The organism is Streptomyces sp. (genome assembly GCF_035645055.1).
Taxonomy (GTDB): domain Bacteria; phylum Actinomycetota; class Actinomycetes; order Streptomycetales; family Streptomycetaceae; genus Streptomyces.
The window spans coordinates 1-56138 of record NZ_DASQNH010000033.1; the positions used below are offsets into that span (position 1 = coordinate 1).

Genomic DNA, 56138 nt, shown 5'->3' on the forward strand with positions numbered 1-56138 from the left:
CTCACCACGCAGATAGATGAAGGCATGCGACGACCTGATGGCATAGCACGCGATGACGATGCCCTCGATGAGGCTGTGCGGGTTCGCGAAGAGGAGCGGGATGTCCTTGCAGGTCCCGGGCTCCGACTCGTCGGCGTTGACAACCAGATAGTGCGGCTTTCCATCTCCCTGGGGAATGAACTGCCACTTCATCCCCGTCGGGAATCCCGCGCCGCCACGCCCGCGCAGACCGGAGTCCTTGACGTAGGCGATCACGTCGTCCGGCGTCATGGCGAGCGCCTTGCGAAGTCCCTCGTACCCCTCGTGCCTCCGGTAGACGTCCAGGGACCAGGACCGGTCCTCGTCCCAGAAGGCCGACAGCACGGGTGCGAGCAGCTTCTCGGGGCTGGTGTCTTTCAGCTCGGGTGCCAAGGTCATCACTCCCCCTCCTCGGCGGTGGGCCCTGCCGGGTGGGCAGAGTCGGATGCCGATGTGTCCTGCGGCGCGTCGTGCGAGCTGAGGTGTTCCGCGGGCGACGGTTCGTGGCTCGTGGCCTGCGGCTCGTCGTGCGGTCCGCCCTCCCGCGGGTGGACCACGCGCGCGGGTGCGGTCTCTCCCTTCGCCAGGCGAAGACCCACCAGCGACGCGGGTCCCGCGCTGCCGCTCGCCTCGACGGCGCCCTCGCGCTCGTCGGGGAAGCCCGCCAGGATCCGGGCGGTCTCCTTGAAGGTGCACAGCGGCGCCCCGCGGGTGGGCGAGACCGGACTGCCCGCGCGCAGGTCGTCGACCAGGCGCCGGGCGCTCTCCGGCGTCTGGTTGTCGAAGAACTCCCAGTTGACCATCACGACCGGCGCGTAGTCGCAGGCCGCGTTGCACTCGATGTGCTCCAGGGTGACCTTGCCGTCGTCGGTGGTCTCGCCGTTGCCGACGCCCAGGTGGTCCTGGAGCGCCTCGAAGATGGCGTCGCCGCCCATCACCGCGCACAGCGTGTTGGTGCAGACGCCCACCTGGTAGTCGCCGGAGGGCTTGCGCCGGTACATGGTGTAGAAGGTGGCGACCGCGGTGACCTCGGCCGTGGTCAGGCCGAGCAGCTCCGCGCAGAACCGCATCCCGGTGCGCGTGACATGGCCTTCCTCCGACTGCACCAGGTGCAGCAGCGGCAGGAGGGCGGACCGGGAGTCCGGGTAGCGGGCGATGACCTCGCGCGCGTCCCGTTCGAGCCGGGTTCGGACGTCGTCCGGGTAGCCGGGCGCGGGCAGCTCGGGCATGCCCAGGCTGATGCCTCGCTCGGCTCGCTCCGAAGATGAGGTGGTCACCGGTCGACGCCTCCCATCACGGGGTCGATGGACGCGACGGCGACGATCACGTCGGCGACCTGGCCGCCCTCGCACATCGCCGCCATGGCCTGCAGGTTGGTGAAGGACGGGTCGCGGAAGTGGACCCGGTAGGGGCGGGTGCCGCCGTCGGAGACGGCGTGCACGCCCAGCTCGCCCTTGGGTGACTCGACGGCCGCGTACGCCTGTCCGGGCGGGACGCGGAAGCCCTCGGTGACCAGCTTGAAGTGGTGGATCAGGGCCTCCATGGAGGTGCCCATGATCTTCTTGATGTGGTCGAGGGAGTTGCCCAGGCCGTCCGGGCCGAGCGCCAGCTGGGCGGGCCAGGCGATCTTCTTGTCGGGGACCATGACCGGGCCGGGCTGGAGCCGGTCCAGGCACTGCTCGACGATGCGCAGCGACTGGCGCATCTCCTCCAGGCGGATCAGGAAGCGGCCGTAGGCGTCGCAGCTGTCGGCGGTCGGGACGTCGAAGTCGTACGTCTCGTATCCGCAGTACGGCTGGGCCTTGCGCAGGTCGTGCGGCAGGCCGGTGGAGCGCAGGATCGGGCCGGTGGCGCCGAGGGCCATGCAGCCGGCCAGGTCGAGGTAGCCGATGTCCTGCATGCGGGCCTTGAAGATGGGGTTCCCGGTGGCGAGCTTGTCGTACTCCGGGAGGTTCTTCTTCATCTTCTTCACGAACTCGCGGATCTGGTCCACCGCGCCGGGCGGCAGGTCCTGGGCGAGTCCGCCGGGACGGATGTACGCGTGGTTCATCCTGAGGCCCGTGATGAGCTCGTAGATGTCGAGAATCATTTCACGATCACGGAATCCGTAGATCATGATCGTGGTGGCGCCCAGTTCCATGCCGCCGGTGGCGATGCACACCAGGTGGGAGGACATCCGGTTCAGCTCCATCAGGAGCACTCGGATGGTCTCGGCGCGCTGGGTGATCTGGTCCTCGATGCCGAGCAGCTTCTCGACGGCGAGACAGTAGGCGGTCTCGTTGAAGAAGGACGTCAGGTAGTCCATGCGCGTCACGAACGTGGTGCCCTGCGTCCAGGTCCGGTATTCGAGGTTTTTCTCGATGCCGGTGTGGAGGTAGCCGATGCCGCAGCGTGCCTCGGTGACCGTCTCGCCCTCGATCTCCAGGATCAGGCGGAGCACCCCGTGCGTCGAGGGGTGCTGGGGGCCCATGTTGACGATGATGCGCTCGTCGTCGGCCTTGGCCGCGGTCTGGACGACCTCGTCCCAGTCGCCACCGGTGACGGTGTAGACGGTGCCCTCGGTGGTCTCCCGAGGGGAGGCGTGGGAAGTGCTCACGAGTACGACCTCCGCTGGTCCGGAGCCGGGATCTGGGCGCCCTTGTACTCGACGGGAATGCCGCCGAGGGGGTAGTCCTTGCGCTGCGGATGGCCCTGCCAGTCGTCCGGCATCATGATCCGCGTCAGGGCCGGGTGACCGTCGAAGACGATCCCGAAGAAGTCGTAGGTCTCGCGCTCGTGCCAGTCGTTGGTCGGATAGACCTGGACCAGGGACGGGATGCGCGGGTCGGCGTCCGGGGCGCTGACTTCCAGGCGGATCAGCCGGTTGTGGGTGATCGAGCGCAGGTGGTAGACGGCGTGCAGCTCGCGGCCCTTGTCGTTCGGGTAGTGGACGCCGCTGACGCCGGTGCACAGTTCGAAGCGCAGGGCCGGGTCGTCGCGCAGGGTGCGGGCGACGCGGACCAGGTGCTCGCGTTCGATGTGGAAGGTCAGCTCGTCGCGGTCGACGACCGTCTTCTCGATGGCGTTCTCCGGGAGCAGGCCCTGTTCCTCCAGGGCGCCCTCCAGTTCGTCGGCGACCTCGTCGAACCATCCGCCGTAGGGGCGGCTCGCCGGTCCCGGGAGCCGGACCGACCGGACGAGGCCGCCGTACCCGGAGGTGTCGCCGCCGTTGTTCGCGCCGAACATGCCGCGCTGGACGCGGATCTCCTCACCGCCCTCGCCGCGCTGGCCGGGGAGGTTGGAGACGCTGAGGTCCTGCTCGGGGTTGGGCTTGTCGGGCCCGTGCGCACCGTGGGTGCCGTTGGCGTCGCTCACCGCAGCAGCCCCTTCATCTCGATCGTCGGCAGGGCCTTGAGCGCCGCCTCCTCCGCCTCACGGGCCGCCTCCTCGGCGTTCACCCCGAGCTTGGAGCTCTGGATCTTCTGGTGGAGCTTGAGGATGGCGTCCATCAGCATCTCCGGCCGCGGCGGGCAGCCGGGGAGGTAGATGTCGACGGGGACGATGTGGTCGACGCCCTGGACGATGGCGTAGTTGTTGAACATGCCGCCCGAGGAGGCGCACACCCCCATGGAGATCACCCACTTGGGGTTCGGCATCTGGTCGTAGACCTGCCGGAGCACCGGGGCCATCTTCTGGCTGACCCGCCCGGCGACGATCATCAGATCGGCCTGGCGCGGGGAGCCGCGGAAGACCTCCATGCCGAAGCGCGCCAGGTCGTAGCGCCCGGCGCCGGTGGTCATCATCTCGATGGCACAGCAGGCGAGGCCGAAGGTGGCGGGGAAGACCGACGCCTTGCGCACCCAGCCGGCGGCCTGCTCGACGGTGGTCAGCAGGAAGCCGCTCGGCAGCTTTTCTTCGAGTCCCATGACTAAAGGCCCCTCAGTCCCATTCCAGGCCGCCGCGCCGCCAGACGTAGGCGTAGGCGACGAAGACGGTGAGCACGAAGAGCAGCATCTCCACGAGCCCGAAAACCCCCAGGGCGTCGAAGGTGACGGCCCAGGGGTAGAGGAAGACGATCTCGATGTCGAAGACGATGAAGAGCATCGCCGTCAGGTAGTACTTGATGGGGAAGCGCCCGCCGCCGGCCGGCGTGGGGGTCGGCTCGATACCGCACTCGTAGGCTTCGAGCTTGGCGCGGTTGTACCGCTTCGGACCGATCAGCGTGGCCATGACCACGGAGAAGATCGCAAAGCCTGCCCCGAGGGCTCCCAGTACGAGGATGGGCGCATACGCGTTCACCGCTCCTCGCTCCTCTCAGTCGGCACTGACTGCTGGCGGTTGTGCATCGGGCTCACATCCGCCCCACCGGTCTCACCAACCCCGTTGGTACCGATGAAGATCGAGAACATGTGAAGCAGGTCACAAGCCCAACTGCCTCGCATCTTATGCCTGCCGCTCTGTGATCTGCGACACGGGGTATTGCACAAGCTTTGTGATCTCCACCACCTGACGAAGGATCATGAAGTCGTATGAGCGGTGATCTTCATACGCGAAGCGTCAGAGTGATCACTACTGGTGACATTTTCGCTCGTCGACGCAGGTCGCGGGGGGCGTCTCAATATCAAGAGAGTTCTCGTGCATGCAAATTGGCATGGGAGTCGATCTCTTGATAGAGGCCGCCGTTCACACCTCGGAAAGAGGTGCGAGGCCGGGTGTGGACGTGTGCGCGCGTTCACGAACTCCCCGGCCACCGGAGCGCACGCCAGACGCACCCGCCGCCGCAACCGTTCCGTGACCTCCGCCACATTCACGAGCGGGCCCCGGGAAGCGGGCTTGGCCAACCACCCGAACCGGTGGTAGGTCGCGGGCAATTCGGGCGTAACGACGAAAGCCCATGATCACAGGCTTGAGAGGGTGGGTCCGCAATGTCCGTTACGGCGTCAATAGGGAGTCTGGTGGGAGGGTTTCGGGGCTGGATTGAACAACTGTGGCGCAGACCACGTTTCTTGAAGGTATGGAGGAGGCCCTGATACCGGTTGTTCCCATGTCCCACACCGCTCACATACGCAGCCACCGGAAGCCCCGCCGCAGCGCGTCGAAGATCGCGATGCGGGCCGGAGTTGCCGGTGGCATCCTCAGCACCGTGGCAGTGGCCGGTGCGTCGGGTCCGGCGATCGCCGCCGAACCGGTGACGCAGACGCTCGAACTGCCCACCCTCACGGCCGACCTGGCCGCCCAGGTCGCCGAGTCCGCGGACGCCACCGAACTGGCCGCCGCCAACTACGAGCTGCAGGCCGAGCGCGACGCGGCCGCCGCCCAGGCCGCCAAGGAGGCCAAGGCCGACCTCGCCGTGGCCAAGAAGAAGGCGGAGGCCAAGAAGAAGGCCGAGGAGGCCGCGCGCAAGGCCGCCGCCGAGCGCGCCGCGCGGGACGCCGAGCGGGCCACGCTCACCGCGTCCGCCGACGTCTCCGCCGACGTCTCCGTGGCCGCCGGCGTCTCCACGCCGTCCGTCTCCGCGCCCGCCGGCGGCAGCGTCGGGACGGTCATCGCCTTCCTGAAGGCCCAGTTGGGCGACGCCTACGTCATGGGCGCCACCGGTCCCAACGCCTGGGACTGCTCCAGCCTCGTCCAGGCCGCGTTCCGCGAGGTCGGTGTGGACCTGCCGCGTGTGTCGCAGGACCAGTCGATGATGGGCACCGAGGTCTCCCTGTCCAGCCTCCAGCCCGGCGACATCCTGTACTGGGGTGGCAAGGGCTCGGCGTACCACGTGGGCGTGTACATCGGGGACGGCCAGTACCTGGACGCCGCGAACCCCTCCAAGGGCGTCGTCATCCAGGACCTGTCCGGCTACCCGGCGTCGGGCGCGGTGCGCGTCCTCTGAACCGTCGCACGACACCAGGGGAAGGGCCGCAGCCGCTCGGGGGCCGCGGTCCTTCGCCCTTTCCCCGGACAGGCCCTCCGCTCTCTCTCCCCCCCCGGGCGGTATTTCCGTTGCCGTCCCGCGAGAGCGCCGCTAGCGTGCCTCGCGTGACGAACCCCGAGTCCGACAGAGCGGAGCCGCCGGTCGCCCGGCGGCGGGCCGCAGACTGACCCTCGTACGGCTTCCCGAACCGCCCCCGCCTCCGGCGACCGGACACGCGCTCCGCGTGCCTGGCCGGTTCCTCCCCTCTCCAGCGCGCGGATGCTCCTGCCCGCACTCTCACGCTGGAGTCGACTCCTTGCCCGTGTTCGTCCATGTCCTGGGTCTCGCCGTCTTCGCCCAGGGGACTTCCGAGTTCATGCTGTCCGGGCTTGTACCGGGTATCGCCCGCGATCTGTCCGTGTCGGTGGCCGCCGCCGCGAGCCTGACCTCCGCGTATGCGATCGGGATGGTCGCCGGCGCCCCGTTGATGGCCGCCTGGAGCGCGCGATGGCCACGGCGGGGGGCGCTGGCGGGCTTCCTCGCGGCGTTCGTCGTCGTGCATGTCGTCGGCGCCGTCACGCCGAATTTCGCGGTGCTGTTCGCCACCCGGATCGTCGCCGCGGTCGTCAACGCCGGTTTCCTCGCGGTCGCGATGTCCGTGGCGACCTCGCTCGTCGCGCCCGGGAAGCAGGCGCGGGCGACCGCCGTCCTGCTGTCCGGGGTCACGCTGGCGTGTGTCGCCGGGGTGCCCGCGGGTGCGCTGCTCGGGGAGCGGGCGGGCTGGCGCGCGGCCTTCTGGGCGGTGGCCGCGCTGTGTCTGCCCGCGCTGGCGCTGGTGTTCCGCTCGGCGCCCGCCGACGCCGCCGGCCGGGCCGAGGTCCGCGTCCGCCGGGAGATCGGGGTGCTGAGGGCGCGCCCCGTGCGGTCGGCGCTGGCGCTCGCCGCCGCCGTCAACGGGGCGACCTTCGCGACCTTCGCCTATCTCGCCGTCATCGCCACGGACACCGCGCGGCTGCCCGAGGCGGCGGTGCCCGGGCTGCTCGCGGCGTTCGGAGCGGGGGCGTTCGCCGGGGTGACCGTCGCCGGGCGCCAGGACGACGGGGGCCAGGACGACGGGGGCAGGGACGACCGGGGCAAGGGCGACCGGGACAAAGGCGACCGGGACAAAGGCGAGCGGGGTAAAGGCGAGCGGGGCAAAGGCGACGGGCGGCCGCGGCGGGGACTGCTGCTGGCGTCCGCGGCGCTGCCGGTGGGGTGGGCGGCGCTGGCCCTGGCCGGTACGGCAGTCGTCCCGCTGTTCGTGCTCGCCACGGTGCAGGGCGCGTTGTCCTTCGGGGTCGGCTCGGCGCTGGTGAACCGCGCGCTGCGGGCCGCCTCCGACGCGCCCGCGCTGGGCGGCTCGTTCGCCACCGCCGCGCTGAACGTGGGTGCGTTCGCCGGGCCCCTGCTGGCCGGGGCGGCCACCGCGGCGACGGGCGACCAGCGCACCGCCGCCTGGGTCAGCGCCGCCCTCGCCGCGGCCGGCACCGCCCCGGCGGCCGCCGCCGCCCGCCGGGCCCGGCTCCGGCGGCGGCCGGACACGTACGCGTGATCAGGCCTTCGGTGCCACCCTGGACAGCCCGTTGATGATGCGGTCCATCGCGTCTCCGCCCGTCGGGTCCGTGAGGTTGGCGAGCAGCTTCAGGGTGAACTTCATCAGCATCGGGTGGGTGAGACCGCGCTGGGCCGCGATCTTCATGACCTTCGGGTTGCCGATCAGCTTCACGAAGGCGCGGCCGAGTGTGTAGTAGCCGCCGTAGGTGTCCTTGAGCACGCGCGGGTAGCGCTGGAGGGCGACCTCCCGCTGGGCGGGCGTGGCCCGCGCGTGCGCCTGGACGATGACGTCGGCGGCGATCTGCCCGGACTCCATGGCGTAGGCGATGCCCTCGCCGTTGAACGGGTTGACCAGGCCGCCGGCGTCGCCGACCAGCAGCAGCCCGCGGGTGTAGTGCGGCTGGCGGTTGAAGGCCATCGGCAGGGCGGCGCCGCGGATCGGGCCGGTCATGTTCTCGGGGGTGTAGCCCCAGTCCTCGGGCATGGAGGCGCACCAGGCCTTCAGCACCTCGCGCCAGTCCAGCTCCTTGAAGGAGTCGGAGGTGTTCAGGACGCCGAGGCCGACGTTGGACGTGCCGTCGCCCATGCCGAAGATCCAGCCGTAGCCGGGCAGCAGCCGGTCCTCGCCGGGGCCGCGGCGGTCCCACAGCTCCAGCCAGGACTCCAGGTAGTCGTCCTCGTGGCGCGGGGAGGTGAAGTAGGTGCGGACGGCGACGCCCATCGGGCGGTCCTCGCGGCGGTGCAGGCCCATCGCCAGGGAGAGGCGGGTGGAGTTGCCGTCGGCGGCGACGACGAGCGGCGCGTGAAACCTGACCTCGCGCTTCTCCTCGCCCAGCTTGGCGGTGACGCCGGTGATGCGGCCGGTGCGGTCGTCGACGATCGGGCCGGAGACGTTGCAGCGCTCGTAGAGCCGCGCGCCCGCCTTCTGCGCCTGCCGGGCCAGCTGCTCGTCGAAGTCGTCGCGCTTGCGGACCAGTCCGTAGTCCGGGAAGGAGGCGAGATCCGGCCAGTCCAGCTGGAGCCGGACGCCGCCGCCGATGATGCGCAGGCCCTTGTTGCGCAGCCAGCCGGCCTCTTCGGAGATGTCGATGCCCATGGCGACGAGCTGCTTGACCGCGCGCGGGGTGAGCCCGTCGCCGCACACCTTCTCGCGCGGGAACTCGGTCTTCTCCAGCAGCAGGACGTCGAGCCCGGCCTTGGCGAGGTGGTAGGCGGTGGTGGAGCCGGCCGGCCCCGCGCCCACGACGATGACGTCGGCGGTGTTGTCGGAGAGGAGGGGCTCGGTCACGGCGGGATCTCCCCAAGTTCGAAATCTGCGTGCCGACCGGCACTGGACATGGGCAGTCTATTCAGCAGAATTGATCAACCGGCTGAAGGGCTGCTCCGTGAACAGAACGCTCCCCGTGGTACGGCTGCGTGTCCCCACCGACGAGGACGCCGTCGCCTGGCACCGGGTCTTCGACCACCCGGACGTGATGGAGTTCCACGGCGGCCGGTCCGCCGAGCTGTCGGTCTACGAGGAGCTGACGGCCCGCCAGCGCAAGCACGACGCCGAACTGGGCTTCTGTCTGTGGACGATGCTCGACGAGGACGACCGGGTCATCGGCTTCACCGGCGCCCAGCCCTGGCCGGGCGAGTGGGGCCCGGCCGGAGAGATCGAGATCGGCTGGCGGCTGGGCCGGGAGCACTGGGGCCGGGGGTATGTGACCGCGGCGGCGCTGCTGACGCTGGAGCGGGTGCGGGCGGCGGGTGTGCCGAGCGTGGTGGCGATGGTGAACGCCCGCAACACCCGCTCGATCGCGGTGACCCGCCGGCTGGGCATGCGGCTCGCGGAGACCTTCACGACGCCCGAGTCGAAGCAGCAGGGGCACTGCTACCGCCTGGAGTTGTGACGCCGCGTAGTTTTCGGCTACGGAAAGACACCTGACGCTTCCGGACGGCACCCCTGGACGGTTACTCTGCCAGTACCGCTGGGGGTGACATCTGTGCGCATACCACCCAAAACACCCGAAGTGCGCGTGCCGCGACTCGTCGGCCTGATGGCCGTGGACGCGCGCGAGGCGGCGCAGGCGCAGGGGGTACTGCTCGCCGCACCCGACCGGCCGGACTTCTCCCGCGCCGTCGTCGACTACGTCGTACGGCAGTACCCACCGCCCGGGGCCGAGATCCCGCGCGGGGCCGTCGTCACCGTCTGGTTCGACCTCGGCGAGGGAGAGGGCGGCGGAGGCTCGGGCGTGCGCGAGCCGCGCCGGCCGAATCCGCCGCACGGCGGCATCCGCCGTGAGCTGGCCACTGCGGAGGAACCGCGGGCGATGAGCCCGCTCTCCCCCGGGTGACGGCCAGGCTCGGACGGCCCGGCTCAGCCCCGGATGACGGCCCGGCATCCCCCTCAGCTCTCCTTGAAGCCCCGGTGCAGCGCCACCACGCCGCCGGTGAGGTTCCGCCACGCCACCCGCGACCAGCCGGCGCCCTTGAGCCGGTCGGCCAGGCCGGCCTGGTCGGGCCAGGCGCGGATGGACTCGGCGAGATAGACGTACGCGTCCGGGTTGGAGGAGACCGCGCGGGCCACCGGCGGGAGCGCGCGCATCAGGTACTCGGTGTAGACGGTCCGGAAGGGCGCCCAGGTCGGGTGCGAGAACTCGCAGATCACGATCCGTCCGCCGGGCCGCGTCACCCGGTACAGCTCGCGCAGCGCGGCGTCGGTGTCCTGGATGTTGCGCAGCCCGAAGGAGATGGTGACGGCGTCGAAGACATCGTCCCTGAACGGCAGCCGGGTGCCGTCCCCCGCGATCAGCGGCAGCCACGGGTGCCTGCCCTTGCCGACCTGGAGCATGCCGAGGGAGAAGTCGCAGGGGACGACATAGGCGCCGGTACGGGCGAAGGGCAGGGACGAGGTCGCCGTACCGGCGGCCAGGTCCAGCACCTTCTGCGCGGGCCGGGCGTCGACGGCCTTGGCGACTTCCTTGCGCCACGCCCGGGCCTGGCCCAGGGACAGCACGTCGTTGGTGAGGTCGTACCGGTCCGCCACGTCGTCGAACATCGAGGCGACTTCGTGCGGCTGCTTGTCCAGGGATGCGCGGGTCACGTCCTCATTGTTGCAGCCGGGCCGTACGGCAGAAGCCGCGGTGGGCGTTTCGCCGCCACGTCCTCCTCCCACCCGCACACCAGCACGAATCCGGTGATCAGCGCCCAGCCGACGCCGAACACGAACCACCGGCTGCCCAGCGGCAGGTGGGCCGCGAAGGCGGGCGCCTCCCGGCTCCGGTCGACGAGCGAGGCGTTCTCCGGTGAGCCGCCTCACCGGAGCTGCGCCTCCCCCCGCGACGAGCCGCCTCAGTCCGCCCGCCACAGCGCCGGTACGGACGGAGGTTCCCAGCCGGGCCGCGCGGTGTGCGCCTGGAGGCAGAGGTAGCCGCGGCCCGCGTACGTCACGCGGTCCCCGGCCCGGTAGGCGGTGCCGGCGGCCCAGGTGCCGCCCGGGGGCGGGGTGGGGCCCGGCCCCGGGTCCTGCGGGACGGCGAGGACGAAGTCGAACACCGCCTCCTTGGCGCCGCCCGTGTCCCGCACGGTCATCAGCAGCCGCGGGTCGAAGATGGTGTCGGTGTTGTTGCGGGGCTCGTTCGGGAAGTACAGCTGCGTGGTGAGCACGGGCCGGTTGGGGGCCTGCACCTTCACATGGATGTGCCGGGTACGGCCCGGGTAGAGGCCGGGGACGATCGTGGTGAGGGTGAATCCGCCGTCCGCGCCGGTGTACTGGTGGCCGCGCAGCCGGAACCCCGTGTTGTCGTAGGCGCCGCCCGCGTCGGCCTGCCAGAAGTCCAGCAGGGCGCCGGTGACCGGCCGGCAGGCGAGGCCGAAGACGTACCCGCTCACGGTGAGCCGGGTGCCGGGCATCCCGGTCTCCAGCAGGCCGGCGCGCCGCGGGGAGTCGGGCTTGAAGTACGGGCCCTCGGTCTGCGGCGGGGTGGGGTCGTCGCCGTCGTCGCAGGGCGGGGTGAGCGGGGGTGCCTCGGCACCGCCGGTGAGGGTGCGGGCCAGAGCCGGGCCGCCGGCCAGGGCCGCGGGGACGGCCACCGTCGCGGCGAGCGCGGCGCGCAGCACCGTCTTGCGGCGGACGGGAGAGGGGTGCTGGTCCTCGCGGGGCTCCTCGGCCGGGTCGGGTGTCTCGTTCGTCGCGTGGTCCATGGCTGCTCCTTGTGGGGGCTGTCGGAACGACACCGAACTGAACGGCACCGAACCTAGGCGCGCGCCCGGGGAGCTTCGAGGGACTGGTGTGCGCGACTGTGGTGTTTTCGGAAGACGCCGGGGCTCTGACCGGTCTCGCGGCGGAAGAAGCGGCTGAAGTAGGCGGGGTCGGTGAAGCCGGTGCGGGCGGCGACCTGCCGTACGGACAACTCGGTGTGGGCGAGGAGCCGTTGGGCCTGACAGGTGCGCGCCTCGATCAGCAGCCGCCCCGGGCTGCGGCCGGTGGCGGACCGTACGGCGTGGGTGAGGTAGCCGGGGGTGACGCCGAGCCGCTCCGCGCACTCCCGGACCGTCCAGGTGACCGCCTGGGGGCGGGCGATCAGCCGGACGAACGCCTGGGCGACGGCCGCGGGACGCCCCTCGGCCGGGACGCCCGGCCGTGAGACGCCGGGCACGGGGACCCCCGGCGGGGCGCCCGGCCCGGTCCCGCCCGCGGCGGGCCCGCCCGGCAGCCGGGCCGCCCGGACGACGAGGACGTGCAGCAGCGACCGCAGGACCCCGGCGTAGCCCGGTGCGCGCTGCCGGTACTCCGTCACCAGCTCGGTCATCAGCGCGCCGATCCGCCGGTCGTCCTCCGGTGGCGGCCGGAACCAGCAGCGCTCGGCGAGCAGCCGCAGCAGGTCGCGGTCGCCGGGGTGGTCCACCAGGAAGTCCTCGGTGAACAGCGCGAGCGTGCCGTCGAGGCCGCGCCCCCGCTCCCAGTGGTGGACCTGTCCCGGAGCGAGCACGGCCAGGTGCGGCGGCGAGAGCGCCCAGCGGGCGAGGTCGACGACGTGGGTGCCGCGCCCCGCGGTGACGTGGACGATCTCGTAGAAGGTGTGCCGGTGGGGGCGGGCCGAACGGGACAGCGGCCCCATGGCGTCGAAGCTTCCGGCCGCGAAGGGGACGGCCTGCGGACCGGGCACCTCCAGCCGGTGCAGGGGTACGTCCCCGGGGCGGGGCGGGAGACAGGGCGTCCCCGGCGGGACGGTGGTGCCGCGCATGGAACCGGACCTCCTCATGGCGGTACCCGGAGGGCAGGTACAGAGGGATGGCAGGTACAGACCAATCGAGCGGCACCAGCGTCTCATGCCGGGGGCTACCGGCGGCGGTGCACCAGCCGCCCCGCGACGACCGTGGCCACGCAGGTGCCGGCGCCCAGCCGGACCAGGGCCGCCCGGTCGGGCACGTCGAACACCGCGAAACGCGCGGGGCCGCCCGGGACGAGCGGCGGCAGCAGGATCAGCGGGACCGGGGAGAGGGACGGCGGCCCCGGCAGCGACGGCGGACGCTGCCCGACGGCGAGCCCGGCGCGCCGCACCGCGTCCAGCGCGGCCCGCTCGCGCAGCTCCCCCGCGATGGCGACGGTGCCGTGCGCGAGCAGCCGCTGCACACCGCGCCGCGCGCTGGCGCCCCGGCGGGCCGGGTCCGCGCGGAACAGGGCCTGCGCGCGCTCTCCGCCGATCGGTTCCGTGCCCAGCCGGTCGGCCTCGCGCGGGTCCGGGTGGTACGTCCGCTCCAGCAGCTCCGGCCCGTACGGGTTCAGCAGCCCGGGCGTGAGGATGCCGGGCCAGCGCCGCACCCGGGCCTGCGGACGGGCCGCGGCCAGCTCCTCGTACGGGCCGACGGCGGCGACGTGCGCGCCGTCGACCAGGACGGCGGTCTCCGGCGAGGCCTCGGCGACATGCAGGGTCAGCACTTCGATCACCGGACCGTCCGGCTCAGTTGGAGGCGAGGATCTTCAGCTCGGGGTGAGCCGTGCCGCCCTCGATCGCGGTCGACGAGATGTGGGAGACCACCCGGTCGTCGACGGGGTCGTTCGCCGGGTCGTCGTGGACGAGCAGGTGCTCGTACGTCGTGCTGCGCTGGGCCGGGACCCGGTCGGCGCCCCGGATCATCTCGATCATCTCCATGAGGTTGGAGCGGTGTTTGGCACCGGCCGCCGAGACGACGTTCTCCTCCAGCATGATCGAACCGAGGTCGTCCGCGCCGTAGTGCAGGGTGAGCTGACCCGCGTCCTTGCCCGTGGTCAGCCAGGAGCCCTGGATGTGGGCGACGTTGTCGAAGAAGAGCCGGGCGATCGCGATCATCCGCAGATACTCGAAGATGGTCGCCTGGGTGCGGCCCTTCAGGTGGTTGTTCTGCGGCTGGTAGAGGTACGGGATGAAGGCGCGGAAGCCGCCCGTGCGGTCCTGGACGTCGCGGATCATCCGCAGGTGCTCGATGCGCTCGGCGTTGGTCTCGCCGGTGCCCATGAGCATCGTCGAGGTGGACTCGACACCCAGGTTGTGCGCCGTCTCCATGATCTCCAGCCAGCGCTCGCCGCTCTCCTTCAGCGGGGCGATCGCCTTGCGCGGCCGCTCCGGCAGCAGCTCCGCGCCGGCGCCCGCGAAGGAGTCCAGCCCGGCGGCGTGGATGCGCTGGATCGCCTCCTCGACGCTGACCTTCGAGATCCGCGCCATGTGCTCGACCTCGCTCGCCCCCAGGCTGTGGATGACGAGCTGCGGGAACTCCTTCTTGATGGCGGAGAAGTGCTTCTCGTAGTACTCCACGCCGTAGTCCGGGTGGTGGCCGCCCTGGAACATGATCTGCGTGCCGCCCAGCTCGACCGTCTCCGCGCACCGGCGCAGGATGTCGTCCAGGTCGCGGGTCCAGCCCTTGTCGCTCTTCGGCGGAGCGTAGAAGGCGCAGAACTTGCACGCCGTGACACACACGTTCGTGTAGTTGATGTTGCGCTCGATGATGTACGTCGCGATGTGCTCGACACCCGCGTACCGCCGGCGGCGGGCCGCGTCGGCGGCGGCGCCCAGCGCGTGCAGCGGCGCGTCCCGGTAGAGGTCCAGCGCCTCCTCCGGGGTGATCCGCCCACCCTCGGCAGCACGGTCGAGCACAGACTGGAAGTCGGCCTTCTCGGTCACCGGGGCGTCCCTTTCGTCAGGGGTTGCGGACGGACTCCGGACCAGCGTACGCCAGCGATTTGACCGCCCCGACGTCAGGCCGCGCCCGCACCCGACAGCACCCCGAGCAGGGCCCCCACGAGCAGGAACGGCCCGAACGCGATCGCCGTCCCGCGCCCCGCCCGCCGTACGACGACCAGCGCACCGCCGTACAGCGCGCCGAGCAGGAACGCGGCGAAGGTGCCCAGCAGGACCGTGGACCAGCCGTACCAGCCGAGGGCGGCGCCCGTGCCGAGCGCCAGCTTCACATCGCCGAAGCCCATGCCGGAGGGGTTCACCAGGAAGAGGAGGAGGTATCCGCCGCCGAGGGCGAGCGCGCCGAGCAGGGCGGTGGTCCAGCTCCCGGCGTGGCCCGGGGCGAGCGCGGCGAGCCCCAGCAACCCGGGCACGGCCGCGGCGAGCGGCAGGGTGAGCACGTCCGGCAGCCGCCGCACCCGCACGTCGACCACGGCCAGCAGCACGCCGACGGGCGCGAGCAGCAGCCACACGGCCAGCTCGGGGCGGGGGCCGGTGGCGGCGGCGAGGGCGGCGCAGAGGAGCGCGGTGACGAAGGACAGGACGTGCGCGGAAGCGCCGTACGAGGTGTCGCAGGCACCGCACCGGGCCGGACCGAGCCACCCCCGGAACGGCCCCGCGACCGGATGCCCCTGCGGACACGCTTCCCGCCACCCGGGCGCCTGCGACGCCATGGTGTCGTCCTCGCAGGACACGGCCCCGGCGTCCCCGTGCGGCACCGCCAGCCGGTACGCGGCTCTCGGCAGCACCGCACCGGCCACCGCGCCCCACAGCGCGGCGGCGGCGATCATGACGGGGATGCTCACGGGCCCACCGCCCCCGCGCCCCGGGCCGGCTGGTCGGCGACGAGCAGCGTCACCGGGACCGCGCTGAACCCCAGCCGGGCGTAGATCCGGGCGACGGAGTCCAGCGCATAGGCAAGGAACACGGTCCGTACACCGTTCTCCCGGGCGTGCACGGCCAGAGCCGCCGTCACGGCCGCCCCCAGCCCCTGCCGCCGGGCCTCCGGCAGGGTCCCCACCCCGCCGATCTCCGTCACTCCCACGGCCGGGTGGTAGTGCCCCACCGCGAACGGCACCCCGCCCGGACCGACCGCCGCGACCAGCACCTTGCGCCCGTCCCGCAGTGTGGGCCGGACCGCGTCCAGGGTCCCGTCCGCCCCGACCTCCGCCGCCGCGCGCGCCAGTTCGTCCCGGCCGGTGGATCCCGGCTCCCCGAAGGCCAGCCGGGGCACGGCCAGCACGGCGGGCAGCAGCGGGTCGTCGTCCTCGACCACCCGCAGCGAAACCCCGTCCGGGAGGGGGACCGACGCGGGCTCCCCGTCGAGCACCATCAACGGCCGCTCGGCGACCGGCAGCCCGGCTCCCTCGACGACCCGCCGCATCCCCGGCGCCGCCTCGGCCAGCCATTCGAACGACTGCGGCACGCCCAGCTCCCGCTGACGGGCCCGTACGCGCGCCACATCCGCGGCGGTCACCTCCGCGTCCCCGGTCGGCTGGGCGTGCGCGGGCCCGCCGTAGTAGGGAGCCCCCGCCTCCTTCCGCACGAACAGCCGCAGCGACCCGAACTCCTCGGCCCCGGCGAACATCAACGGCACGGCGGCGTAGTACCGCTCGACGCGCTCCGGCAACGACGGCTCACTCATCCGCCCGACCCTACGGGGTCGCCCGCCGGTCCCACAGCGCGCGGGACGCCGCCTCGTCGACGGTCATGCCGATCGCCAGGTCACCCGCCCCGCGGGGTGTGGCCCGCGATCGAGGTGGTGTACGGCTACTCCCAGGTGCGGTGTGGCCGGCGTCGTCGGTGGTGGTGACCAGGTCGCCGCGGACGTCGTAGGTGTAGCGGGTGGTGATCGCCGAGTCCTCGGCGAGGGACGTGTACGGAGCAGGACGACTCGCCCAGCGTCAGCATCACCTACCACCGCAGGCCCAACACCCCGACCTCCGTCGCCATGGACCCGGGCTCCTGCGACAAGGCGGGGAACCTGCTGCTGTTCGAGGGCGGCGCCACCACGATCGACACCACCCCCGTCACCATCCGCACCGACTACCAGAGCGTCCGGCAACTGGGCCGACGGCCCGCCGGTCCGGCTAGCCGACCTTCGAGAGCCGCGCCTCGGGCCTGCCCGAGGCGCGGCTCTCCGACTCGTACCGGAGGTCGTCCCCCACCGGGGTCAGCCGCACGGTCGTCGGGGCCCGGCTGCACCCGCCGTGGTGGGACTCGGCCCCGACGGAGGCCGCGACGAGCTGCTTTCCGGTGACCTTCGTCAGCGTGAGGACGTCCGTGCAGACCCCGCCCAGCGCGTCCGTCTGCCGGACCAGGCCCAGCTCCTCGCCGGCCTCCGCCCGCCGGACGGTCACCCGGAAGGTGCCGACGGGCAGCTTGCCGTCGAGGGCGGTGCCCTGGCCCTCCCAGGTGCCGAGATAGCGGTCGGGGACGACGGGCACGGGCCCGTCGTCGTAGCCGGTGTCCCCGGCCTCCCCGGTGCCGCCGGGGCTGGACGGATCCCGCAGGGTCGGGGCCGGGGAGGAGGAGCCACCACCGGCAGCATCGTTGCCGGCCTCGCCGCCGCCGGGCAGCAGATCGAACAGGAAGGCGGACCCGACGGTCACCGCCGCGAGCGCCCCCGCGACGGCGAGCGCGACCGAACAGCTGAGCCGCCGGCCCCGGCCGCCCTCCCCCGGCGTCGCCGACGCGGCGACGGTGACGGAGACCTTGCCGGGCCGCGCCCCCGAGGCGGTGACGGCGTCGTGCGGGGCGGGAGTCGACTGGGGTGCGGGGGCGGAACGGGGTGCGGGGGCGGAGCGGAGTGCGGCAAGGGCGTGCGGGGCGTGCGCGGAGTCGTCCCGTCCCGCCGTCTCCTCCTCAGGCGCCTCCCGGGGCTCCGGCAGCGCGGGCGGCATCGCCGGCGGCGGGCCGAAGGAGCCCACCGTCGGGAGAACGCTCACCGCCGGGGTGCTGAACCCGACGGGACCCGAGGGCACCTCACCCACCGCCTCCAGGTTCAGCAGCCGTACCGCGCTGCGGCTGACCCCCTCCACCACCGGCCCCGGCAGCCAGCCGCCCGCGACCAGGCGGGCCGCCCCGTCGGGCGCCAGCCGGTCCGCGATCTCGCCGGGTGCCGGACGGGCGCCCGGTTCCTTCGCGAGGCAGGCGGCGACCAGTTCCCGCAGCTCGCCGTCCAGGCCGGTGAGCCGGGGTTCCTCGTGGACGACCTGGTAGAGCAGCGCGGCGGAGGAGTCGCCGGGGAAGGGCGGCTCGCCGGTCGCCGCGTACGCCAGGGCCGCGCCGAGGGAGAACACGTCCGCCGCGCCGGTGATCCCCTTGCCGAGGATCTGCTCCGGGGACATGTAGCCGGGCGAGCCGACCGAGACGCCGGTCGAGGTGAGGGACGCCGTGCCGTCCGTCGCGCGGGCGATGCCGAAGTCGATCAGCACCGGACCGTCCAGGGTGAGCAGCACGTTCGACGGTTTCACGTCCCGGTGCACCAGACCCAGCCCGTGCACCGCGGCCAGCGCCTCGGCGAGCCCGGCCCCCAGCGCGCGCACGGTGTGGTCCGGCAGCGCGCCGTGCTCCGCGACCGCCGCCGCCAGGGACGGACCCGCCGCGTACGCCGTGGCGACCCAGGGCACCGGCGCCTCCGGGTCCGCGTCCAGGACCGGTGCCGTCCAGGCGCCGCCGCCGACCCGCCGTGCCGCGGTCACCTCGCGGCGGAAGCGGGCGCGGAACTCCTCGTCGAGCGCGAAGTGCGGGTGCACGATCTTCACGGCGACGGTGCGCCCGCCGGCGCTGCGGCCGAGGTACACCCGGCCCATCCCGCCGGAGCCGAGCCGGCCGAGCAGCCGGTACCGCCCCACGCTGGTGGGCTCGTCGACTCCGAGCGGCTGCATGGCGCGCCCCCTCCCCCGTGGACCTGTCAACTCCCAGCAGGTTACGCAGGGTCCCCCACGGCGCGCCGACGGTCGCTACGGCCGGAGCAGTTCCACCTTCACGTCGGCCGGGAAGCCCGTCGTCGGGCCGATCCGGCGGGCGAACTCCGCGACCGCCGCGAGCTGGGGGGCGCCGAAGCGGAAGTCGAGGGTGGTGAAGTACCGCTCCAGGACCTCCTCGTCGAAGGCCTCCCAGCGGGCCGCCTGCTCGGCGACCTTGCCGACCTCCTCCAGGGAGAGGTTGCGGGAGGCGAGGAACGCCTCGTGGACCTTGCGGGTGAGGAACGGCTCGCGCTCCACGTAGTCTCGGCGCGCCGCCCACACCGCGAAGACGAACGGCAGTCCCGTCCACTCCTTCCACAGTGCGCCGAGGTCGTGCACGGCGAGGCCGTAGCGGGGCCCGTCGTGCAGGTTGGCGCGCAGCGCGGCGTCGCCGATGAGCACGGCGGCCTCGGCCTCCTGCATCATCAGGCTGAGATCGGGCGGGCAGGTGTAGTAGTCGGGCTGGACGCCGAACCGTTCCGCCAGCAGCAGCTGAGCCAGCCGGACGGAGGTGCGCGAGGTCGAGCCGAGGGCGACCCGGGCACCGTCGAGGCGGTCCAGCGGGACCTTCGAGACGATCACGCAGGACATGACCGGGCCGTCGCAGCCGACCGCGATGTCGGGGAAGGCGACCAGGTCGTCCGCGTTCTTGAGGAACTCGACGAGGGTGACGGGCCCGATGTCGAGGTCTCCTTGCACCAGCTGCTCGCTGAGCTTCTCAGGGGTGTCCTTCGTCAGCTCGAAGTCGAGGAGCGTGCCCGTTCTCGCGAGCCCCCAGTAGAGGGGCAGGCAGTTCAGGAACTGGATGTGGCCGACGCGCGGCCGGGTGCGAGAAATGTCCACATCGCGAGGCTAGACCCCGGGGCGTGGGCTTCAGGCCCCGCCCCCGGAGTCAGGCAGGCGGCTCGATGTTCAAACGTCCGGGTGACGTGATCTTGACCTCTATTGCTTTCGGGTTCCCGCGTGCTAGGCTCGCCGCAAGTTGCAGTTTGGTTTCCCTTGCAGTACAGAGCCTGCGGAGCATGTGACCGCGGGCTCTCGTCGTTTTCAGGCGGATGCAGTTGTGCAGAACTCGTCTTCACACTTGCTGGTTCTGGAGCAGGGCAACCCTTTGAGCCCAAGGAGGGCTTATGGCTACCGGAACCGTTAAGTGGTTCAACGCCGAAAAGGGCTTTGGCTTCATTGCCCAGGAAGGCGGCGGCCCCGACGTCTTCGTCCACTACTCCGCGATCAACGCGACCGGCTTCCGGTCCCTTGAGGAGAACCAGCAGGTGTCTTTCGACGTCACGCAGGGCCCGAAGGGTCCGCAGGCTGAGAACGTCACCCCGGTCTGATCCTTTCCTGATCCGGGATCGAGTGCAGTACCCAAGGAGCCCCGCGCCGCAAGGCGACGGGGCTCCTGCCCTTTTCCGCGCGGGCTTCGCGGCGTCCGTCCGGTGAACTCCGCGCGCGGCTCGGTGAACTCCGCGCGAATTCTCAGACGTGCTGCATGATCAGCACGAACGTGGTGCCCGGCACCAGCGCCTCGTACGCGTGCGGCACATCTCCGCGATACGTCATGTAGTCGCCCGGCCCCAGTTCCACGCTCTCCCCGCGCGGCCCCGCCTTCACCCGCCCCGTGCTCACGATCAGATGCTCGACCGTGCCCGGGATGTGCGGCTCGGATTCGCGCGCGGCGCCCGGTTCGGCCCGCAGGTGGTAGATGTCACGGCGGGCGCCGGGAGGGCTCGCCGAGAGCAGGGTCGCCACGTAGTTCGCCTGCTCGGAGGCGACGGCGGGCCCCTCCCCCGCCCGGATGACCTGGACGGCCGGCGCCGGCGGCTCGACCAGCGCGCTGAACGGCACCCCCAGCGCCACGCCGAGCGCCCAGATCGTCTCCATGCTCGGATTCCCGCTCGCCGCCTCCAGCTGGGAGAGCGTCGACTTGGCGATCCCGGCTCGTTTGGCCAGCTCGGACAGGGACAGCCCGGCACGGGTGCGTTCGCGGCGCAGCGCTGCGGCGATCCAGTCGAGGGGAAGGCGGGACGGGGTGCCGTCGGTCATGTCGTTCGCTCCAGAAGTACGATCGTTCGGCTTGACGAACATGGGGCCGTCTGTTCATTGTAGGAAACATGCGTTCGCCACTCCGAACACCCATGGTTCTCCTCCTGGTCCGCGACGCCTCCCTGGTCTGGGTGGCCAGCGGCATCGTCGGGGTCTCCTTCGGCGCGATCTCCGTCGCGGGCGGACTGCCCGTCTGGGCGCCGGTGGTGATGTCCCTGGTGGTGTACGCGGGCTCGGCCCAGTTCAGCGCGGTCGGGTTGCTGCTCGCCGGGAGCGCGCCGTTCGCCGCGGCGGCCACCGGCCTGCTGCTCAACACCCGGCTCGCGGCCTACGGCCTGGCCGTCGCCGACGTCATCGGCCGCGGCCGGACCGCCCGCCTCGTCGGCGCCCACCTGGTGACCGACGAGACCGTCGCCTTCGCCCTCGCCCAGCCCGACCCCGAGCGGCGGCGCACCGCGTTCTGGGTCTCGGGCCTCGGGCTGTTCGCCGTGTGGAACGTCTCCGTCCTGGCCGGGGCCCTCGCGGGCCGCGCACTCGGCGACACCGCCGCCTACGGGCTGGACGCCGCCTTCCCCGCCGTCCTCGCCGCCCTGGTGCTGCCCGCGCTGCGCGACGACGCCCGGATCCGCCGCTGCGCGCTGCTCGGCGCGGGCGTGGCGCTGGTCGCGACCCCGGCCGTCCCGGCGGGGGTACCGGTCCTGCTGGCCCTCACCGGGCTCGCGCTGTACGGCGGCCGGCGGAAGGCGGCGGCGTGAACGCGACGGTCGTGATGATCCTGGCGCTCGCGGTCGGGACGTACGCCTTCCGGCTGGTCGGCCCCGTGCTGCACGGGCGGGTCGAGGTGCCGGTGCGGGTGCAGGAGCTGCTGTCCGCCGGGGCGGTGGTGCTGCTGGTGGCGCTGCTGGCCACGGGCGCGTTCGCCGAGGGCGCCGGGTTCGCCGGGTGGGCGCGGCCGGCCGGGGTGCTGGTGGCGGTCGTGCTGGCGTGGCGGCGGGCGCCGTTCGTTGTGGTGGTGCTGGGGGCCGCGGGGGTGACGGCCGTCCTGCGGGCGCTGGGCGTGCAGTGAGCCGTACGGCCTGGCCGCCGGGCGGCGTGGGTCGGCACCCGCCCCTCCCCGCTTCGGTCCGGACTCCGGCGGGGCTGGGGGCGGGTTGCCGCCCGGGCCCTGGAAAAGATCGTCGTACAGCCCTGACGTCCAGTCAATCCTTGGGAATTCTGGCTGTATCCAAGCGATAACTTGGGTGCCATGACGCTCGACGACCTTCGTGTGTTCGTGGCCGTGTGCCGTGCCGGGAACCTCAGTGCCGTCGCCCGCGATCTGGGGTGCACCCAGTCGGCGGTGAGCCAGCACGTCAGACGGCTGGAGCGGGAGACGGGCCTGAGCCTGCTGGAGCGGCGGCCGCGCGGGGTCGTGCCCACGGCCGCGGGCCGGGTGCTGGAGGCCGCCGCGGCGGAGGGCATCGCGGGGCTGGATCTGGCGCTGCGGCGGCTGCGCGACCTGGTCGGCGGGGAGACCGGCTCGGTGCGGGTGGCGACCGGGGCGACGACCGTACGGCACTTCATGGCGGAGGCCATCGTCGACTTCCGGCGCCGGCACCCCGGGGTCAGCCTGGAGTTCCGCACCGAGAGCTCCGGCCGCGCCTGCTTCGACGCCCTCACCGACAGCGACCTCGACCTCGCCTGGATCACCCTCGGCCCGCCGGTGCGCGGCATCGAGCAGCGCGCGGTCGCCGAACTCCCCTGGGTCCTCGCGGTCGGCGCGGACGACCCCCTCGCGGACCGGGCTGCGCTGTTCCCGGGCGACCTCGCGGACCTCCGCCTGATCCGGCTCCCGCCCAACTCCACCTCGGCGGCCCACCTGGACGCCGCCTGCGCCGAGCTGGGCGTCCGCTTCGGCTCGGACACCAGCGTCGCCGACTGGGACACGGCCCTGCTGCTGGCGGAACTGGGCCTGGGCCGGACGGTGGTGCCCGCGCTGCCGGGGCTGCGGGGCACCGCCCCCGACGCCGGTCTCCGGCTCGTCCCCATCCCGGACCTGCGCCCGCTCACGGTCGGCTGGGCGGTCCGCCACTGGGACGCGCTGACCCCGCCGGCCAGGGCGTTCGCGGACACGGTGGCAGCGCGCTGCGGGGAGGCGCTGCCGTAGGCCGACGGCCGCGGCCTGCCGGGCAGCATCGCCTTTCAGGGGCCGTACAGTGCCTCCACCTCGCGGGCGAAGTCCCGCAGGATCACCTCGCGCCGCAGCTTCATCGACGGGGTGAGGTGCCCGGCCTCCTCCGTGAAGTCCTGGGGGAGGACCGCGAACCGGCGGATGGACTCGGGGCGGGAGACGAGCCTGTTGGCCTCGTCGACCGCCCGCTGGAGGACCGCGCGCAGTTCCTCGTCGCCGGTGAGCAGTTCCGCGGGCACCGGGTGCTTGCCGTTCATCCGGCGCCAGTGGGTGACGCCCTCCATGTCGAGGGTGAGCAGCGCGGTCACGTACGGGCGGCGGTCGCCGACGACGACGCAGTGGGAGATCAGCGGGTGCTGCCGCAGCCAGTTCTCCAGCGGCGCCGGGGCGACGTTCTTGCCGCCGGCGGTGATCAGGATGTCCTTCTTGCGGCCGGTGATGGTCAGATAGCCCTCATCGTCGAGCCGCCCGAGGTCGCCGGTGGGGAGCCAGCCGTCGGCGGTGGCGGGGACGACTCCGCCCGCGTTCGGGTCCCAGTACCCGCGCAGCACCTGTCCGCCGAAGAGCAGTACCTCGCCGTCGGCGGCGATCCGCACCCGGGTGCCGGGCAGCGGCCAGCCGACGGTGCCGAGGCGGGGCTTGAGGGGTGGGGTGACGGTGGCGGCGCCGGTGGTCTCGGTCAGCCCGTAGCCCTCGTAGATCTCGATGCCGGCGCCGGCGTAGAACGCGGCGAGGTCGCGGCCGAGGGGGGAGCCGCCGCAGATGAGGTAGCGGAGCCGGCCGCCGAGCGCGCCCCGGATCCGCCGGTAGACCAGCGGGTCGTAGAGCGCGCGGGCCGCTTTCAGGGAGGCGCCGGGGCCTGGGCCGGTGCCGTGCCTGCGGGCCTCGACGGCTTCGCCGTACCGGCGGGCCACGCCCGCCGCGCGGTCGAACGAGCCCGCCTTGCCCCCGCGTTCGGCGGTGGCGCGCGCGCTGTGGAAGACCTTCTCCAGCATGTACGGGATGGCCAGCAGGAAGGTCGGGCGGAACGCGGCGAGGTCGGCGAGCAGGTCCTCCGCCTTGAGGCTGGGCGCGTGCCCGAGCCGTACCCGGGCGCGGACGCACGCGACGGCGACCATCCGGCCGAAGACGTGCGACAGCGGCAGGAACAGGAGGGTGGACGGCTCCTCGTCGGTGCGCGCCTTGAAGACGGGGTAGAGGAGTTCGATCGCGTTGTCGACCTCGGCGAGGAAGTTGCCGTGGGTGAGCGCGCAGCCCTTGGGGCGGCCGGTGGTGCCTGAGGTGTAGACGAGGGTGGCGAGCGTGTCGGGGCCCAGCATGCCGCGGCGTACCTCGACCTCCGCGTCGGGGACGGCCGCGCCTCGCTGGGCCAGCAGGTCCACGTGCCCCTGCCCGACGACCCACACGTGCCGCAGATCGGGCAGCCGCTCCCGCTCGGGCCCGATCGCGGCGGCCTGTCCGGCCGTCTCGGTGACGAGGGCGACGGCGCCCGAGTCCTGGAGGATCCAGCGGGTCTGGAAGACCGAGGAGGTCGGGTACACCGGCACGGTGACCAGGCCCGCGGCCCAGGCGGCGAAGTCGAGGAGGGTCCACTCGTACGACGTCCGCGCCATGACCGCGATCCGGTCGCCCGGGACGAGGCCTTCGGCGAGGAGTCCCTTCGCCACGGCGAGCACCTCGGCGGCGAATCCGGCGGCGGTCACCTCGGCCCACCGCCCGTCCGGAGCACGGCGGCTGAACACGGGCCGGGCGGGTTCCGCCGCCGCGTTCTCGAACGGCAGGTCCGCGAGCGAGCCGTGGGTGACGGGCGGCACCAGCGGCGGTACGGCCACCTCGCGCACCTCGCCGTCCAGTCGCCGTATCTCGGGTTCGACGAGTACGGGGCCGCCGTCCGGGTCGTAGTCGAGGGCCGAGGCGGACGAGGCGGGCGGCAACGGCTGGGACGAGTACGAGATGGGCATACGGCTCCTCCGGGCGGCTCATGGCGTTACCGCCGGTAGGACGGGGATCCTACGGCGCCCGCGTGAGGGGCCTGTGCGGGTTCCGGGGTGTTTCGGAGATCGTCCGGGGCCGGGTCTGTGCAGGATGCACACAGCTCGGGGATCTGGGCGCGGCAACGCCTTACCTACGGTAACCTTACTCAAGAGTAAGCACAGTGGACCCGCCCCAGGGAGCCCCCGCACATGCCCACACTCGCCGGTTCCCTCACCCGCGGCGCGCTGCTGTCCCCCTTCAAGCGCCCCCGCCCCGACGCCTCCTTCCCGCGCGCCCCGCTCACCCTCTCCCGGGTCCGGATCGACCTGGCCCGGCTCGCGGCGTACGAACGCGTCTGCGGCTTCCCGACCGGAGACGACGCGCTGCCGCCGACCTATCCGCACCTCCTGGGCTTCCCGCTGGCCATGCGGCTGATGAGCGCCCGCGGCTTCCCGCTGCCGCTGCTCGGCCTGGTCCACACCTCCTTCGACCTCACCCGGTACACCGCCCTGCCGGCCACCGGGGAGTACGGACTCACCGTCCGCGTCGAAGGCCTGGCACCGCACCGGCGGGGCACGGAGGCGGCCGTGCTGACCGTGCTGCGGGCGGGCGGGGACATCGTCTGGGAGTCCCGCAGCACCTATCTCGCCCGGCACCGCACCCGCCACACGGCGGCCGGTACGCCGCCCCCGCCCGAGGACGCCGCGCTGCCCGCGCTCGCCGAGTGGCGGCTCGGCGGCGACCTCGGCCGCCGGTACGCCGCGGCCTCCGGCGACCGCAACCCCATCCACCTGCACCCGCTCGCCGCCCGCCTCTTCGGCTTCCCCCGGCCGATCGCGCACGGCATGTGGAGCGTGGCCCGCTGCCTGGCCGCCCACGGCACACCCGAGGCGGTGCGGGTCCGGGCGAGGTTCCTGGCACCGGTCTCCCTGCCGGGGACGGTCGAATTCGCGGCGCGCGGCGGCCGGTTCGCGCTGCGCGGCGGCGGCCGGACCCACCTCACGGGAACAGTGGACACCCTCGGCACCACGTCGCGCTCACGCCGTCGGTGACCTCGGCGGGCTCACGCCCTCGGTGACACGGGCGGGTTCACGCCTTCGGCGACAGGGGGGCTCACGCCTTCGGCGACAGGGGCGGGTTCACGCCTTCCGCGACAGGGGGGCTCACGCCTTCGGCGACAGGGGCGGGTTCACGCCTTCCGCGACAGGGGGCTCACGCCTTCGCGACACGGGCGGGCTCACGCCCTCGGCGGTGACCAGACCCGCCCCTCCAGCAGGCCGCCCAGCCCCGCCCACGCGAAGTTCATCAGCGTCGCCGCCGCCTGCCGGGCGGTGACACCGGGGGTGACGTTGGCCCACGCGGCCAGCGACTCCGCGGCGCCCACCAGGGATTCGGCGAGCCCGGCGATGTCCCGCTCGGCATGCGCCCCGGGGGCGGCCTCGGCGATCAGCCGGGTCACGAACGCCACCGCCTCCGCCCGCATCGCGGTGACCTCGGCGGCGAACGCGTCCCCGTGGGTGCGGGCCTGGACGTGCAGGACGGACCAGCCGTCGGGGTGGTCCGCGGTGTGCGTGAAGAACGCCAGCAGCCCGTCCCACAGTTGGCGGTCGGGCGGCAGCGCCGGGTCGATACCGGCCCGGACGGCCCCGATCAGCGCCCGCGCCTCACGGCGGACACAGGCGCTGAACAGCTCGTCCTTGGAGTTCAGATACAGATACACCAACGGCTTGGAGACACCCGCGAGTTCCGCGATGTCGTCCATGGAGGCCGCCATGTACCCGCGCCGCCCGAAGATCTCCACGGCGGCGTCCAGCATCTGCTGCTCACGGACCGCACGCGGCATCCGCTTGGTCTTCACGGAACCCATGCGGACAGCGTACGGTCCGTGCCGCCGCGTTACTGAACACTCGGTCAGGCCGTGGCCTTGACCGCCCGGGACCCATCGGCCACGACCGGCCCGTCGAGCGGCTCGTCGACCGGCGAGGCGCCGCCCACCGAGTCGTAGGCCGTACGGTCCAGCAGACCCTCACGGGCGGAGACGATGACCGGAACCAGCGCCTGCCCGGCCACGTTGGTGGCGGTGCGCATCATGTCCAGGATCGGGTCGATGGCGAGCAGCAGACCCACGCCCTCCATGGGCAGACCCAGCGTGGACAGGGTGAGGGTCAGCATGACCGTGGCACCGGTGAGGCCGGCGGTGGCGGCCGAGCCGACCACGGAGACGAACGCGATCAGCAGGTAGTCGCCGACGCCCAGCTGGATGTCGAAGATCTGCGCGACGAAGATCGCGGCGATCGCCGGGTAGATCGCGGCGCAGCCGTCCATCTTCGTGGTCGCCCCGAACGGCACCGCGAACGACGCGTACTCCTTCGGCACGCCCAGCCGCTCGGTGACCTTCTGCGTCAGCGGCATGGTGCCGACCGAGGAGCGGGAGACGAAGGCCAGCTGGATCGCGGGCCAGGCGCCCTTGAAGAACTGGACCGGGCTGGCCTTGGCGACGGTCGCGAGCAGCGCCGGGTAGACGCCGAAGAGGACCAGGGCGCAGCCGATGTAGATGTCGGCGGTGAAGGTGGCGTACTTGCCGATCAGGTTCCAGCCGTAGGTGGCGATGGCGTGGCCGATGAGGCCGACGGTGCCGAGCGGGGCGAGCCGGATGACCCACCACAGGGCCTTCTGGAGCAGCTCCAGGACGGACTCGCTCAGGGTGAGGATCGGCTGGGCCTTCTCGCCGAGCTGGAGGGCGGCGATACCGGCGACGGCGGCCATGAAGACGATCTGGAGCACGTTCAGCTCGGTGAACGGCGTGATGACGTCGGTCGGGACGATGCCGGTCAGGAAGTCGATCCAGGAACCGGTCTTCTCGGGCAGCTCACCGTCCTTGGGGGTCAGCCCGGTACCGGCGCCGGGGTTGGTGACCAGGCCGATGGCGAGACCGATGGCCACCGCGATCAGCGACGTGATCATGAACCAGAGGAGGGTACGGCCGGCCAGCCGGGCCGCGTTGTTGACCTTCCGCAGGTTGGTGATCGAGACGAGGATCGCGAAGAAGACGAGCGGGGCGACGGCGAGCTTCAGCAGCCCGACGAAGATGTCACCGACCTTCTCCAGGGTGGTGACCAGCCAGGACACGTCCTGGCTGCGGGCTATCCAGCCGAGCGCGACGCCCAGGGCGAGGCCGGCGAGTATCTGGGCCCAGAAGGGCACCTTGAAAGACTTCGTGTTCGCGGACACGGATGCTCCGTTGGAGACGCGTAGGGATACGTGACGGGACGAGCGGAGGGGCGGGCGGCGTCAGCGGGGACAGATCCCGGAGGCACACCGGCCGAGGTCCACGTGCAGGCGCGCCACGAGCACGAGGCTCGGGGCCCAGGGGGACGCGGCTGCTGTCTTCACACCGGAGACGTTAACACTTGAACTTTGGGAGGCCCAAAGCCTTTCTTTGAGAGGTGTACAGCGCTCGCCACTCACAGAATGCAAAAAGCCCCGGTTTCCGAGGGGTTCGGAGACCGGGGCGTTCTGACGGTGTGACGCGTCTTACGACGTCTGGCCCTGCGCCCGGGCCGCGTCGTCGACGCGGTCCTCCTGGCTGCGGTTCGCCTCGTAGCCGGCCTTCATCCGGTCGACCTTGCGCACGATCTGCTCGGACGCCCGGTCCCGCTCGCCGCGCAGCGCCACGAAGCTGATCGGCGCGGAGATCACCAGAGAGAGCAGGACGACCCACAGGCCGTTGGAGGCGCCCAGACCGCGCGGGGCGATGCCCGAGTAGACGAGGCCCCAGACGACCAGCAGGCAGCCCGCGAAGATGCCGAGGCGCATCAGCGTGTATCGGAGCATCTCAATCCACTCTTTCGACTACGAACAGGACCGCCGTCCAGTGAAGCACGACGACGCCCCGATCTTGCAGCCGGGGCTCAGCTCAGCGGCAGCAGCATGATCACGTCGTCCCGGTCGTCGCCCGGGGCCACCCGGATCGCGGCGGGGACCCGGCCGACCTCCTTGTAGCCGCAGGAGCCGTAGAACCGCTCCAGGCCCAGCCCGCCCCGGCAGGTCAGCCGGATCGCCTCGACCCCGTCGAAGCCGCGGGCCGCGCCCTCGGCGGCGGCGAGCAGATCACGGCCGTACCCCTTGCCCTGGTGCCGGGGATGCACCATGACCGTGTAGAGCCACACCCAGTGGGTCATCAGCCGGTGGGTGTTGAAGTGGAAGAAGGCGGTGGCGGCGACCGCGCCCTCCTCGTCGTGCCCGACGAGCAGCCGGGCCCGGCCCTCCGCCATCGCCGCGAAGTGCTTCACGAGTTCCGGCCGGACCGCCTCGCGGTGCACCGGCGGCACGAAGCCCACGGCTCCGCCCGCGTTGGAGACGTCGGTCCACAGGTCGAGGATGCCGTCACGCAGGTCGGGAGTGACGGCGGGGTCGAGCGTGAAGGTAAGGGCCATGCCTCGATGTTACCTATTACGCCAACGCTCGCGCCGCCACTTTCAGATCCGCCACGAGCCCCTCGTACGCCCCCTCGCGGTCGTCCGCCCGCAGCACCGACGAAGGGTGCACGGTCGGCACCAGCCGCTCCGCGTGCCCGTGGATCTCCCGCTCCAGCAACGTCCCGCGCACCTCGCCCACCCGGAACGACGACCCCAGCAGCGCCTTGCCCGCGGTCGCCCCCAGCACCACGATCAGCTCCGGCTCCACCAGCGCCAGCTCGGCCGCGAGCCACGGCCCGCAGGCGGTCATCTCCCGCAGGCCCGGCGCCTTGTGGATCCGCCGCTTGCGCGGCTCGGCCCGGGTGAACTTGAAGTGCTTCACCGCGTTGGTGACGTAGGCCTCACCGGGGTCGATCCCGGCTTCGGCGAGGGCCCGGTCGAGCAGCTGCCCCGCGGGGCCGATGAAGGGCCGTCCCTTCCGGTCCTCCTGGTCCCCGGGCTGCTCCCCGACGAGCATGACCCGGGCGTCCGCGCTCCCCGCGCCGAACACGGTCTGGGTGGCGTCGCGGTGCAGGGGACATCCGCGGCAGCCGGCGGCGGCCTCCCGCAGCGCATCGATGTCCCGGACCGCCTCGGGAACAAAGGGCGCAGCCGTGTACTGCTCCTCGGGAGCCGTGTTCACGCCGGCCCGAGTACCCACCTGAGGGGCGCGGGGAACTGCGCGAACGCCCCCCGCGATCCGCACCCGTGCGACGGCCTCAGACCCGCATCGGCTGAGGCGACTCCCGCCGCCCCGCCTCCGGGCCCTCGAACTCCCGGATGATCTCGTACCGGGTGTTCCGCTCCACCGGCCGGAACCCCGCGTCCCGGATCAGATCCAGCAGATCGTCCCGGGTCAGCTTGTTCGGCGTCCCGTAGTTGTCCGCGTCGTGCGTGATCTTGTACTCGACGACCGATCCGTCCATGTCGTCCGCCCCGTGCTGAAGCGCCAGCTGGGCCGTCTGCACCCCGTGCATCACCCAGAACACCTTGACGTGCGGCACGTTGTCGAACAGCAGCCGCGACACAGCGAACGTCTTCAGCGCCTCGGCCGGCGTCGCCATGGTGGTCCGCGCCTGGAGCCGGTTGCGGATCTTCCCGTCCTGCATGTCGACGAAATCGTGCTGGTAGCGCAGTGGGATGAAGACCTGGAAACCGCCGGTCTCGTCCTGGAGTTCGCGCAGCCGCAGCACGTGGTCGACCCGGTGCCGGGGCTCCTCGATATGGCCGTAGAGCATGGTGCACGGGGTCTTCAGCCCCTTCTCGTGCGCCAGCCGGTGGATCCGGGACCAGTCCTCCCAGTGGGTGCGGTGGTCCACGATGTGCCGGCGGACCTCCCAGTCGAAGATCTCGGCGCCGCCGCCGGTCAGCGACTCGAGGCCGGCGTCGATCAGCTCGTCGAGGATCTCGCTCGCGCCGAGCCCTGAGATGGTCTCGAAGTGGTGGATCTCCGTCGCCGTGAACGCCTTCAGCGAGACGTTCGGCAGCGCCGCCTTCAGCTCCCGCAGCGAGCGCGGGTAGTACCGCCACGGCAGATTGGGGTGCAGCCCGTTGACGATGTGCAGCTCGGTGAGGTTCTCCGCCTCCATCGCCTTGGCGAGCTTGACGGCCTCCTCGATGCGCATCGTGTACGCGTCCTTCTCCCCCGGCTTGCGCTGGAAGGAGCAGTACGCGCAGGAGGCCGTACAGACGTTGGTCATGTTCAGGTGCCGGTTGACGTTGAAGTGGACGACATCGCCGTTCTTCCGCGTCCGCACCTCGTGCGCGAGTCCGCCGAGCCAGGCCAGGTCGTCCGACTCGTACAGCGCGATGCCGTCCTCGCGGGACAGCCGCTCACCGGAGCGGACCTTCTCCTCCAGCTCGCGCTTGAGCCCGACGTCCATGGTGATCCCTTCGATCGACAGACTGCGTGAAAACCGTACGCCTGTGCCTACGCCTCTTCCGGCAGCTCCCCCACCCGGTTCTCCCACTTCGTGGAGAGCACGATGGTGGTACGGGTCCGCGAGACGCCCTTGGTCCCGGACAGCCGCCGGATGATCTTCTCCAGCCCGTCCACGTCGGTCGCCCGCACCTTGAGCATGAACGAGTCGTCACCGGCGATGAACCAGCAGTCCTCGATCTCCGGCAGGTCCTTCAGCCGGCGCGCCACGTCCTCGTGGTCGGCGGCGTCGGAGAGCGAGATGCCGATCAGGGCGATCACACCGAGACCGAGCGAGGCGGCGTCCACGGTGGCGCGGTAGCCGGTGATGACACCGGCCGCCTCCAGCCGGTTGATGCGGTCGGTGACGCTGGGCCCCGACAGGCCGACGAGGCGTCCCAGCTCCGCGTAGGAGGCCCGGCCGTTCTCCCGAAGGGCCTGGATGAGCTGCCTGTCCACCGCGTCCATGCGATTCGAAGCCTTCCGCTGAAGAAATCTGAGAAATGTGCGTGTGGGGGTCAGTCGTCACGGGAGCCGCCGCCGAGTTCCCCCTCCCAGCGGCGGTAGAGCGTGTGGGGGACACCGGCCGCGTCGAGGACCCGGCCCGCGACGAAGTCGACCAGGTCCTGGATGTGCGTCGCGCCCGCGTAGAAGGCGGGCGAGGCGGGGACCACGGTCGCGCCGGCGTCGTCCAGGGCGACCAGGTGCCGCAGCGTCTGCCCGTTCAGCGGCGCTTCCCGGACGGCGACGACCAGGCGCCGCCGCTCCTTGAGCACCACGCTCGCCGCCCGCTGCAACAGGTCCTTGGAGAGCCCGAGGGCGACCCCGGCCACACAGGCCGTCGACGCGGGCACGATCAGCATCCCCTTGGCCGGATACGACCCGGAGGACGGCCCGGCGGCCAGATCCCCGGCGTTCCAGTACCGCACCGGGTCCACATCCACCTGGAAGGTGTCCGGTTTCCCGTCCGCTCCCCGGGCCAGCCATTCCCGCAGGTCGTCCCGCCAGTGCGCGTCCCGGAAGGAGATCCCCGTCTCGTCGAGCAGCGTGAGCCGGGACGCCCGGCTGACGACCAGGTCGACCGCTTCGCCCGCCACCAGCAGCGCCCGCAGCACGGCGGCCGCGTATGGCGTCCCGGATGCTCCGGACACCCCCACGATCCAAGGCGCGCGCTGCGTTTCTCCTGCGTTCACATCTTGAGCGTACCGGTGCGGCCGCCGGGGCTCAGGACGGGTGGGGGTAGGCGGCCGCAGCGGGCTGACGGGCGTCGGCCGGGCCGGGGTGCCGGCCCGACGGACCCGGGGCCCCGCGCGGGCGGTGAGCGAGTCGGCGGTGAACGGGCTCATGGGAATCGCCCTCGGGCCAGCCCCGCGGCAGCGGGGACAGAGCCCGGGCAGGGCGGACTCCGGCGCCGGTCCGGCCGGACCGGCAGCCCCGCCCTCACCCGAACGGGCTAAACCGTGAGGCCCCGCACCAGCAGGTCCAGCAGGGAGAACACGAAGAGCGAGATCCCGATGAACCCGTTCGTCGAGAAGAACGCCCGGTTCAGGCGGGACAGGTCGTGGGGACGGACGATGCGGTGTTCGTAGACGAAGGCGGCCGCGACGATGAGCAGGCCCAGCCAGAAGAACCCGCCCGCGCCGGTGGCCAGCGCGTACCAGACGAACAGCCCCGTGGTGACGGCGTGGCACGCCCGTGCGCCCCAGATCGCCGCCGGGATGCCGAAGCGGGCCGGGACCGAGCGGACGCCGATCTCGCGGTCGGTCTCGACGTCCTGGCAGGCGTAGATCAGGTCGAAGCCGCCGATCCAGATGCCGACCGCCAGGCCGAGGACGACCGCGTCCCAGGACCACTCGCCGGTGATCGCCAGCCAGCCGCCGATCGGGCCCATCGCCTGGGCGAGGCCGAGGATGGCCTGCGGGAAGTTCGTGAACCGCTTGCCGTAGGGGTAGACGACCATAGGAACGACCGCCACCGGCGCCAGGGCCAGGCAGAGCGGGTTCAGCAGGGCCGCCGAGCCCAGGAAGATCACCACGGCGATCAGGGCGCCGATCCAGGCGTGCTTGACGGACATCGCGCCGGTGACCAGTTCCCGCTGGGCCGTACGCGGGTTCCGGGCGTCGATCTCGCGGTCGATGATCCGGTTGACGGCCATGGCGAAGGTGCGCAGGCCGACCATGCAGACGGTGACCAGCGCCAGCTTGCCCCAGTGGATGTTCTTGTCCAGCTGGAACATCGCGGTGAGGGAGGCGATGTAGGCGAAGGGGAGGGCGAAGACCGAGTGCTCGATCATCACCAGGCGCAGGAAGGCCCTGGTCCGGCCCGGCTGGGGGACCGCCGCGGAAGCGGTACCGCTGGTCACAGCCCGTACTCCTTCCAGCGCCGCGTCACCCGTTCGGCCGTCTGCGGATCGGACTCCACCATGTCCGGCCAGCCGCCGTCGCGGGTGTAGCCCTCCTCCGGCCACTTCTTGGTGGCGTCGATGCCCGCCTTGCCGCCCCAGAACTGCTGGTAGGAGGCGTGGTCGAGGTGGTCGACGGGGCCTTCGACGACGGTCAGGTCGCGGGCGTAGTCCGTGTTGCCGAGGGCCCGCCAGGCGACCTCGTGCAGGTCGTGGACGTCGCAGTCGGAGTCCACGACGACGATCAGCTTGGTCAGGGACATCATGTGCGCGCCCCAGATGGCGTGCATGACCTTCTGCGCGTGCTTGGGGTACTTCTTGTCGATCGAGACGATCGCGCAGTTGTGGAAACCGCCCGCCTCGGGCAGGTGGTAGTCCACGATGTCCGGGACGATGATCTTGAGGAGCGGGAGGAAGAAGCGCTCCGTGGCACGGCCCAGCGGGCCGTCCTCCGTCGGGGGACGCCCGACGACGATCGACTGGAGCAGCGGGCGCTTGCGCATCGTCACGCAGTCGATCTTCAGCGCGGGGAACGGCTCCTGCGGGGTGTAGAAGCCGGTGTGGTCGCCGAAGGGGCCTTCCGGCAGCATCTCGCCGGGCTCCAGCCAGCCCTCCAGGACGACCTCCGCCTGCGCCGGCACCTGGAGCGGGACCGTCTTGCAGTCGACCATCTCGATCCGCTTGCCCGCGACGAACCCGGCGAAGAGGTACTCGTCGATGTCGCCGGGGAGCGGGGCGGTGGAGGCGTACGTCACGGCGGGCGGGCAGCCGAAGGCGATGGCGACCGGCAGGCGCTCGCCGCGCCGCGCCGCGACCTGGTAGTGGTTGCGGCTGTCCTTGTGGATCTGCCAGTGCATGCCGATGGTGCGCCGGTCGTGGCGCTGGAGCCGGTACAGGCCGAGGTTGCGGATCCCGGTCTCGGGGTCCTTGGTGTGGGTCAGGCCGAGGTTGAAGAAGGACCCGCCGTCCTTGGGCCAGGTGAAGAGGGCGGGCAGCCGGTCGAGGTCGACGTCGTCGCCGTGCAGGACGACCTCGTGCACGGGCGCGCCGTCGGACTTCACCTTCTTCGGCGGTACGTGCGTCATCGCGCCGAGCTTGCCGAACGCCTCGCGGACGCCGACGAACCCGTGCGGCAGCTCGGGCCTCAGCAGTCCGCCGATCTTGTCGCTGATCTCGCCGTACGACGTCAGGCCGAGCGCCTTCAGCAGGCGCCGGTCGGTTCCGAAGACGTTCATGGCGAGGGGCATCGACGACCCCTTGACGTTTTCGAAGAGCAGTGCGGGACCGCCGGCCTTGTTCACCCGGTCGACGATCTCCCCGACCTCCAGATGGGGGTCGACCTCCACCTTGATGCGCTTCAGGTCTCCCTCGCGCTCCAGTGCCCTGAGCAGGGAGCGAAGATCGTCGTAAGCCATGGGGTCAAGTATCCCCGAGGGGCTACCCTGGCCCCGTCACGGGGGCCGCATGCGCGGTTCCCGACCGCCGTACCACTGGGGGTGCACCGATGCTCCGGGTTCTGATGTTCGTCGTGCCACTGGCGCTGAGCGTGTACGCGTTCATCGACTGCATCAGCACGGACGAGCAGGACATCCGCCATATGCCGAAGCCGCTGTGGGCGATCCTCGTCCTGCTGTTCCCGCTGGTCGGCTCGATCTCCTGGCTGATCGCGGGCAAGAAGCGGGCGCTCGCCGCCGACGGCTGGTCGGGGGTGCGGGCCGGTGGCCGCTCCCGGCAGTGGGTGGCCCCGGACGACAATCCGGAGTTCCTGAAGTCCCTGGACCAGGACGACCCCGACGAGGACAAGAAGAAGCGGGACGAGCCCTGACGTGGAGCTGCGGCTGCTGGTGACCTTCGAGAAGGTCGCGACCGTCCTGAGCTTCACGCAGGCCGCCGCCGAGCTGAGGTACGCCCAGTCCAGTGTGACCGGTCAGGTCCGCGCCCTGGAGTCGTCGCTGGGCGTGGAGCTGTTCGACCGGCTGGGAAGCCGGATCCGGCTGACGGAGGCGGGTGAGCGGCTGCTGCCGTACGCCCGGCAGATCCTGGAGCTGACCGAGGAGGCGAAGGCGGCGGTCGCGGGCGCCGAGGAGCCGTCGGGCGCGCTGGTGGTCGGGACCATGGAGTCGCTGACGAACCACCGGCTGCCCCCGCTGCTGGAGTTCTTCCACCACCGCTATCCGAAGGTCCGGCTGTCGCTGCGTACGACGATCGGCGACGAGACCCGGCAGGCCCTCCGGCAGGGCACCTACGACCTGGGTTTCCTGATGGAACGGGAGACCGCGCATCCGGGTCTGGAGACGGAGGTGCTGACGGTGGAGCCGCTGGCCCTGGTCGCCGCGCCGGGCCATCCCCTCGCGGGCAGCCCGGTCTCCACCGCCGGCCTCACCGCCCAGTCGCTCCTCGCCACCGAGCCCGGCTGCGCCTACCGCGATCTGTTCGAGCGGGAGCTGACCTCGCTGGCTCCCGTGTCGTTCATGGAGTTCGGCACGATCGAGGCGACCAAGCGGGCGGCGGCGGCCGGTCTCGGGGTCTGTCTGCTGCCCGAGATCACGGTCGCCGCCGAACTCGCCGAGGGGGTGCTGGTACGGCTGGACTGGGAGCCGCCGTTCACGCTTCGGACGCAGCTGGCGTGGCGGTCCGGGAAGCGGCTTCCGGCGCACGCCCGGCTGTTTTTGGAGCAGGCGCGGCAGCTGGTGTCCGAGCAAGGGTGACCTTCAGGCTCGCGGCCACGATCAGCGGCACGCCCAGCGCCTGCACGAGGCCGATGTGGTGGCCGTACACCGCCCAGTCCATGACCATGGCGACCGCCGGGTAGACGAAGGCCAGTACGGCGATCTTGGCGGTGGGCAGCTGGGCGTAGGCGGCGTACATCAGCACGTACATCAGCCCGGTGTGGATGACGCCGAGCCCGGCCAGCCAGCCCCAGTCGGCGCCGGTGCCGCTCATCGCTGCGAAGTTCGCGAACGGCAGCAGCAGGGGGATGCCGACGAGGACCTGGACGAGGGCGATCAGGTGCGGGCGGACGCCGGTGATGCGCTTGGTGACCAGGGTGGACAGGCCGTAGAGGAGCGCGGCGAGCAGGGCCTGGCCGATGCCGAGGAGGTAGCCGCCGCCGCTGGAGAAGTCGCCGGGGGTGACGCCGGAGACGAGGATCAGTCCGGCGAAGGCGAGGGCGATCCAGCCGACCTTGGCGGCGGTGAGCCGTTCGCGGAAGAACAGGGCGCCGAGCAGCACCACGTAGAACGGCTGGGTGTGGTAGACGACGGTCGCCACGGATATGGACGTGCTCTCGTACGACTGGAAGAGGAACACCCAGTTGAAGACGATGAACACGCCGCCGAGGACGGCGAGTCCGAGGGTGCGCGGGGTGAAGCCGTGGTCGCGGAGCCAGCCGCGGGCGAGGACGTAGCCGCCTAGGGCGAGGGCGCCGAACAGGACGCGGAAGAAGACGACGTTGAAGGGCGAGGCGCCGGATTCGACCACGAAGACGCCGAGGGTCCCGGAGAGCACCATGGCGGCGGTGAGCTGGGCCGTGCCCCTGTTCTGTGAGGTCATGGCTCGACGCTAGAAGCGGGCATCGGTGCTGGTCCACGCGCCGGTGGGGCGTCCTGCCGATGGGCCCATCGGCCCCGGCGATGACCTCAGGTCGCGGCCGTCTCGGCGCGCAGGACCAGTTCCAGCAGCCCCGGGAAGCGGGCCTCGAACTCGGCCCGCCGCAGCCGGTTGACCCGGCGCGGTCCCTCGTCGCGCTGCTCGACGAGCCCGGCACCGCGCAGCACGGCGAAGTGGTGGCTGAGGGCGGCCTTGCCGACGGGCACGTCGAAGCTGCCGCAGGCCCGGCTCCACTCGGGCGAGCCGGCCAGTTCCCGGACCAGGGTGATGCGGACGGGATCGGCGAGCGCGGCGAGCGCGGTGAGGACCGGCACGTCGTCGGGGTGGGTGTGCTCGGGGGCGGCCCGATGACCGGTGGGGTTGCGCTGCGCCACGCCGTGTCTCCCGTCTCCCTGCCGTCTCCCTTGCGGAGTGTTCGATCAGAACCATACACTCGGCGACTGTTCGCTTTTGATTGAACAGTCTGTCGGCGGGAGTGTGCCCATGCGTGCGGTCGAGTTCCAGGAGTACGGCGGTCCTGACGTCCTCAAGGCGGTGGAGACCGGCACGCCCGAGCCCGGCCCGGGGCAGGTGAGCATCGAGGTGGCGTACGCCGGGGTGAACTTCGCCGACCTCAAGGCCCGCGCGGAGGGCTACCGGGTGCCGAGCCTGCCCTACGTCCCCGGCCTGGAGGTCTCCGGCCGCGTCCGGGCCGTCGGCACGGGAGTCGACGGCCTGTCCGCCGGCCAGGAGGTGACCGCGCTGACGCGGGGCGGCGGCTACGCCGAGGTCGCGGTGGCCGAGGCGGCGGCCGTCTTCCCGCTCCCCGACGGCATCGGTCTGCGCACCGCCGCCACCCTCCCGACGGTGCTGCCGACGGCGTACGCGCTCGTCCACACCGTCGGGCGGCTCCAGCCCGGCGAGACCCTGCTGGTGCAGGGCGCGGCGGGCGGAATCGGCACGGCGGTGGGCCAGTTCGCGCGGGCGGCGGGCGCGGGCGCCGTCCACGGCGTGGTGTCGTCGGCGGAGAAGGCCGCGTACGCGCGGCGGCACGGCTACGACGAGGTGTTCGTCGGCGACTTCGCGGCGGCCGTACGGGCGGCGACCGGCGGGCGGGGCGTGGACCTGGCCCTCGACCCCGTGGGCGGGGAGACCCTGAACGCCTCCCTCGCCTCCCTCGCGCCCTTCGGACGGCTCGTCTCCTTCGGCAACGCGAGCGGCGCCGCGCCCTGGGCGGTGGGGCAGGCCGACCTCGCCGGTACCGGCCTGACCGTCTCCGGTTTCTCGGTCCTCAGCCTCGCCGCCACCGCCCCGGCCGCACTGCGCGCCCTCGCCGGAAAGGCGTTCGCCGCCGTGGCCGACCGGACGGTGTCCTTGCCGGTCACGGCGGAGTTCCCGCTGGAGCGGGCGGCCGAGGCGCACCGGCTGATGGGCAGCCGGTCCAGCACGGGCAAGCTGCTGCTGCGGGTCAGCGCCGGCTGAGCCCGCCCCCACCGCGGTCCAGCGCCGCGCGGCCCGGCCCGCCGCCGGACCCCGTCCGCCACACCTGGGGCGCAGCGACCATGACCGTCCCTCCCGGCACAACCCCAGCGCCGCGGTGCGTGGCGGTGACCGGGGCGTTACCGACCGTCGAACGGCCTTCGAACGCCGTCCGGCCCGGGCGCCGTTCGGGGAAGGATGAGGGCATGGAACCCCTGGACCCGGACACCGCGCGCGCCTGGCTCGCCACCGCCGTCGCCGAGGCCCGTGCCGGTCTCGCCGAGGGCGGCATCCCCATCGGCGCCGCGCTCTACGGCCCCGACGGCGCCCTCCTCGGACGGGGCCGCAACCGCCGTGTCCAGGACGGCGATCCCGCGACGCACGCGGAGACGGCCGCCTTCCGGGCGGCGGGGCGGCAGCGGTCGTACCGGGGCACGACCATGGTCACCACCCTCTCCCCGTGCTGGTACTGCTCCGGGCTGGTCCGTCAGTTCGGCATCTCCCGGGTCGTCGTCGGCGAGGCCGTCACCTTCCGGGGCGGCCACGACTGGCTGGCCGCGCACGGGGTGGAGATCGTGCTGCTGGACGATCCGGGGTGTGTGGCGCTGATGAGGGCTTTCGTGGCGGAGCGTCCGGAGCTGTGGAACGAGGACGTCGGGGAGTGAGCCCCCGCCCCCGACCACCGGTGGCCGGCCTCCCGCCGAATTCGTGACCCAACGGACACCACGCGACCTGGTCCGAATCAACTCCCTCTCCTTAACCTGAAGTTGGGGACCGCGTCGAACGGGGGAGGTGCGGTGGCGCACAGACGGTTGCACGGGCGCGGGGCACTGTTCGGGACGGATCCGGCCGGTCTCGTGCCGCGGCTGGTGGGGTTACGTCCGCACCAGCACCGCGCGGTGCCCGTGGAGCACCCGCGCGAGGTGCCGTTCGTCGTGCTCACCGGCGCCCGCGGGCTCGGCAAGAGCGCCGTACTGGAGGAGTTGCAGGAGGCCTACCGGGGGCACACGCCCGTCGCGCTGGTCGACTGCGCCGCCGTGGAGTTCGCGGCACCGCCCTCGGGGCGGCCCGCCGAGGCGTGGTCACCGCTCGGGCAGGCGCTGCTCGTCATCGCCGAGCAGCTGGCCGCGCCGGTCACCGGGGCCGGGCGGATCCAGTTCCCGCGGCTGATGTCGGGGCTGGTCGCGGTCGCGGCCGGCGGCTGGGGCGACGCCGACTCGGAGCGGATCCGGCGCGAGGTGGAGCGGATCCTGCTGCTGAACGAGAGCGGATCGTGGCTGTCGGGGATCGCCGGGCGGTGGGCCGGGCGGGTCGCCGCGAACGTGGTGACGGCCGTGTCCGGGACCGGGCAGCTGCTGACCGCCGCCATCGAGGCCACCCTCGACTCGCTGTCCGAGGGGTTCGGCAACCGGCGGCACCAGCGGGCCTCCGTCTGGTACCGGGACTATCCCAACGCGGGCGGGCACGCCCGGCGCGGACTCATGCTGCTCTCCGGCCACTTCCGGGCCGGCGGCACCTCCCGGCAGCACGCCGAGCGCTATCTCGTACGGGCCCTGCTCGCCGACCTCACCGACGCCTACGCCGGGGTGCTGCCCCGCATGCAGCGCATCGGGCGCCCGCTGATCCTCGTCGACAACGCGCAGAGCCCGCCCGGTCCCGGGCTCGTCGACGCCGTGCTGCGCGACCGCGCCGAGGACATCGCCGACCGGGTGGTGTTCGTCGCCGGGCTGCGCGGCACCGGCGAGTTCCTGCGCAGCGCCGTCCGGCGGGAGCTGTCCGAGCTGGCGCGGCGCACCGACTGGACCCCGGACGCGGGGGCGCCGTCCTCGCGGGCGCTGCTGGTGTCGCTGCCGCCGCTCAGCCCGGACGACACCCTCCACATCGTGGGCGCCGCGTGCGGCGAGCTGCCCGTGCCGCCCCAGCTGCCGCATGCCGCGCACCGGCTGACCGGCGGCAATCCGCTCGGCATCACCGTCCTCGCCGAGGCCGCCGCCCAGCGGCTGCCCGAGGCGGCCTCGCCGGCCGCGTTGCTGACCGGCGAGGTACGGCTCACCCGGGACCAGCCCGGCGTGCCCGCCTACCGGGAGCTCCTCGACCGGCTCGTCCCCGCCGACCGGCTCGGTGAACTCACCGTCCTCGCCGCCGCGCACGACTACGACTCCGCCTGCGCCCTCGCCGACGCGCTGCTCCCGGACGACTTCGGGCCCGCGGACGTACGGGCCCTGCAGACCCGGCTCGCGGAGGAGGGGCTGCCGGTGACCGCCGGGCAGTTCGTCGGGGATCCGTTCGTGCGGACGCTGCTGCTGCTCCGGCTGCACCACCTGGACGCCGACCACACCCGCTGGCGGCGGGCCCACGAGACGCTGATCCGGCACTACGCGCCCGAACGGGACGACGCCGTACGGGCCGGTTACCGGCTGCACCACCAGCTCGCCCTCGGCGCCGACGCCTCCGCCATCGGCCATCTCCGGGGCGCCTTCCCCGCCCTGGACACGCGCACCTGGCTGGCCACCCTCCGCTTCGTCGCCTCCGCGCCCTACTTCCACGCCCACGACGACCGGGGCCGCGACTTCACCGGGCAGGGCGACCGGCGCGCGGCGGTCGCGCTCGGCCGGACCGACGCGGAGCACCCGGTGCCGGCCGGGGCGGACCCGGCGTTGCATCTGCGGGTGCGGCGGCTGCTGCACGCGGTGTGGCAGCTGTCCGACCCGCTGGTGCTGCCGGACGCCACGGTGTGCGACCGGCTGCGGTTCGAGCTGGAGCAGCTGTCCAATCTGCGGCCCGCGGGCAACGCGCTGCTGTGGCGGGCCTCCCGGGAGTGGCCCGAGGACGCCCTCGCCGGACGGCCGCTGCGGCTGCCGGAGGACGACGACGACCGAAACGCTGGGGGTGCGTGATGCGACGCGGATTCCGGGTCCGGCTGCGGGAGGACGTCTGGGAGATCCCGCTGCGCCGGTATCTGGCCCTGCTGCTGTCCGCCGCTCTGGTGGCCGGACTGGTGCTCGCCGTCCGCACGGTCACCCGCGAGGACCGGTCCTGCGCCCCCGGTGTCGTACGCCTGGAGGGCAGTGACGAGTGCGTGGGCGTGTCGACGACGGCGTACGACTTCGGGCAGCCTCGGCTGCGGGAGCTGCTGGCGGCGATCGACCGGGAGAACCGTTCCCTCAAGGAGGGGAGCTATGTCACCGTCGCCCTCCTGGAGCCGTTCACCGCGACCGACCGCGACACCGTCAACCACGTCCTCCACCAGCTCCAGGGCACCTATCTGGCGCAGTACCAGGCCAACCACTCCGCCAACGGGCAGACCCCGGCGATCCGGCTGGCGCTGGCCAACCTCGGGGCGGGCGGGCAGCACTGGGAGCACACCGTCGGCCGGCTGGCGGAGCTGGCGAAGGGGCCGGAGCGGCTGCGCGCGGTGACCGGCGTCGGGCAGAGCACCGAGAACACCAAGAACGCCGTCCGGGAACTGACCCGGCGCGGCATCCCCGTGATCGGGTCCTCCATCACCGCCGACGACCTCGCCAACGGGCAGAACGGCACCGATCCGTTCCCCGGCCTCGCCCGGGTCGCCCCCACCAACACCGACGAGGCCCGCGCGCTCGCCTCCTTCGCCAAGGTCACGGCGGGGCGGGCCCTGCTGGTCTACGACAAGCCGGGCGACCCGTACACGCGCACCCTCCAGGAGTCGTTCTCCCGGCTCATCGAGGGCTCGCCGTACGAGCCGCAGCCGTTCACCCCGCCCGCCGACCGCAGCCGGGAGGGCACCACCGCCAACACCTTCCGGCAGATCACCCACCTGGTGTGCGACACCTCCCGGGCGACCGACACCATCCTCTTCGCCGGACGGCACACCCAGTTGCGGCAGTTCGTCAACGCCCTCGGCGGACGCGGCTGCCAGGACCGGAGGTTCACCGTCCTCACCGGCGACGAGGGCTCCTACCTCACCGGCGACCACGACCTCGACCGCGACGCCCTGCGCAACCTCTCCGTGCGCTACACCGCCCTCGCCCACCCGGACGCCTTCACGAAGGACCCGGTGCCCAGTGGCGGCTCGGCGGCCGACACCGCGGCGCTGAACGGCCTGCTGGCGAGCGGCAGGGGCGAGCCCGTCGGGCCGATCGGCCCGGTCTCCCTGGAGGACGGCCAGCTGATCATCGCCTACGACGCGATGCGGCTCGCCGTCCACGGCATCCGCGAGGCCACTCCGGACGGCCGGACGGACCCGCCGCTGACGGATGTGGGACTCCAGTGGCCGCAGGTGAAGGGCTCCCTGCGGGTGAACGGGGCCAGCGGGTGGATCTGCCTGGACGTGCACGGCAACCCGTACGACAAGGCCGTGCCGATCGTCGAGCTGACCCCGCGGGGGCGGGCGCGGTTCGTGCAGATCGCCTGGCCGGAGGGGAAGCCGCCGGGGAAGGAGTGCCTGCCCCCGTCGTAATCACGAGGACGACGGGAGGATTCCGATCAGGCGCTCGAAGCGGGTCCGCCAGCCGGACTCCGACTCCCCCTCCCCCTCGAACTCGTGCGTGAACCGGAGCACACTCGCCCCCTCGCCGTCCCGCTCCAGATGGAAGCGGATCCGGCCCGCGCCCTCCACCGTGTACTCCGCGACCCGGTCCACGTCCCAGGCGGTGACCCTGCCGGACCCCAGGTCACGCAGAGTGACCGCACCACCGAGCCGGGGCTCCAGCTCGTCGGCCGGGGTGAACCAGGCCGCCAGCCCCTCCGGGGTGGAGAACGCGGACCAGACCGCCTCCATGGCCCCCCGGAGCCGCACCGTGAAGTGCAGGATGTGCGTGTTCCCGTGGGTCTGGCTGGTGCCCTGCTCGATCGATCCGGCCTGCGCTCCGGTCTTCGGTCCGGTCTTCGGTCCGGTCTTTCCGGTCATGACACCAGCGTGACCCCTGGCCGGGGGATGTGCACGTGGTTACGGCCGCTGCCCCGGCTCGTCGACCACGGCGCGGCGCAGGACGGCGGTGTTGCTGGTGACGGTGCCCTCCTTCACGTCCGAGTAGTCCTCACTGGCCACGGTCCGCTGCCCCAGGAACTGGAAGGTGTTCCTGTCGAAGATCCACTCGTCCCGGCTGGGGTTGTCGGGGTCCTCCCGGGTGATCGCGACGCCCTTGCGCCCTGCGGCGTCGACCGCGTTCTCGACGATGGTCACCCCGGGGATCCTGGCGACCGCGCGGTAGAGCGCCGCGGCCTGCGCGGGCGGCACGATCGCGTTCCGCATCAGGCCACCGACCAGCACGAACATGGCCTGGTCGGGTTCCTGGCCGCTGTACTTGGGGGCGGTCTGACGCAGGTACTCGTACATCGCGTCGGGGTCGGTGGGCAGCGTCTCCAGGTGGCGGTAGAAGGAGGAGACCTCCCACCCGGGCCCGCCGCGCCTGACGTCGGGCTCGATCCGCATCGGTGCCTCCCCCTCCTCCAGCTTCAGCCCGGTGTGCTCGCCGTCCACCGTGACCCAGAGTTCCTGCCGGTGCAGCGGCGGGATCTTCGTCTTCATCCCCTCCCCGGTCCGGGAGTACGAGACCTTGCTGTCGATGTACACGAACTGGTCGTCCCGGATCTCGCCGTACCGCCCGCCCTGGTGCTCGGCCGCCAGCGCGATGTCCTCCAGCACCGCGACGGTCGCGCTGGACGGCGGCGCGGGCGAGTCGCCGCCGGACGGCACCGCCACGGTCAGTGCCACGGCGGTGACGGCGGCCACCGTGCCCGCGACCAGGGCGGGGCGCAGCCACCTGCGGCGGGGGTGGGCGGGGGCTTCGCCGGTGTGCCGGATCTCGGTCATCAGATGCTCCTTGAGGAGTCGGTGACGGCCCGGCGGAAGGTCTCGTTCGGGAAGCTGGTTCATCGGTTCCCCTCCCTGATGGGCCTGACCGCGGTGGTGCGGTCACCTTTCATCTGTCCGCGCCCCGAAGGCGGTTCCATGTGTTTCGCGAGCTTTGCCCGTGCTCGTGACAGCCGCGACCGTACGGTCCCCACCGGCACCCCCAGCGCCACCGCCGCCGCCCGGTAGTCCAGCCCCGACCACACGCACAGCGCCAGCACCTCCCGCTCGGCCCGCCGCAGCCGGGCCAGCGCGGTCCGTACGGCGGCCAGTTGCGCGGCGTCGTCCAGCCGCCCGGCGATCTCGTCGGCGAAGTCCCGCACCGGCTCGTCGCGGGGCAGCCGGGCCATCGCGGCCGCGTGCCGCCGGGCGGCGCGGCGGGTGTTGCGCGTGACGTTGGTGGCGATGCCCAGCAGCCAGGGCCGCACCGACCCGCCCTCCGCGTCGAGCCGCAAGCGCAGCCGCCAGGCGTCCAGGAAGGTCAGGGAGACGATGTCCTCGGCCGCCGCCCACTCCCCCGTGAGCCGGAAGGCGTGGTTGTAGACGGAGCGGGCGTAGGCGTCGAACAGTTCCCCGAAGGCGTCGTGGTCCCCCGCGCGGATGCGTTTCCGCAGATTCGTGTCCACGTCTCCTTGCCTGTCCGCACGACGAAGGCCGGTTCCCGTGACTCAGGTCACGGCAACCGGCCTTCTGTTGCTGCGGGGCGTCAGAACCCGACGGCCTGGAGCGCCCCGAGGCCGACGTCGGCGTAGGAGTGCTTGCCCGAGACGAAGATGTTCACGCCGTAGTAGTTGAACAGCCAGCAGCCGAAGGCGGCCAGCGCCAGGTAGGCGGCCTTGCGGCCCTTCCAGCCGGCGGTGGCGCGGGCGTGCAGGTAGCAGGCGTAGGCGACCCAGGTGATGAAGGACCAGACCTCCTTGGGGTCCCAGCCCCAGTACCGGCCCCACGCGTCGCCCGCCCAGATGGCACCGGCGACGATCGTGAACGTCCACAGCGGGAAGGCCGCCGCGTTGATGCGGTAGGAGAACTTGTCCAGCGAGGCCGCGGCGGGCAGCCGCTCAAGGACCGAGGAGGCGAAGCGGCCGGGCTTGCCGCCGCGGGCCAGCTTGTTCTCGTAGGAGTCGCGGAAGAGGTAGAGGACCGTGCTGACCGCGGCCAGGTAGAAGACCGCGCCGCAGAAGATCGCCGTGGAGACGTGGATGTACAGCCAGTACGAGTGGAGAGCGGGAACCAACTGGTCGCTGGCGGTGTACAAGACGGTGACGGCGAGGCCGAGATCGAGGAGGACCGTGGTGATCAGGAACAGCCCGATCCAGCGGACGTTCTTCTTCAGCGCCAGCAGCACGAGGTACGTCCCCACGGCGACGGTGGAGAAGGTGATGTTGAACTCGTACATGTTGCCCCACGGCGCCCGCTCCACCGAGAGGGCCCGCGCGAACACCCCGCCGAACTCCAGCAGAAAGGCGAGCACGGTGAGCGAGATGGCGATACGTCCGTAGAGGTCGCCCTTCTCGGTCCCGCCGTGCGCGCCCGGCCCGTCGGGCACGTCCCGCGCCCCGGCCTGCGCCCGCACGGTGACCTGCGGCCGCTCCAGCACGGCCGTGCCGCCCGCCTTCTGCACGGTCACGGCCGGACCGGCCTTGGCCGCCGCCCTGCCCGGGGTGAGCGCGGCGGCGGTGCGGGCCACCTTGCTGCGGCTGCCGAGGAGCCATTCGGCGATGTACGCGAAGAAGGCCAGGGTGTAGACGGCCATCGCGGAATAGATCAGCGTGTTGCTGAGGTTCGCGAGACTTTCGTTCGTCGCGGCGGCGAGAGTCACTTGTGGTCAGACCCTTCGGCAGGTACGGGGGATTCTGAGGGGTCGTCGGCATCGGGCGCGCCCGGTGCCTTCTCGTAGAGGATCGCGGCCAGCTCGCCCAGTTCCTCGGGCAGCTTGGCGGACTCGCTGCGGCCGAGCCCGGCCATCTCGACCACGGTGACGCCGTCCGGGCCCTCGGTCGCCCGCACCCACACCCGCCGGCGCTGGATGAACAGCGAGCCGGACAGGCCGAGGATCGCGATGACGGCACCGGCGAGCGCCCAGATGCCACCCGGCTCCTGCACGACCTGGAAGCCGGCCCACTCCCTGACCTCCCGCTCGAAGGTGATCGAGCCGGCGCCGTTCGGCAGCGTCAGGGTGTCACCGGGCTTCAGCTGCTTCTTCAGCAGCTCGCCCTTGTCGTTCTTGAACTCCTGGAGGTGGGTCTTGTCCAGCTGGTACACGCTCTGCGGGATGCCCGAGTTCACGCCGAGGTCGCCGTGGTAGGCGGAGACCGCGAGCATCGGGTTCACCAGCGCGGGGAACTGCGACAGCATCGTGCCGCCGCCGTAGGTCGGCAGGAAGAACAGGTTGAAGCCGAGCTGCTCGCTCTTGCCCCTGGCGTCCTTGTAGCCGTCCATCACCTTCACCACGCCGGAGGAGGTGACGTTCCCGTCGAGCGGCAGCAGCGGCACGGCGTCCTGGTAGACGACCTTGCCCTTGCCGTCGCGGACCGTGACCACGGGCGCGTAGCCGTGGCTGACCAGGTAGACCTTGGCGTCGCCGATCTCCAGCGGCTCGTTGACCTTGACGGTGGTCCTGCGTTCCTCGCCGTAGGCGCCCTCGCTGTAGGTCAGCTCCGCCTGGTAGGTGCGCGGGGTGCCCTTGTTGGGGCCGGAGGTCTCGTAGGTGCCGGTGAAGTTCTCCAGGTCGAAGCTGAACGGCTCCAGGTCGTCGTTGTGGAAGAGGCTGCCGGACTTGAAGTCGTCGTACTGGGAGAGGATGTTCGCGAATCCGTCGCCCTCCACGATCAGCTTGTTGCCCTCGGACTTGAACAGCTGGCCCCAGCCGAAGGCGATCAGCAGCACGATCAGCGCGATGTGGAAGGCGAGGTTCCCGACCTCGCGCAGATAGCCCTTCTCGGCGGCGACCGCGTCACCGGCGACATGGGCGCGGAACCGGCGCTGCTTCACGATCTCCAGCGCCGCCCGCCGCACCTCCTCCGGCTTCGCCTCGGTGCGCCAGGTGGTGTGCGCGGGCAGCCGGGTCAGCCGCCTGGGGGCGGCCGGCGGGCGGCCGCGCAGCTGCCCCACGAACTGCCAGGTGCGCGGGACGATGCAGCCGATGAGGGAGAGGAACAGCAGGATGTAGATCGCGGAGAACCACACCGAGCTGTAGACGTTGAAGAGGCCCAGCTTGTCGTAGAGCGGGGCCAGGGTGGAGTGCTGCTCGCGGAAGTCCTCGACCTTGGTGGCGTCGATGCCGGTCTGCGGGATCAGCGAGCCGGGGATCGCCGCCAGCGACAGCAGCAGGAGCAGCAGCAGGGCCACCCGCATCGAGGTGAGCTGCCGCCAGAACCAGCGGATCCAGCCGAGCACCCCCAGCGCGGGCAGGTGGGGTGCCTCCTCGCGCGGCGCGGTGGACAGCTGGGAGCCCGCGGCACCGAGGTCCTGGTCCGCGTCATGGCCCTTCTCCGGGCCCTTCTCCGGGCCCTTCTCCTGGCCTTCGGGGGCGCTGGTTGTCGTCTTGCTCATGGATCAGATCCCCACAGTGAAGCCGTCGGACCAGGTCTGCATCTCCTGCACGAAGCGGTCCCAGGCACCGGTCAGCAGCAGGACACCGGTGACGATCATCATCGTGCCGCCGATGCGCATCACCCAGACATAGTGGCGCTTGACCCAGCCGAAGGCACCGAGGGCCTTGCGGAAGGCGACCGCGGCGAGCACGAAGGGGAGACCGAGACCGAGGCAGTAGGCGACGGTCAGCAGGGCGCCGCGGCCCGCGCTGGCCTGCTCGAAGGAGAGGGCCTGGACGGAGGCGAGGGTCGGGCCGATGCACGGCGTCCAGCCGATGCCGAACAGCGCGCCGAGGAAGGGCGCCCCGAGGAGCCCGGCGGCGGGCCGCTTGTGGAAGCGGAACTCGCGCTGGGTGAGCCAGGGCATCAGGCCCATGAAGAACACGCCCATGAGGACCATCAGCACGCCGAGCACCTTGGACAGGGTGTCCTGGTGCTCGCGCAGCGTGAAGCCGAAGTAGCCGAACAGCGCCCCGCCGGAGACGAAGACGGCCGTGAAGCCGAGGACGAAGAGGGAGGCGCCGGCCACCATCCGCCCGCGCCGGGCCTCGGCGAGGTCGGTGCCGCTGACCCCGGTGACATAGGAGAGATAGCCGGGGACGAGCGGCAGGACGCACGGCGAGAAGAAGGAGACGAGACCGCCGAGCACGGCGATCGGCAGGGCGAGCAGCAGCGCGCCGTGCATCACCGTGCCGTTGTAGTCCGTCGCGGCGGCGAGAGTGGCGCTCACGTCACTTCTCCGCCAGGACCGGCTCGATCATGCCGCGCAGCTTGTCCTCGCTGAGGGCCGAGAGGGCACGCGCCGCGATCTTCCCGTCCCGGTCGATGACCAGTGTGGAGGGGATCAGCTGCGGGTTGAGGGTGCCCTTCTCGAAGCGCAGCATCAGCTTGCCCGTCGGGTCGTACAGGCTGGGGAAGGTGATCCCCTGCTCCTTCTCGAAGGCGAGCGCCGGGGTGACGCTGGTGTCGCGGGTGTTGACGCCGACGAACTGGACGCCCTGGTCCTTGACGTCCTCGTAGACCTTCTCGAAGTTCTTGGCCTCGATCCGGCAGGGTCCGCACCAGGAGCCCCAGAAGTTCAGGACCACGATCTTGCCCTGGTAGTCGGCGGTGCTGAGACGCTTGCCGTCGAGGGTCTCCCCGGACAGCTCGGGGGCCTTGGCGCGCTCGCCCTTGGCCGCCGTGGCGATGCCTTCCTTGCCGGTGACGAGGTTGGTGTCACCGGCGCCCGAGGTTCCCCCGGACGTGCACGCGGACAGCGTCAGCACGGCGACGGCGGCACCGGCGGCGAGCAGGGTGGTACGGCTGGCGGCACTCATGTGAAAAGTTTCGCATGCCCGTTCTGGGGATCTTGCGCACCCCCCTTACAGGTGGAAACCCCCATTTCAGAACCGCTTCCAGCCCCCGGCGGGCGCCTGGCCCACGCCGAGCGTGCGCAGCTTGGCCAGCACCTCGGGCCGCTGCACGTCCAGCCAGTCGGTGAACTGCCGGAAGGAGACCAGCCGGACGTCCTCGCCCTTCTCCTTCTCCCGCGCGATGTGCTTCAGCGCCTCCTCGACGGCGTCCATGTAGATGCCGCCGTTCCACTGCTCGAAGTGGTTGCCGATGAAGAAGGGTGCGCGATTTGTCTCGTATGCCCGCTTGAATCCCTGGATATAGGCCTGCGCCGACTGCTCGCGCCAGCCCGGGTAGTTGTGCGCGGGCGCGTTCGTGGAGTTCACGGACTGATTGGCGAGCATGTTGTAGTCCATGGACAGGACCTCGAACGAGCGTCCGGGGAAAGGTATCTGCTGAAGGGGGAGATCCCAGATCCCCTGCTTCTTGTCCGGCCACACCTGGAGGCCGCCGGGCGAGGAGGCGTCGTAGCGCCAGCCCAGTTCCCGCGCCACCGGCAGCAGGTTCTCCTGCCCGAGCAGACAGGGCGTACGGCCGCCGACGAGTTCCTTGTCGTAGTCGAAGGGCAACGACGGCAGATCGGTCCAGCCCGAGTTGGTCCGCCACTCCTTCACGAACGACTTCGCCTGATCGATCTCGCTGCGCCACTGCTGCGGCGTCCAGTGGGCGACGGAGCCGTGACCCTCACCGCAGAAGTGGCCGTTGAAGTGGGTGCCGATCTCGTGCCCGTCGAGCCAGGCGCGGCGGATGCTCTTCAGCGTGTCCTTGATGTGGTCGTCGGTGAGGTAACCGATGTCGGACGCGCCGCGCGGGTTGTTCGGCGGGTCGTAGAGCCGCTTCTTCGACTCGGGCAGCAGGTACAGCCCGGAGAGGAAGAAGGTCATGTGCGCGCCGTGCTCCTTCGCCAGGTCCAGGAAGCGCGGGAACAGCCCGTTGCCGACCTCGCCGGCCCCGTCCCAGGAGAAGACGACGAACTGCGGCGGCGTCTGCCCCGGCTCCAGGGGCTCGGGGGCCGGGGGCTGGTTCGGCTGCTTGCCGGTGAAGGCGGTGGAGCCGTCGCCGATCGGCCGGACGGGCTGCCCGCTCGGCCTGCCCGAGCCCTGGCCTTCGCCCTTGCCCTCGCCCTTGCCGGAACCTCCGGCGTGGGACGACCCGTCTGAAGGGGTGTGGGACCCGCACCCGGCGACACCGAACGCGGCGGCGGCCCCCGCGCCGAGTCCGATCGCTCCCCTGCGGCTGATGTGACGCATGCCATCCCCGTCCGTCGTGCTCTGTGGTGGTCACTCCCTCAGAGGGCACGACGAACGGGGTGGTTGCCCCGCATTTGTGCGCTTTTCGTAACAATGAGGCGTTGCGGGCTCTTTGCGTGTCTTACGCCCCGAACGCCTTGTCCTTCCCCTTCACCGGCCTGGCGCCGGCGCGGAGGTGGGCCGGGACGAGATCGATGGCGGGCTCGGAGTACCCGACCGAGACGATCCGGTTCCCGTCGTAGGTGAAGGACGTCAGCGAGGCGAGGGTGCACTGCCGGCGGCGCGGGTCGTGCCACAGCCGCCGCCGCTCGACGTACGACCGCACGATCCAGATCGGGAGCTGATGGCTGACCAGCACGGCCTCGTGCCCGCGGGCCGCGTCCTTCGCGGCGTCCAGCGCGCCCATCATCCGCACCACCTGGTCGATGTACGGCTCACCCCACGACGGCTTGAACGGGTTGACCAGGTGCTTCCAGTTCTCGGGCCGCTTCAGGGCGCCGTCCCCGACGCCGAAGGTCTTGCCCTGGAAGACGTTGTCGGCCTCGATCAGCCGCGCGTCGGTGGCCACGTCCAGGCCGTGCGCCGTGGCGATCGGCGCCGCGGTCTCCTGCGCCCGCTCCAGCGGCGAGGCGCAGACGTACGTCACATCACGGGAGGCCAGGTGCTCGGCGACCCGGTCGGCCATCCTCCGGCCCAGGTCGGACAGGTGGTACCCGGGCAGCCGCCCGTACAGGACCCCGTCCGGGTTGGCGACCTCGCCGTGCCGCATGACGTGGACGACGGTGATGTCACTCATCGCTCGGTCGCCTCCGCAGCCGCCCGGGCCGCCGCCGGAAGGGCATCGGCGATCTTCTGGAGGGCCCGCTCGTCGTGCGCGGTGGACACGAACCAGGACTCGAAGGAGGACGGCGGCAGGTAGACACCGTTCGCCAGCAGCGCGTGGAAGAACGCGGTGAAGCGGAACGACTCCTGCGCCTTGGCGTCGTCGTAGTTCCGCACCGGCCGGTCCGTGAAGAACACGGAGAACATGTTGGAGGCGTTCTGCAGCGTGTGCGCGACGCCCTCCTTCGTCAGGGCCTCGCTCACCATCGCCTGGATCTGCTGCGAGACCGCGTCGACCCGGGCGTACGCGGCGTCGTCGAGCAGCCGCAGCTGGGCCAGCCCGGCGGCGGTGGCGACCGGGTTCCCCGACAGGGTGCCGGCCTGGTAGACGGGTCCGGCGGGGGCGAGATGCGCCATGACGTCGGCCCGCCCGCCGAACGCGGCGGCGGGGAACCCACCGCCCATGACCTTCCCGAAGGTCAGCAGATCGGGCACGACCCCGTCCACCCCGAACCACCCGGCGCGGCTGGTCCGGAACCCGGTCATGACCTCGTCCGAGATGAAGAGCGCGCCGTTCTCGGCACAGACGTCCTTCAGCCCCTGGTTGAACCCGGGCATCGGCGGCACGACGCCCATGTTGCCGGGCGAGGCCTCGGTGATCACACAGGCGATCTCCCCGGGGTGTGCCTGGAAGGCGGCCCGCACGGCGCCGAGATCGTTGTACGGCAGCACGATCGTGTCCCCGGCCTGCGCACCCGTGACACCCGGGGTGTCGGGCAGCGCGAAGGTGGCGAGCCCGGACCCGGCGGAGGCGAGCAGCGCGTCCACGTGCCCGTGGTAGCACCCGGCGAACTTGATCACCTTCGACCGCCCGGTGAACCCGCGGGCGAGCCGGATGGCCGACATGGTCGCCTCGGTGCCGCTCGACACCAGCCGCACCTGCTCCACCGGCGCGACCCGGGCGACGATCTCCTCGGCGAGCGCGACCTCGCCCTCACCCGGCGTGCCGAAGGAGGTACCGCGGGCGACGGCCTCCTGCACGGCGGCGATGACCTCGGGGTGCGAGTGCCCGAGGATCATGGGGCCCCAGGAGCACACCAGATCCACGTACTCCCGCCCGTCCGCGTCGGTCAGCCAGGCCCCCTGGCCCGACACCATGAACCGGGGCGTCCCGCCCACGGCGCGGAAGGCGCGCACCGGGGAGTTCACGCCGCCGGGCGTGACGGCCGCCGCACGGTCGAACAGTGCCTGCGAGACAGGCGCTTCGTATGAATAGGGCAGTTCGCTCATGACCTGCGACTTCTCCGACTTCTCGGACTCCGGTTGCTGGGTGACCTCCTCAGGGTAGGCGGCCGGAGAACCAAGCGTCGGCCCCACCCATCTGCGAGACTGGGCATGGCTTGGTCAGAGGGGCCGACTCCCACCCCGAGGATCGTGCGGACCGGCGTGTCCCGGCACGTTTCGCCGCGCGGCCGTGGGGGAGGTCACTGACACGATGATCGGGTTGCGCGGCGGGGGCCACGCGTCCTAGAAAAGCAGTCGGGTGGAGATATGCATCGCGGTGGCGGACTGGGCGAGGGGACTGATGACCTGGGTCCTCGACGTGCCCGGCGGGGAAGGCACCGACGCGACGCGGAGGACACGACCGAAGCACGGCAGGCACGGGATCTACCGAGTGAACCCGAGCGGATCGACCGACGTATGGACGGACGGATCGATCGTCTCGGCGCGGGGAGCAGAAATGGTGGTCGGGTGGGGGTGACGTACAAGTACTTCGGCGCGCCTGACGGCGCGACCGCGGCCCGCGTCCCCATCTCGATGCGCCCCGAGGAACTCGGCGGCGACGAGCTGGGCATGAACGGCATGTTCACCAAGATCAAGCCGGAGACCATGGCCGCGATGGTCCTCACGGGCATCGAAGGCGTCCCGCTCCACAAGGTGCCGCCCCTGGAGCTGGTGGTCCTCCACCCCGACTACGCCGTCGTGAAACTCCCCATGACGGTCGTCGACCCCCTCCGCGGCATCGGCGAGGAGGCGGTCGGCGCGGCCGCCTTCATCTGGTCCACGGTCCCGGACCGGGGCGGCCCCCGGGACGCGTTCAACGTGTACCAGCTGCTGCACGAGTGGCAGGACTTCAGCCATCGGTTGCATGAGGCGGGGCACCAGCCTTATTGCCTTGTGTGGCCCTGAGCTGGGGTTTCTCGGGTGGCGGGCGGGGTTTTCGGACCCCGCCCTCGTCATGCGCCAGGAGGGGCCTTCAGGCGGCCAGGGCACATTGGGGGCACATTGGTTTCGCCGGGGGCACTGATGTGCCCTGGCCTTGCGGTGCCGGATCCTCGGTGAAGGCGTCGTCGATCGCCTTGCGGGTGCGGGTCTCGCTGGACGGGAGCAGGTGCGTGTACGTCCGCAGGGTGAAGCCAGGGTCCGAGTGGCCGAGGTACTCGGAGAGCGCCTTGATGCTCTCGCCCGCGTCCAGGAGCACGGAGGCGTACGCGTGCCGGAGGGCGTGCATGCCGTCTTCCGGGGCCGCCTGGAGGTAGCGCGCGCCACGCTTGCGCGGAGGGATCACGCCGGCGGCGGCAAGGGCGCGCTTCCAGTCGCCCATGTTGAAGACGCTGCGGTTGTAGGCCCGCCCCTTCTTGTCGACGAAGAGGAGACGGAAGGACTTCGGCTCACCGTCCGGCTTGGCCCAGGGCAGGGTGACGTCGACCGGCCGGAACTCCTTCATGTGGGCTTTGAGGGCGGCGGCAAGTTGGGCGGGTAGGGGCACCGATCGGATCTTGCTGCCCTTCGGGAGGGCGAAGACGGGCTTCGTGCCGACGAGCCGCACCTGGCGGTTGACGTGGATCCAGCCGCCCTTGAAGTCGATGTCCTCGACGGCGAAGCCGAACACCTCGCCTTGGCGCAGGCCGCAGCCGAAGGCGAGCTTGCCGCCAGTCTGGAAGCGCTTCGGGAGTCCGGCTATGACCGCGCGCACGCGCTCCAGCGACCAAGGGATGATCTTCTTCTTGATCGCAGTCGGGAGCTTGACCGACTTCGCCTTGCAGGGGTTGCTGAGCATCAGCACGCCCGCGCCCTGCGCGGCGCCGTACGGGCCATGCTTCGCGAGCCCGCTCCCAGGGACAGCGCCGCCCTGGCGATGTTCCTGGATGCCGCGATCCTCGTCGTCATCGCCGCTGCCCGCTGGCACCAGCTGCGCCGCCAGGACCAGCAAGTCGCCGCAGTCCACCAGAGTCTGATCCACCTCCAGGCCGCTTACGAGGAGGCAGCAGTCGCACCACTGGCTGCCCTTACTCGGCGCCGGCCACCCCAGCAGGCCGTGGAACGGCATATCCGCTACGTACGTCAAGCTGTGCCGGGGCACGCCGAGCAGGTCGTGGAAGACCCTGCCTTCGAAGTCCTCACTGCCGCGCTCGCCGAGGCCGAAGCCGTCGGCCACGACCCGGAGCGACTCCTCCGGCAGGCCGCCAGTCACCGCGCACTGGACGACGCCCGTTCCCCCGCAAGGACCCTGGCCTGGCGTATGCAGCGCCTCAGCGCAAGGGGGGCACCCGGTGCGCAAACGCGTAACTCCGCCGCGACCGGAAGCACCCCGCCCGCACCGACACAGCGGCCTTCGGTACACCAGTCCCCGCCGGGTGGACAGCGCCACCGGTGACCCGTAGTCGGCCGCCGGAACCAGTCCCAAGACCAGTGCTCATACGCGATCGACGGACGCGGCCGGTCCTGGGCATCGGTACGGACGGGAAAATCACGCACGCCAGAGAAGCGCTTGTGCAAGAACTTGTACATCAACTAAAGTCCACTCGACAGTGAAGTGCTCCAATGCGAAGTCCGACCAGAGGAGTCGTCCGCATGAGTGTGCCTCTTTCACCCTGGGCGACCGAGGTGTTCGGCAAGCAGGCGTTGGCAGTTCGCGTGGGCCTCGGGCAGGCGTTGCGGAACATGCAGGCCAACGCCCAGGCTGCCCAGGAGCAGACCGATTCGCGCACCAATCACACGTACGGCTCGGCCCGGTGGCAGGGCCAGTTCGAGCGGGTGTGGGAGGAGCTGAAGGATCTGCCGGGAGCCGTTCCCGTCAAGCCCTTCGGGTTCCCGTTCGAGCTTGTGATCGTCGGCCGCGGTCTGATCTATCCATTCCTCTATTCGAAGACCAAGTCGGACGTACGCACTGCTCGCATCCCTCGTGAGTCCCGGTTGGTGAGGGAACTGTTCACCTTCGCGCCCGAACCGGCCCACGTGCAGGACGCCTTCGACTTCGACGGCTTCGGTGAGAGTGGTGAGGTGGTGGAGCCGCGCGGTGCTCTCGCGTCCGTGCCTTCCGGCACCCGCCTGATCCTGGTGCCCTTCGCGTGCAATGCCTCCGAGCTGCTGGAGGCCCACTGGGGCATCGCCGCACTGGGCGCAGAGCGGCGCTTGGAGTGGGAAACGGACCCCGAGCGCCTCCCCCTGCCCGACACGGTCACCTCCCACGGGCAGCGGCTGATGACCATCCCCAAGCAGCCGACGGCCTCCGAGCTGGAACTGACCAGTTTCGACGGCGGGGCAGAGCCGAC

57 protein-coding genes and 1 pseudogene (1 of these 58 running past the window's edge) are annotated in these 56138 nt (G+C 71.7%); 17 read left to right on the forward strand and 41 right to left on the reverse strand.

The window, feature by feature from the left end; genetic code table 11:
- From VE614_RS10780 to VE614_RS10805, 6 genes and pseudogenes are all read right to left on the reverse strand, one after another.
- Positions 1 to 417: pseudogene (locus VE614_RS10780) on the reverse strand (NADH-quinone oxidoreductase subunit F); the annotation flags it as partial.
- Positions 417 to 1295 (reverse strand): NADH-quinone oxidoreductase subunit NuoE, encoded by an 879-nt coding sequence (gene nuoE, locus VE614_RS10785; protein ID WP_324935137.1) that lies wholly within the window; start codon positions 1293 to 1295, stop codon positions 417 to 419. The pseudogene VE614_RS10780 and the gene nuoE, both read right to left, overlap by 1 nt.
- Positions 1292 to 2614 carry an NADH-quinone oxidoreductase subunit D gene (locus tag VE614_RS10790; RefSeq protein WP_324935139.1) on the reverse strand — a complete coding sequence of 441 codons (1323 nt, stop codon included), beginning with the start codon at positions 2612 to 2614 and terminating at the stop codon, positions 1292 to 1294. The genes nuoE and VE614_RS10790 overlap by 4 nt, the downstream gene beginning before the upstream one ends.
- Positions 2611 to 3372 carry an NADH-quinone oxidoreductase subunit C gene (locus VE614_RS10795; protein ID WP_324935141.1) on the reverse strand — a complete coding sequence of 254 codons (762 nt, stop codon included), beginning with the start codon at positions 3370 to 3372 and terminating at the stop codon, positions 2611 to 2613. The genes VE614_RS10790 and VE614_RS10795 overlap by 4 nt, the downstream gene beginning before the upstream one ends.
- Positions 3369 to 3923 carry a NuoB/complex I 20 kDa subunit family protein gene (locus VE614_RS10800; protein WP_007383964.1) on the reverse strand — a complete coding sequence of 185 codons (555 nt, stop codon included), beginning with the start codon at positions 3921 to 3923 and terminating at the stop codon, positions 3369 to 3371. Before VE614_RS10800 ends, VE614_RS10795 begins: the two co-directional genes overlap by 4 nt.
- Before the next feature lie 13 nt (positions 3924 to 3936).
- Positions 3937 to 4296: an NADH-quinone oxidoreductase subunit A gene (locus VE614_RS10805; protein ID WP_007383963.1), complete on the reverse strand. Its 360-nt coding sequence runs from the start codon at positions 4294 to 4296 to the stop codon at positions 3937 to 3939.
- 715 nt (positions 4297 to 5011) lie between these two features.
- Between VE614_RS10805 and VE614_RS10810 the strand changes: the two genes are divergently transcribed.
- Together VE614_RS10810 and VE614_RS10815 are read left to right on the forward strand one after the other, a co-directional pair.
- On the forward strand, positions 5012 to 5878 hold the full coding sequence (locus VE614_RS10810) for a C40 family peptidase (protein ID WP_324935143.1): 867 nt from the start codon (positions 5012 to 5014) through the stop codon (positions 5876 to 5878).
- Positions 5879 to 6221: 343 nt separating this feature from the next.
- Positions 6222 to 7490: an MFS transporter gene (locus VE614_RS10815; protein WP_324935316.1), complete on the forward strand. Its 1269-nt coding sequence runs from the start codon at positions 6222 to 6224 to the stop codon at positions 7488 to 7490.
- On the opposite strand, the gene VE614_RS10820 is transcribed toward VE614_RS10815, so the two are convergent.
- Positions 7491 to 8780, reverse strand: coding sequence for a geranylgeranyl reductase family protein (locus VE614_RS10820; RefSeq protein WP_324935145.1), 1290 nt, complete (start codon positions 8778 to 8780; stop codon positions 7491 to 7493).
- 97 nt (positions 8781 to 8877) lie between these two features.
- Between VE614_RS10820 and VE614_RS10825 the strand changes: the two genes are divergently transcribed.
- On the forward strand, positions 8878 to 9384 hold the full coding sequence (locus VE614_RS10825; RefSeq protein ID WP_324935147.1) for a GNAT family N-acetyltransferase: 507 nt from the start codon (positions 8878 to 8880) through the stop codon (positions 9382 to 9384).
- Positions 9385 to 9504: 120 nt separating this feature from the next.
- Positions 9505 to 9828: a PASTA domain-containing protein gene (locus VE614_RS10830; RefSeq protein ID WP_324935149.1), complete on the forward strand. Its 324-nt coding sequence runs from the start codon at positions 9505 to 9507 to the stop codon at positions 9826 to 9828.
- Positions 9829 to 9881: 53 nt separating this feature from the next.
- Here VE614_RS10830 and VE614_RS10835 read toward each other — a convergent pair whose 3' ends face one another.
- From VE614_RS10835 to VE614_RS10880, 9 genes are all read right to left on the reverse strand, one after another.
- The gene (locus tag VE614_RS10835; RefSeq protein ID WP_324935151.1) at positions 9882 to 10577 is read right to left on the reverse strand and encodes a demethylmenaquinone methyltransferase; all 696 of its coding nucleotides are present in this window, start codon (positions 10575 to 10577) and stop codon (positions 9882 to 9884) included.
- 248 nt (positions 10578 to 10825) lie between these two features.
- Complete coding sequence (locus VE614_RS10845) at positions 10826 to 11677, reverse strand: carbohydrate-binding protein (RefSeq protein WP_324935153.1); 852 nt, start codon at positions 11675 to 11677, stop codon at positions 10826 to 10828.
- A gap of 53 nt (positions 11678 to 11730) precedes the next feature.
- Positions 11731 to 12720 carry an AraC family transcriptional regulator gene (locus VE614_RS10850; protein WP_324935155.1) on the reverse strand — a complete coding sequence of 330 codons (990 nt, stop codon included), beginning with the start codon at positions 12718 to 12720 and terminating at the stop codon, positions 11731 to 11733.
- A gap of 95 nt (positions 12721 to 12815) precedes the next feature.
- On the reverse strand, positions 12816 to 13415 hold the full coding sequence (locus VE614_RS10855; RefSeq protein WP_324935318.1) for an imidazolonepropionase-like domain-containing protein: 600 nt from the start codon (positions 13413 to 13415) through the stop codon (positions 12816 to 12818).
- Between the two features lie 22 nt (positions 13416 to 13437).
- Entirely contained in the window at positions 13438 to 14634 is a 1197-nt protein-coding gene (mqnC, locus tag VE614_RS10860) for a cyclic dehypoxanthinyl futalosine synthase (protein ID WP_324935158.1), read from the reverse strand.
- 74 nt (positions 14635 to 14708) lie between these two features.
- A complete protein-coding gene (locus VE614_RS10865; protein WP_414719557.1) occupies positions 14709 to 15479 on the reverse strand; it encodes a prepilin peptidase in 771 nt (256 codons plus the stop codon).
- Between the two features lie 11 nt (positions 15480 to 15490).
- On the reverse strand, positions 15491 to 16333 hold the full coding sequence (locus tag VE614_RS10870; protein WP_324935162.1) for a GNAT family N-acetyltransferase: 843 nt from the start codon (positions 16331 to 16333) through the stop codon (positions 15491 to 15493).
- Positions 16334 to 16778: 445 nt separating this feature from the next.
- On the reverse strand, positions 16779 to 18578 hold the full coding sequence (locus VE614_RS10875) for a serine/threonine-protein kinase (RefSeq protein ID WP_324935164.1): 1800 nt from the start codon (positions 18576 to 18578) through the stop codon (positions 16779 to 16781).
- Positions 18579 to 18653: 75 nt separating this feature from the next.
- On the reverse strand, positions 18654 to 19502 hold the full coding sequence (locus tag VE614_RS10880; protein WP_324935166.1) for a menaquinone biosynthesis protein: 849 nt from the start codon (positions 19500 to 19502) through the stop codon (positions 18654 to 18656).
- A gap of 287 nt (positions 19503 to 19789) precedes the next feature.
- On the opposite strand from VE614_RS10880, the gene VE614_RS10885 reads away from it, so the two are divergent.
- The gene (locus VE614_RS10885) at positions 19790 to 19993 is read left to right on the forward strand and encodes a cold-shock protein (RefSeq protein ID WP_004984723.1); all 204 of its coding nucleotides are present in this window, start codon (positions 19790 to 19792) and stop codon (positions 19991 to 19993) included.
- Positions 19994 to 20135: 142 nt separating this feature from the next.
- Here VE614_RS10885 and VE614_RS10890 read toward each other — a convergent pair whose 3' ends face one another.
- Entirely contained in the window at positions 20136 to 20702 is a 567-nt protein-coding gene (locus VE614_RS10890; protein ID WP_324935168.1) for an XRE family transcriptional regulator, read from the reverse strand.
- A gap of 68 nt (positions 20703 to 20770) precedes the next feature.
- Here VE614_RS10890 and VE614_RS10895 point away from each other — a divergent pair, with 68 nt between their 5' ends.
- The 3 genes from VE614_RS10895 (at position 20771) to VE614_RS10905 (ending at position 22848) form a co-directional block, all read left to right on the forward strand.
- Positions 20771 to 21457 (forward strand): AzlC family ABC transporter permease, encoded by a 687-nt coding sequence (locus VE614_RS10895; protein WP_414719556.1) that lies wholly within the window; start codon positions 20771 to 20773, stop codon positions 21455 to 21457.
- On the forward strand, positions 21454 to 21768 hold the full coding sequence (locus VE614_RS10900) for an AzlD domain-containing protein (protein WP_324935172.1): 315 nt from the start codon (positions 21454 to 21456) through the stop codon (positions 21766 to 21768). Before VE614_RS10895 ends, VE614_RS10900 begins: the two co-directional genes overlap by 4 nt.
- Positions 21769 to 21948: 180 nt before the next feature.
- A complete protein-coding gene (locus VE614_RS10905; protein ID WP_324935174.1) occupies positions 21949 to 22848 on the forward strand; it encodes a LysR family transcriptional regulator in 900 nt (299 codons plus the stop codon).
- A gap of 35 nt (positions 22849 to 22883) precedes the next feature.
- Here VE614_RS10905 and VE614_RS10910 read toward each other — a convergent pair whose 3' ends face one another.
- Complete coding sequence (locus VE614_RS10910; protein ID WP_324935176.1) at positions 22884 to 24833, reverse strand: AMP-dependent synthetase/ligase; 1950 nt, start codon at positions 24831 to 24833, stop codon at positions 22884 to 22886.
- A 222-nt stretch (positions 24834 to 25055) separates the two neighbouring features.
- Here VE614_RS10910 and VE614_RS10915 point away from each other — a divergent pair, with 222 nt between their 5' ends.
- A complete protein-coding gene (locus VE614_RS10915; protein WP_324935178.1) occupies positions 25056 to 25898 on the forward strand; it encodes a MaoC/PaaZ C-terminal domain-containing protein in 843 nt (280 codons plus the stop codon).
- Positions 25899 to 26083: 185 nt separating this feature from the next.
- Here the strand turns inward: VE614_RS10915 and VE614_RS10920 are convergent, their stop codons facing one another.
- The 10 genes from VE614_RS10920 to VE614_RS10965 form a co-directional block, all read right to left on the reverse strand.
- Positions 26084 to 26713, reverse strand: a complete 630-nt coding sequence (locus VE614_RS10920; RefSeq protein ID WP_324935180.1) for a TetR/AcrR family transcriptional regulator — start codon at positions 26711 to 26713, stop codon at positions 26084 to 26086.
- A 44-nt stretch (positions 26714 to 26757) separates the two neighbouring features.
- Positions 26758 to 28077: a dicarboxylate/amino acid:cation symporter gene (locus VE614_RS10925; protein ID WP_324935183.1), complete on the reverse strand. Its 1320-nt coding sequence runs from the start codon at positions 28075 to 28077 to the stop codon at positions 26758 to 26760.
- A 303-nt stretch (positions 28078 to 28380) separates the two neighbouring features.
- A complete protein-coding gene (locus VE614_RS10930) occupies positions 28381 to 28680 on the reverse strand; it encodes a DUF4229 domain-containing protein (protein WP_324935185.1) in 300 nt (99 codons plus the stop codon).
- A 77-nt stretch (positions 28681 to 28757) separates the two neighbouring features.
- Positions 28758 to 29282, reverse strand: coding sequence for a GNAT family N-acetyltransferase (locus VE614_RS10935; RefSeq protein ID WP_324935187.1), 525 nt, complete (start codon positions 29280 to 29282; stop codon positions 28758 to 28760).
- 16 nt (positions 29283 to 29298) lie between these two features.
- Positions 29299 to 29946, reverse strand: coding sequence for a UdgX family uracil-DNA binding protein (locus tag VE614_RS10940; protein WP_324935189.1), 648 nt, complete (start codon positions 29944 to 29946; stop codon positions 29299 to 29301).
- Positions 29947 to 30022: 76 nt separating this feature from the next.
- Positions 30023 to 31186, reverse strand: coding sequence for an aminofutalosine synthase MqnE (gene mqnE / locus VE614_RS10945; RefSeq protein ID WP_324935191.1), 1164 nt, complete (start codon positions 31184 to 31186; stop codon positions 30023 to 30025).
- A gap of 47 nt (positions 31187 to 31233) precedes the next feature.
- Positions 31234 to 31689 carry an Lrp/AsnC family transcriptional regulator gene (locus VE614_RS10950; RefSeq protein ID WP_324935193.1) on the reverse strand — a complete coding sequence of 152 codons (456 nt, stop codon included), beginning with the start codon at positions 31687 to 31689 and terminating at the stop codon, positions 31234 to 31236.
- Between the two features lie 50 nt (positions 31690 to 31739).
- The gene (locus tag VE614_RS10955) at positions 31740 to 32414 is read right to left on the reverse strand and encodes a UbiX family flavin prenyltransferase (RefSeq protein WP_324935196.1); all 675 of its coding nucleotides are present in this window, start codon (positions 32412 to 32414) and stop codon (positions 31740 to 31742) included.
- 260 nt (positions 32415 to 32674) lie between these two features.
- On the reverse strand, positions 32675 to 33583 hold the full coding sequence (mqnP, locus tag VE614_RS10960; RefSeq protein WP_324935198.1) for a menaquinone biosynthesis prenyltransferase MqnP: 909 nt from the start codon (positions 33581 to 33583) through the stop codon (positions 32675 to 32677).
- Entirely contained in the window at positions 33580 to 35037 is a 1458-nt protein-coding gene (locus VE614_RS10965) for a menaquinone biosynthesis decarboxylase (protein ID WP_324935200.1), read from the reverse strand. The genes mqnP and VE614_RS10965 overlap by 4 nt, the downstream gene beginning before the upstream one ends.
- Before the next feature lie 89 nt (positions 35038 to 35126).
- Here VE614_RS10965 and VE614_RS10970 point away from each other — a divergent pair, with 89 nt between their 5' ends.
- Positions 35127 to 35447, forward strand: a complete 321-nt coding sequence (locus VE614_RS10970) for a PLD nuclease N-terminal domain-containing protein (protein ID WP_324935202.1) — start codon at positions 35127 to 35129, stop codon at positions 35445 to 35447.
- Position 35448: 1 nt separating this feature from the next.
- Positions 35449 to 36330 (forward strand): LysR family transcriptional regulator, encoded by an 882-nt coding sequence (locus VE614_RS10975; RefSeq protein WP_324935204.1) that lies wholly within the window; start codon positions 35449 to 35451, stop codon positions 36328 to 36330.
- Here VE614_RS10975 and VE614_RS10980 read toward each other — a convergent pair.
- Both VE614_RS10980 and VE614_RS10985 read right to left on the reverse strand, forming a co-directional pair.
- Positions 36227 to 37174 (reverse strand): DMT family transporter, encoded by a 948-nt coding sequence (locus VE614_RS10980; protein ID WP_324935206.1) that lies wholly within the window; start codon positions 37172 to 37174, stop codon positions 36227 to 36229. The genes VE614_RS10975 and VE614_RS10980 overlap by 104 nt on opposite strands.
- Positions 37175 to 37260: 86 nt before the next feature.
- On the reverse strand, positions 37261 to 37605 hold the full coding sequence (locus VE614_RS10985) for a transcriptional regulator (RefSeq protein ID WP_324935208.1): 345 nt from the start codon (positions 37603 to 37605) through the stop codon (positions 37261 to 37263).
- A gap of 109 nt (positions 37606 to 37714) precedes the next feature.
- Here VE614_RS10985 and VE614_RS10990 point away from each other — a divergent pair, with 109 nt between their 5' ends.
- From VE614_RS10990 to VE614_RS11005, 4 genes are all read left to right on the forward strand, one after another.
- Positions 37715 to 38692 (forward strand): quinone oxidoreductase family protein, encoded by a 978-nt coding sequence (locus VE614_RS10990; protein ID WP_324935210.1) that lies wholly within the window; start codon positions 37715 to 37717, stop codon positions 38690 to 38692.
- 203 nt (positions 38693 to 38895) lie between these two features.
- Positions 38896 to 39354 (forward strand): nucleoside deaminase, encoded by a 459-nt coding sequence (locus VE614_RS10995; protein ID WP_324935212.1) that lies wholly within the window; start codon positions 38896 to 38898, stop codon positions 39352 to 39354.
- Positions 39355 to 39486: 132 nt separating this feature from the next.
- Positions 39487 to 41586 carry a hypothetical protein gene (locus VE614_RS11000; protein ID WP_324935214.1) on the forward strand — a complete coding sequence of 700 codons (2100 nt, stop codon included), beginning with the start codon at positions 39487 to 39489 and terminating at the stop codon, positions 41584 to 41586.
- Positions 41586 to 43127 (forward strand): hypothetical protein, encoded by a 1542-nt coding sequence (locus VE614_RS11005; protein WP_324935216.1) that lies wholly within the window; start codon positions 41586 to 41588, stop codon positions 43125 to 43127. Before VE614_RS11000 ends, VE614_RS11005 begins: the two co-directional genes overlap by 1 nt.
- On the opposite strand, the gene VE614_RS11010 is transcribed toward VE614_RS11005, so the two are convergent.
- The 10 genes from VE614_RS11010 to hemL form a co-directional block, all read right to left on the reverse strand.
- Complete coding sequence (locus tag VE614_RS11010; RefSeq protein ID WP_324935218.1) at positions 43128 to 43577, reverse strand: SRPBCC domain-containing protein; 450 nt, start codon at positions 43575 to 43577, stop codon at positions 43128 to 43130.
- Between the two features lie 39 nt (positions 43578 to 43616).
- On the reverse strand, positions 43617 to 44546 hold the full coding sequence (locus VE614_RS11015; RefSeq protein WP_324935220.1) for a CU044_5270 family protein: 930 nt from the start codon (positions 44544 to 44546) through the stop codon (positions 43617 to 43619).
- Positions 44543 to 45148, reverse strand: coding sequence for an RNA polymerase sigma factor (locus VE614_RS11020; protein WP_324935222.1), 606 nt, complete (start codon positions 45146 to 45148; stop codon positions 44543 to 44545). The genes VE614_RS11015 and VE614_RS11020 overlap by 4 nt, the downstream gene beginning before the upstream one ends.
- Before the next feature lie 80 nt (positions 45149 to 45228).
- On the reverse strand, positions 45229 to 46341 hold the full coding sequence (gene ccsB / locus VE614_RS11025; RefSeq protein WP_324935224.1) for a c-type cytochrome biogenesis protein CcsB: 1113 nt from the start codon (positions 46339 to 46341) through the stop codon (positions 45229 to 45231).
- Positions 46338 to 48074 (reverse strand): cytochrome c biogenesis protein ResB, encoded by a 1737-nt coding sequence (gene resB / locus VE614_RS11030; RefSeq protein WP_324935226.1) that lies wholly within the window; start codon positions 48072 to 48074, stop codon positions 46338 to 46340. Before resB ends, ccsB begins: the two co-directional genes overlap by 4 nt.
- A gap of 3 nt (positions 48075 to 48077) precedes the next feature.
- The gene (locus VE614_RS11035) at positions 48078 to 48800 is read right to left on the reverse strand and encodes a cytochrome c biogenesis CcdA family protein (protein WP_052414125.1); all 723 of its coding nucleotides are present in this window, start codon (positions 48798 to 48800) and stop codon (positions 48078 to 48080) included.
- 46 nt (positions 48801 to 48846) lie between these two features.
- Positions 48847 to 49434 carry a TlpA disulfide reductase family protein gene (locus tag VE614_RS11040; RefSeq protein WP_324935228.1) on the reverse strand — a complete coding sequence of 196 codons (588 nt, stop codon included), beginning with the start codon at positions 49432 to 49434 and terminating at the stop codon, positions 48847 to 48849.
- A 66-nt stretch (positions 49435 to 49500) separates the two neighbouring features.
- Positions 49501 to 50760, reverse strand: coding sequence for a hypothetical protein (locus VE614_RS11045; RefSeq protein ID WP_324935230.1), 1260 nt, complete (start codon positions 50758 to 50760; stop codon positions 49501 to 49503).
- A 121-nt stretch (positions 50761 to 50881) separates the two neighbouring features.
- Positions 50882 to 51556: a histidine phosphatase family protein gene (locus VE614_RS11050; protein ID WP_324935232.1), complete on the reverse strand. Its 675-nt coding sequence runs from the start codon at positions 51554 to 51556 to the stop codon at positions 50882 to 50884.
- Positions 51553 to 52872, reverse strand: coding sequence for a glutamate-1-semialdehyde 2,1-aminomutase (gene hemL / locus VE614_RS11055; protein WP_324935234.1), 1320 nt, complete (start codon positions 52870 to 52872; stop codon positions 51553 to 51555). Before hemL ends, VE614_RS11050 begins: the two co-directional genes overlap by 4 nt.
- A 462-nt stretch (positions 52873 to 53334) precedes the next feature.
- Between hemL and VE614_RS11060 the strand changes: the two genes are divergently transcribed.
- The gene (locus VE614_RS11060) at positions 53335 to 53772 is read left to right on the forward strand and encodes a hypothetical protein (protein WP_003974483.1); all 438 of its coding nucleotides are present in this window, start codon (positions 53335 to 53337) and stop codon (positions 53770 to 53772) included.
- 67 nt (positions 53773 to 53839) lie between these two features.
- Here VE614_RS11060 and VE614_RS11065 read toward each other — a convergent pair whose 3' ends face one another.
- On the reverse strand, positions 53840 to 55021 hold the full coding sequence (locus VE614_RS11065; protein ID WP_324935236.1) for a site-specific integrase: 1182 nt from the start codon (positions 55019 to 55021) through the stop codon (positions 53840 to 53842).
- A gap of 416 nt (positions 55022 to 55437) precedes the next feature.
- Here VE614_RS11065 and VE614_RS11070 point away from each other — a divergent pair, with 416 nt between their 5' ends.
- Positions 55438 to 56138: the 5' portion of a hypothetical protein gene (locus VE614_RS11070; RefSeq protein ID WP_324935238.1), read on the forward strand. The gene runs 109 nt beyond the window's last position; only the first 701 of its 810 coding nucleotides appear in the window; the start codon lies at positions 55438 to 55440; its stop codon lies beyond the right edge, outside the window.

Bases quoted from the DNA above. Each gene is read 5' to 3' on its own strand.
- VE614_RS10800 (WP_007383964.1), bottom strand. From the start codon at position 3,923: ATGGGACTCGAAGAAAAGCTGCCGAGCGGCTTCCTGCTGACCACCGTC.
- VE614_RS10810 (WP_324935143.1), top strand. From the start codon at position 5,012: ATGGAGGAGGCCCTGATACCGGTTGTTCCCATGTCCCACACCGCTCAC.
- VE614_RS10845 (WP_324935153.1), bottom strand. From the start codon at position 11,677: ATGGACCACGCGACGAACGAGACACCCGACCCGGCCGAGGAGCCCCGC.
- VE614_RS10850 (WP_324935155.1), bottom strand. From the start codon at position 12,720: ATGCGCGGCACCACCGTCCCGCCGGGGACGCCCTGTCTCCCGCCCCGC.
- VE614_RS10865 (WP_414719557.1), bottom strand. From the start codon at position 15,479: ATGATCGCCGCCGCCGCGCTGTGGGGCGCGGTGGCCGGTGCGGTGCTG.
- VE614_RS10870 (WP_324935162.1), bottom strand. From the start codon at position 16,333: ATGAGTGAGCCGTCGTTGCCGGAGCGCGTCGAGCGGTACTACGCCGCC.
- VE614_RS10875 (WP_324935164.1), bottom strand. From the start codon at position 18,578: ATGCAGCCGCTCGGAGTCGACGAGCCCACCAGCGTGGGGCGGTACCGG.
- VE614_RS10885 (WP_004984723.1), top strand. From the start codon at position 19,790: ATGGCTACCGGAACCGTTAAGTGGTTCAACGCCGAAAAGGGCTTTGGC.
- VE614_RS10890 (WP_324935168.1), bottom strand. From the start codon at position 20,702: ATGACCGACGGCACCCCGTCCCGCCTTCCCCTCGACTGGATCGCCGCA.
- VE614_RS10895 (WP_414719556.1), top strand. From the start codon at position 20,771: ATGCGTTCGCCACTCCGAACACCCATGGTTCTCCTCCTGGTCCGCGAC.
- VE614_RS10905 (WP_324935174.1), top strand. From the start codon at position 21,949: ATGACGCTCGACGACCTTCGTGTGTTCGTGGCCGTGTGCCGTGCCGGG.
- VE614_RS10910 (WP_324935176.1), bottom strand. From the start codon at position 24,833: ATGCCCATCTCGTACTCGTCCCAGCCGTTGCCGCCCGCCTCGTCCGCC.
- VE614_RS10915 (WP_324935178.1), top strand. From the start codon at position 25,056: ATGCCCACACTCGCCGGTTCCCTCACCCGCGGCGCGCTGCTGTCCCCC.
- VE614_RS10920 (WP_324935180.1), bottom strand. From the start codon at position 26,713: ATGGGTTCCGTGAAGACCAAGCGGATGCCGCGTGCGGTCCGTGAGCAG.
- VE614_RS10930 (WP_324935185.1), bottom strand. From the start codon at position 28,680: ATGCTCCGATACACGCTGATGCGCCTCGGCATCTTCGCGGGCTGCCTG.
- VE614_RS10935 (WP_324935187.1), bottom strand. From the start codon at position 29,282: ATGGCCCTTACCTTCACGCTCGACCCCGCCGTCACTCCCGACCTGCGT.
- mqnE (WP_324935191.1), bottom strand. From the start codon at position 31,186: ATGGACGTCGGGCTCAAGCGCGAGCTGGAGGAGAAGGTCCGCTCCGGT.
- VE614_RS10950 (WP_324935193.1), bottom strand. From the start codon at position 31,689: ATGGACGCGGTGGACAGGCAGCTCATCCAGGCCCTTCGGGAGAACGGC.
- VE614_RS10965 (WP_324935200.1), bottom strand. From the start codon at position 35,037: ATGGCTTACGACGATCTTCGCTCCCTGCTCAGGGCACTGGAGCGCGAG.
- VE614_RS10970 (WP_324935202.1), top strand. From the start codon at position 35,127: ATGCTCCGGGTTCTGATGTTCGTCGTGCCACTGGCGCTGAGCGTGTAC.
- VE614_RS10980 (WP_324935206.1), bottom strand. From the start codon at position 37,174: ATGACCTCACAGAACAGGGGCACGGCCCAGCTCACCGCCGCCATGGTG.
- VE614_RS10990 (WP_324935210.1), top strand. From the start codon at position 37,715: ATGCGTGCGGTCGAGTTCCAGGAGTACGGCGGTCCTGACGTCCTCAAG.
- VE614_RS10995 (WP_324935212.1), top strand. From the start codon at position 38,896: ATGGAACCCCTGGACCCGGACACCGCGCGCGCCTGGCTCGCCACCGCC.
- VE614_RS11005 (WP_324935216.1), top strand. From the start codon at position 41,586: ATGCGACGCGGATTCCGGGTCCGGCTGCGGGAGGACGTCTGGGAGATC.
- VE614_RS11010 (WP_324935218.1), bottom strand. From the start codon at position 43,577: ATGACCGGAAAGACCGGACCGAAGACCGGACCGAAGACCGGAGCGCAG.
- VE614_RS11015 (WP_324935220.1), bottom strand. From the start codon at position 44,546: ATGAACCAGCTTCCCGAACGAGACCTTCCGCCGGGCCGTCACCGACTC.
- resB (WP_324935226.1), bottom strand. From the start codon at position 48,074: ATGAGCAAGACGACAACCAGCGCCCCCGAAGGCCAGGAGAAGGGCCCG.
- VE614_RS11035 (WP_052414125.1), bottom strand. From the start codon at position 48,800: ATGCACGGCGCGCTGCTGCTCGCCCTGCCGATCGCCGTGCTCGGCGGT.
- VE614_RS11040 (WP_324935228.1), bottom strand. From the start codon at position 49,434: ATGAGTGCCGCCAGCCGTACCACCCTGCTCGCCGCCGGTGCCGCCGTC.
- VE614_RS11045 (WP_324935230.1), bottom strand. From the start codon at position 50,760: ATGCGTCACATCAGCCGCAGGGGAGCGATCGGACTCGGCGCGGGGGCC.
- VE614_RS11050 (WP_324935232.1), bottom strand. From the start codon at position 51,556: ATGAGTGACATCACCGTCGTCCACGTCATGCGGCACGGCGAGGTCGCC.
- hemL (WP_324935234.1), bottom strand. From the start codon at position 52,872: ATGAGCGAACTGCCCTATTCATACGAAGCGCCTGTCTCGCAGGCACTG.